A 57,671-nucleotide genomic window follows, 5' to 3' on the forward strand; every position below is an offset into this window, starting at 1 on the left:
TCCCATTGCTGAGCACCGCGATGCGATCGGAGAGCGCCATGACTTCTTCCAGATCAGAGGTTGAAAAAAGAATGGAGAGACCTTCGGCAGCAAGCCTGCGCATGGTGCGAAAGACATCGGCCTTTGCTCCCACGTCAATGCCGCGCGATGGCTCGTCCATCAGAAGAACTTTCGGATTGGTCATCAGCGCCTTGCCGATGACAACCTTCTGCTGATTACCGCCAGACATCGAGGTGACTTCGAATTCGGGGTTCGGTGCCTTGATCGAAAGGTCTTTGATTGCCTGTTGAATGGCCTGCTTTTCACGCTTTGGCGTGATGTGGAAGAAGCGAGCCAGCCGGTCGAGACTTGCCAGTGTCAGATTGCTGGCAATCGACAAAATCTGTACCAGTCCTTCGCGCTGGCGATCTTCCGGTATGAGGGCAAGACCACGCCGGATGCGCCGGGTCGTATCGCGCTCTTTCACTTCCTCGCCATCGATATAGATATGGCCGGTGGAATGCCCATGCTGGCCCATCACACATTCGAAAAACTCGGAACGTCCGGCGCCCATAAGGCCGTAAATGCCCAGAACTTCGCCTGCACGCACAGTCAGGGAGACGTCATCAACTGCAAGCCCGCCGGTTGCACGCGGCAGGGTGATGTTTTCAGCGCGAAACCGCTCTGCACCGATCTTGTGGGTCACAGGCTTGGCAAAATCCTTGGCATCGGAGCCAATCATCGAACGCACGATCCATTGCGTATCGATATTCTTGATCTCTTCCTGGCCGGTGATTTTTCCGTCGCGCAGAACCGTGATGTAATCGCCAATCCGCATCAGTTCTTCGAGACGATGCGAAATATAGACGATTGCCACGCCCTTCTTTTTCAGCTCGGCAATTACCTTGAACAGAATGTCGACTTCGGCTGCAGAAAGAGCCGATGTCGGTTCATCCATGATGACAATGCGTGCATCGAGCGAAATAGCCTTGGCGATTTCGACAAGTTGCTGCTGACCGATCGGCAGATCGGCGACGAGCGTACTTGCACTGATACCTGCATCAAGGCGGTCGAGATATTCATTGGCCTTGACGACCTGCGCCTTATGATCAATCCCGCGCAAACCGCGTGTAATTTCGCGCGTGGCAAAGATATTCTCTGCCACCGTCATGTTTGAAAACAGGTTGAGTTCCTGAAAGATCATCGCAATGCCGCGCTTCTGTGCGTCGGCGGGGCTGTCGAATGACACTTCCTCGCCATCGAGAATGATCTTCCCCATGGTCGGACGCTCAACGCCCGCGATGATTTTCATCAGCGTTGACTTGCCAGCACCGTTTTCGCCGACAAGCACATTGACCGAACCACGGCGCAATTCGAGATTGGCGCGCTTGACCGCGACAATGCCCGAATAGACCTTGGAAACATCCTCAAGCTTGAGGACGATATCGTTTTTCTCGTTCAATTCCGTTTCCATCGCTTATTTCTCCAAAGAGATGGAAACAGGCGTGACGAGCGGAAGCTGGCCCTTCGATGGCAACGGGAAAGCACCTTCGGCTTTCACCTTCATGCCAACCAAATCTTCGCGCGGGAGCTTTGACAGAACATCGTCATTGACGCGGGTGTTGAACGCCTTGCCAAATTGAGCCCAGTCGATCTGATTGCGAAACTCGTTGAAGTTCACAAAGGAGAGGCTGTCGCGGATTGCGCTGCCACGAACGGTCGGCCCGATCTGTACGCGTGCATCGGCCTTGCCATCGCCATTGCTGTCGACATCAACATAGGCTGCGCGCGATTTCGTTTCGGCGGCGACCACAGTGCCTTCGAGCTTGGCTGCAAAGGTCCAGGGGGCATTGCCCTGCTTTTCGCGATGACCGTATTTTGCTCCAGCGGCATCCGCATCTGCGTTTGCTGCCTGCATCACTTCATCGAGCGTTGCCGTTTTTTCGGCAAAAAACGGCTTAACTTTTGAATCCCAGATGTCGGCAACCGAACGATCGGGATTGAAATTATCGCCGCGTGCTTCTGCGGCTTCTTCTGCTGTCGGAGTCTTGATGATTTTGCAGCCCGAAAGCGCGACACCGCAGGCCAGCAGGATAATGGAAGCTGACTTCAGCACTGACATGATTTTATCCTCGGTATTAGGAACATATCGGGAGCGCTAACATTTGTTGGCGCTCCCGAAGTCGCAAGCCTTGGGAGTTAGTCCTTCAAAGCGAAGGTTTCGAGCTTGTCTGCATTGTCAGGATTGATGAGGACGCAGTCCATCAGCTGCTTTTCTTCAGCAGGTCCCTTACCGGTCTTGATGTATTCGTCAGCCTGGACGACAGCCATCTGTGCCTGAGCATAAGCTGGCTGAAGAACAGTTGCCTTGATACCGCCAGCCTTGATCGAGTCACGAACATCATTGGAGCCGTCAAAGCCGACAACGATAACGTCCTTGCGACCCGCAGCTTCAAGGGCTGCCCATGCGCCCATGGCCATGGTGTCGTTGCCGGAAATCACGCCCTTGATGTCAGGGTTTGCCTGCAAAATGCTCTGCATTTTCGTGAAGGCTTCAGTTTGGCTCCAGTTGGCAGACTGCTGCGCAACCATCTTCATGTCTGGATATTCGTCGATAACGTCGTGATAGCCCTTGGAGCGGGTGCCAGCATTGAGATCGGATTCACGGCCGAGCAGCTCGACATAATTGCCGGCTTCGCCCATCAGCTTGACGAATTCTTCAGCACCGAGCTGAGCACCCTGATAGTTGTTGGACACGATCTGCGAAACAGCAACACCCGAAGCGTTGATTTCACGGTCGATCAGGAATGAAGGAATCTTCGCGTCTTTTGCCTTCTGAACGGCAGCAATCGATGCTTCCGAGCCGGCATTGTCGAGGATGATAGCCTTTGCGCCACGGCCGATGGCTGTATCGACGAGCTGCGACTGCTTGGTCGCGTCGTCGTCATGCTGAAGGATCAGCGTATCGTAGCCAAGTTCCTTGGCTTTGGCTTCAGCGCCGACGGCTTCAGCCTTGTAGAATGGATTGTCGTGTGATGGCGTGATGATCGCGATCAGATCAGCAGCCCATGCTGGCATGACTACGCTGCCTGCCAATGTTGCCGAGACGGCTGCAATCGCAAAACCGCGCGCAATTTTCCTGCGGGTAAACTTCATGTAGACCTCCCAATAAGCCCCGTTTCCCAAAAGGGCGGTAAAAAAGGAGGGCGGATTACGCCCTCCCAACTGACGTCACGTAATGCGACGGATGCTTTCTGCGATTTCTTCCGGTTCGAAAACGTTCTTCCAATCGTCGCGCATCAGCGCAGGAATACCGAATTCGATTGCCTTGTTGCAGGCATCGGAGAATACGCCCTGGACTTCACCAAAGATGACGGCGCCGAGAACATTCATGTGGCCGAGCAGGAAGTCGCGTGCTGCTTCTTCAGGAACACCGCGACGGACGCATTCGTCCATGGCCTGCTTCATGACAACCAGAAGCGACGCGCAAACGGTTTCCGAAAGACCTGGCTCAAGGATTGCGAGCTGTTCAACGGTTACGCGGTGCGAACGCATGACTGGCGCCCAGATGACCTTGGCGATTTCTTCACCAAGTGCATAAGATTCTTCCGGACCCTGCATCAGAGCCGAAACGATGTGCTGCTTTGCAAACAGACCGCCGAAGTGGTCCTTCTTTGCCTGCATGTCCGTTTCGTCGTTGAAGATCGGCGGATGGCACGGATGGGTTACGAAATAGGTGAGGTCTGCGCGTTCTGGCAGATGGCCAGCAAATGGTGCAGCTGCGTCGAGCGCAATAACCATCGTGCCTGGCTTCAGCTTGTCAACGATGCCAGCAGCAACTTTACCGATGATGGTGTCCGGCACAGCCAGAATGACGACTTCAGCGCCCTCGAGACCTGCATCTGCATCGATGGTGTCGATGTCGAGTTCGTTCTTCAGGCGTGCCTTGCCTGCGTCGCTGACTTCGATGTGGCGTACGTCAAAGCGCGAACCTTTGAGGTTCTTGGCCAGACGGTAACCCATCTTGCCGCCTGCGCCGAACAGAGCAATAGCTGTCATGATTGTATTTCCTTCCCGTAGTTTTGGTAGCTTAACTGGTATAACCAGTCAATGAGTATTCCAGATTCAAGAGGTCAGGCCATCACGAATCTGGCTGAAGTACCCGTCAGAACCGACCTGACCGCCTTTGAGAGCAACCTGGAGGCCGTTGGTGGCGGCATGCGCGCCGTGAGCCGTACAAAGCGGCGACCCCGGTGTTTGTGGAAGCGGCAAAAGCGTGGTGAGTGCATCGACATGCAATTCACGCAATGCGTGGCTGGAAGTGTCACCGCCTGCAATCACTGCGCGGGTAAGCTGTTCGCGCTCGACAAGGCTGCGGAGGATAAAACCGAGGCTGCGGGCCAGCTTGTGGCGGCTGCCTGCGATCTTATCGATTTCAGTGCCTCGATCAGCCGACGGGCCAAGGGCGGTGTTGAGGATCACGCTGTTGCCCTGCTGGAGCGCCTTCTGGCCGTCAGCAATGGCAGCTTCGATTGCCTGATTGCCGTTTTCGCCGAGAAGATCGAGCGGATTAAGATCAATGCCGGTAAAGCCCGATGCGGTCGCGTGGCGGATCTGGCGTTCCGTGGTTGGCGACACGCTACCCGAAACGACCGCGATGCGGTCAGCCTTGCCTGGAAGCGGAAACTCTTTTTTCGCACCGATCAGTCCGACCTTGGCCCAGGCGGCCAGAAGCGCATATTCAACGCCGGACGAGCCAGCAACGAACCAGCCCATATCAGGGCGCAGACGCCAGAGCTGTTCACCTGACTGCAGCTGGCTTTCGTGGCTGTCGACGTCAAGCAACAACATGCCGTCAGCATCTTTGACAATCGCGTTTACACGTTCATCGGCGTCGGCGGCTGAAAGCGCTACGAGATCAGCAAGCACGGTTTTCAGTGCTGTCTGCTTAGCCAGATGCTCGCGCAGGTCCGCTTCATGCATTGGCGTGACGGGATGGCGGCTCATGACCGGATGGCGGTCAATACGATAGATTTCGCCCTGATAGGCGGCAAAGAGATTGCCGAAAGCGGTATAACGTTTGAGCTGCGGTGCGCCGACAATCAACGGTACATAGGCTTGATTGAAGATCGCTTTGCCAATTTCTACCGCCTTGCCGATATTGCCGACATGAGGCGCAGAATCGAATGTCGAGCAGACCTTATAATGGGCAATCGCAGCATTTAGGCTTTTGAGCCAATTGAATGCAGGCGTGAGATTTTCCTGCATCCATTCCGGCGTTTCGCTGCGGCTGGTGCCTGCAAGGCCGATAGCCTTACAGTGTGAAAAGCGCGAAAGAAGCTCTTCGTCTGGCACATTCATGAACAGCACGGTGTCGACGCCGTTGGAAGCCATGGCTTCCATAACATCGGTCGAGCCGGTGAGGTCGTCACCGTAGTAAGACAGCAGCAATTCGTTGGAAGCCTTGGTCATTATTCGCCTCCTCCATTTGAATTAACGGAGCCGAATTTTGCGAGCGAAGCTGCAAGCTCAGGATGCTCAACAGCATAGGTTTCAAGTGGGATGCCAGCGACTGCTGCTTCCCATGCCTGCTGTACGGCGCGAACACCAGCTGCCGGGCCGCCCGGGTGGCTGACAATGCCGCCGCCGCATAGATAAAGCAGATCCGTCGTGCGACCTGTGCGCTCATAGGTTTCAGGTGCCTGTCCGCCCCACTGGCCGGAACCAGCAACAGGAAGCGGGCAATCTGATGGGTCGAACAGCGGCGTGCTGACAGCCTTGAACGAACTGACGAAGCTTTCATCCGGCTCCCAATATTTCACGCGGATGCCGTTGATCTGGAACTGATCGACGCCGAGAAGGCGCCAGAACTGCTGATAAACACGGAAATCCATGCCTGCGCCCGGATTGCGGGTCAGAATATCCCAGCCATTGCGATGCGCGTGCAGAACAAGGCCAGAGCGCTTGCGCAGGAAGCTCATGCCGCCAAAGCCGACCGAATTGATGTTGACCACGGCGCAATTGCCGCCCGCCTCCAGCACCATGTCATGGTTGCGCATCATCTCGTCAGGATCGGCGTGCGAAATGCCGAAGGCGTACATAACCTTCTTGCCGGTCTTCTGCTCGTGATTGAGAATAAGCGGCATGATAGCGGCGATGCGCTCTTTGAGCGGCGAATAGGCCGGGCTCATCAGCTTTTCATCATCCTTGATGAAATCGACGCCGGATTCGATCAATTCGCCAACGAGTTCTGCTGTTTCATGCGGACGTAGGCCGAGCGCGGGCTTAACGATGGTGCCGATGATCGGACGCTTTTCAACGCCCGTCAGACGACGGCTGCCAGCAATGCCGAACTGCGGGCCGGGATGCGCGCTTTTGAAGGCTTCCGGCAGCTTCATATCGACCACACGGATGCCGGTCATACCCTTGATCGAGTAAACGCCGCCAACGGCAATCGTCATCAGTGCTGCAAGATCAGTACCGATTGCGTCGAGCGGAAAGGCGATGTCGACATCGGCGCGCTTGATTGGGCCGTGACCTTGTTCAAGTTCTGGCCAGGCTGGGACAGCTGCATCTTCAAGCGGACGGATTTCCAAAACGCGTGCTGCAACGCGGGCCTTGAGCTCTTCTGTTTCACCGGGGAGGGCGACAAAAGTGCCGGTCGACTGATCGCTGGCGATCTTGGCGGCCATCTTTTCGATGCTGCCGGTTGTCTCAATGCGATAGGTCAGACAGATATTCATCGGATTGTTTGTCGCTCGCTGCTCGTGTTCCACCCATGCCAGAGAGTCTCTGACAGTTTATTCTGCGCATTTGCCTGAAAGTATCTCCTCACTTTCCGGGATGCGATTGAAGCGCTTGGCTCTGAGTGCGAACTGGTATAATGAGTATTCCAATATCTGCAAGCGGAAAATTGTTAGCCCATTCACGAGAGCGTGGGTAACGGCTTTCATCTGATCGCTTGAAGATGCATAAGGGGGAGAAAGCTCATGAACAGTGAGATGCAATGAACAAGCCCATGGAACCTATCGTTCGCCGTAAGCTATCCGACGAAGTTTTCGACCGGCTCGAAAACATGATTACGTCTGGCGAATTGACGCCCGGCGATGAAATGCCGTCTGAGCGCGTGTTGATGGAGCGTTTCGGTGTTGGTCGCCCGGCGATCCGCGAGGCGATGCAGTCGCTTGCCAAAATGGGGCTCGTCAGCATTTCACATGGTGAACGTGCTAAAGTTCTCAAACTGACTGCGCGTTCAATTTTGCAGCAGGTCGATCCAACAGCCAAAATCATGCTGGCGCAATCGATGGATACGCTAGAGCATCTTAAAAGCGCACGTATCTTTTTTGAACGCGGCATCGCACGCGAAGCGGCACTCAAGGCAAGTGACAAGGATGTTGCGGAGCTTCGCGCCATCGTCGAACGCCAGCGGGATTCGCTGGGTGATGCCGATGCATTCATTTCAGCCGATATGGAGTTTCACATCCGTATCGCGAAGATTTCAGGCAATCCGATCTTTGTCGCGGTGAGCGAATCCATGCTTGCCTGGCTGCGTGAATATCACACGCATATGCTGATCTGGACGGGTAAAGAAAAATACACGCTAGTCGAGCATGAAGAGATTGTAGACAAGCTGGCCGTCAAAGATGCGGATGGTGCAGAAGCGGCAATGCTCAATCACCTGGAGCGTTCGCGCGCGCTTTATACAAAATAGCCTTTTTCGAGAGGCGCTCTGTTTGTATTTACGCGCATCCCGAAAACCGGTTTCCACTTTTCGGGATGCGCTTTAATTTTCAGGAATGTTCTCTCTGAAAATCACCTGAACGCGAGGTGGCTGCTGGTCGAATGGCTCGCCCTTGATGCTGCTCATCAAGGTGGCCAGTGCTTCGCGTGCTTCAACGCGCGGATTCTGGTCAATGACGGCATCCATCGTGCCATTCAACAGAAGTCGCTTGGTGCTTTCGGTCAGTTCATGGCCGATGAAAATAACGGAATCCGATTTTCCCGAATCCATCAGCGCCTGTCCGATGCCCTGATTGCCAGCTCCGAGATTATAGATGCCTGCAAGGTCGGGGTGGCGTTTAAGCAAAGCTATGGTTTCTGAGTAGGCTTTTTCGCGGCTGTCTTCGATCTCGTTGAGTTCGACGATATTTAAGTGCGAAAACTCTTCCGCAATGACACGTCGAAAGCCCATCTCGCGCTCTTCGTGGCCGCGATAGGAAAGGGATCCGGCAAAAAGCGCGATTTTGTTTTTGGGCTGTTGGCCCAGAAAGCGACCGAGAATATAGCCGCCGAGGCGACCAGCTGCACGGTTATCGATGCCGATGTAGCCGACGCGCGGCACATGCAGAATGTCGGACGCGATGGTGACGATATGGGTGCCGGATTCGGCGAGGGCGCGCATGGCTTCACGCACGGTTGGGTGATCCAGTGCAATCACGCCAACGCCCTGTGCCTGCCCCTTGAGGTCTTCAAGGGCGCGCGCAAGCGTGTCAGGGTTGAAGCCTTCGACACTATGGATTGTAAGCTCGATTTCGGGCCTCAAGGCTGCTTGCCTCGCGATCTGGTCGCGCAGATTTGCAATGAAGGTGTTGGTGCCCGCTGGCAGAACGAAAGCCAGTTTGATGCGGTCGGTGGTATTTGCATTGAGCTGCGCGCTGCCGGGGAGATAGCCAAGATTGCGCGCGGCTTCGAGGACGATTTCACGCGTGCGCTCTTTCACACCTTCGCGGTTGTTCAATACGCGATCGACCGTGGCGCTGGAAACGCCCGCTGTTCTGGCAATGTCACTCACCGTGGAACGCAAATCACACTCCTCATCAAAATGATGGAAAATGATGTATTTCGATTTGTGTAAGATGCAAGGCTTCTTGTGTCTCAGTCATCCGTTTTCCTCATGAAATCGGCTTTGATGTTGTATAAATCCATCAAAAAGCATCATTAATTTATATATGAACGTTGAAATTCAAAAGAATGTTCCGAAAATTGATCAAATACGATGTTAAATGATGTAAAATGATTTTATATGATGTTGACACTGCTGCATTGAATCTTCATTAATCCTCAAAATGCTAATGGAGGTTGGTATTTTCCTCGAATGAGGACGGGCCTACTCGTCGATCATTCGATGATATGTGGGCTTGGAAATATAATGGGAGGATGCAATGAGCGAAGCGCGGGGCTTTGTTCCTGATCCGCAGGTGCGGGCTCGGGATTTCAAAATCGGCTGCATCGGCGCAGGAATGATTATGGCCGAGTGCCATCTTGCGGCCTATAAGGACGCGGGCTTTACGGTCGCGGCAATCGCCTCACGTACCAAGGCAAAGGCCGAAGAGGTCGCCGCGCGCTGGGGTATCGCGACCGTGCATGACACGCCAGAAGCGCTGATTGGCGACGAAGCTATTGAAATCATCGATATTGCTTATCCGCCGGATCAGCAGCCTGCACTCATCCGCAAAGCGCTCGCACAACCACATATCAAGGGCATTCTCGCCCAAAAGCCGTTGGCTCTGACGCTTGAAGAGGCCATTGCGCTTCGCGATGAGGCGGCAAAAGCTGGCAAAATCCTCTCGGTCAATCAGAACATGCGCTACGACCAGTCGATGCGCGTGTTAAAGCAAATTCTCGATAAGGATGAGCTGGGCGCGCCCGTCATGGCGACAATCGAGATGCGTGCCATCCCGCATTGGCAGGTGTTTCTGGAAGATTATGACCGCCTGACACTGTCTAACATGAGCGTGCATCATCTCGATGTGCTGCGCTTTCTGTTTGGTGAGCCTGACACCATCACTACGCTGACACGCACTGACCCACGCACCCAGTTTGAACACAAGGACGGTATCACCGTATCCACGCTGATGTTTCCGAGCGGTGTGATGGCTGTTTCGATGGAAGATGTCTGGTCCGGGCCGCGCGAGGAGGGCTTTGACAGCGATATTTACATCAAATGGCGGGTCGAAGGTACGGATGGTGTGGCACAGGGCACGATTGGTTGGCCGGATGGTTCGCCGTCAACGCTGACTTATGCCTCCAAAAAGACGACAGACGGCAAATGGGTAAGCCCAAAATGGGAAACCATGTGGTTCCCGCACGCCTTTATCGGTGTGATGGAGCAGCTGCAATACGCCATTCAGTCTGGCGAGCCGCCAGCGCTTTCAGTGGCGGACAATGTGAAGACGGTCGCACTCGTTGAGGCTGGCTACAAGTCGATCGATGAAGGCCGCACTGTCAAATTGTCCGAGATATCAATCAATTAAACGAGCACATCCCGAAAAGTACGAAGCGGTTTTCGGAAAAGATGTGCATTAACAAAGAATCTTAACGGGAGGGTTTCGATCATGATGCAGGTGGGTATTTTCAGCGGCTATTTCCCTTATTCGCTTGAGGAAACAGCTAAAAAAATCCGTGCACTCGACTTCAATACGGTCCAGCTGGATATGCATTTCAAGGATATCGATCTGAGTGCGGGACAGATCACCAAGGACAAATGCGTCAAAATTCGCGAGACATTCCGCGATCATAATCTGCCGATTTCATGCATTTCCGGCTATACGAACATCATTCATCCGGACAAGGCAGAGCGCGAGCGCCGCGTGGGTTATCTCAAAGAGATTATCCGCCATGCGCAATATCTCGGTACGCCTTATGTGATTTCGGAAACCGGTACTTACAACACTGAATCCGACTGGGTTCATCACCCGAAGAACAAGACCGAAGAAGGTTTTGAAGAATGCCGCAAGGTCATCGCTGATCTGTCGCAATTTGCTTATGACCACGGTGCGATTTTCCTGCTCGAAACCTATGTGAACAACGTCGTCGGTTCGGTCGAGGAAACGGTGAAAATGTTTGCGCAGGTCGATCATCCGGGCCTTGGCCTGCTGATGGACCCGACCAATTATTTTGAGACGCACAACATCGACCGGATGGATGAAATTCTCAACCAGGTGTTCGATACGTTGAGCGACAAGATCAAGATCGGTCATGCCAAGGACGTCAAGCGCTCAGGCGACGACAAGACGGAAAAGCATGCTGATATCGGTGATGCCGATGCCCTTGAAAGCCATACTTTCCGCGGCGTTGGTGAGATCGAACTGCCGGCTCCGGGTCTCGGTTCGCTGAACTATGACCTCTATCTCAAGCGCCTTGCACAAAAGCATCCGAATATTCCGATGATTATCGAACATCTCGATGAGGCCGATGTGCCACGTGCGAAGAAATTCCTCGATGGAAAGCTACGCGCGCAGGGACTTTAGTACCACCTTGGGCGGGGTGGGGCGGCCGGTGCTATAAACAAGCGTTTGAACACCGGCCGCCTTTGACTGAAATGGCTGTACGCCGCAGCATTTAAGGTACCAGAATGGTGAAGCTTTATGGAGAGGTAAGGTCGCGTCGCGACATCGCCGCGAGCAGCGGCTCTTTTGCGCAATTTGCAGGCGTTCGCCTGATGGTGCTTGAAGACGGATTGGAACGCGGCATTAGAATGCTGGAGTTTCGTTCAGGCACCGGTTTGCGCTTTACCGTTCTGGTTGATCGCGCGCTCGATATTGCCGATTGCGACTATCGTGGCATGGCTATCGGCTGGCATTCCCCGTCCGGTTTCCGCCATCCAGGACTGCATGAATATGAGGGCGAGGGCGGTCTTGGCTGGATGCGTTCTTTCTCCGGCCTGATGGTGACATGCGGTCTGGACCATATCCTCTTCATGTATGACGAGGCGGCGGACCATTATAATTACAAGCCGCGTCAGACGATCAAGCACTCCATTCATGGCCGTGTTGGTACTATTCCTGCAAAGCTGACCGGCTATGGCGAGCGCTGGGAAGGCGACGAATGCACTCTCTGGTGCGAGGGTGTCGTCACACAGGGAACCGTGTTCGGTGAGCATCTTGAACTGACACGCCGCATCGAAATCAAAGCCGGTACAAACGATATTAAGCTGACGGATCGCGTGACCAATCGCGGTTTTTATCGCACGCCGCATATGTATTGTTATCACATTAATGTCGGGCACCCCGTTTTGGCCGAAGGCTCACGTTATCTGGCGCCTGTCAGGGATGTGGTCTGGGCGGCTCATGCCGGAGAAGACTACAAAAAGCAGAGCGTCGGCTATCGTACGCTGCCTGCACCGCAGATGCAGTTTCATGAGCAGGTCTGGCAGCATGAAATGGGCGCTGATGCCAATGGCGAAGTGTCGGTTGCGCTGGTCAATGACAAGCTGGGCATCGGTTTTGAAGTCGTTACCCGCAAGGATCAGTTCCCCTGCATGTATGAGTGGCAGAATCTGCAGGCCGGGCAATATGCGCTCGGCATCGAACCTGCCACCAATCACGTTCTGGGACATGGTGCTGCCCGTGACCGCGGCGAGCTGATCTGGCTCGAGCATGGCGAAGAGCGCCGTTATGATAGCACGTTCCGTATTCTTGGTGATGCGGCGAGCATCGCGGAAACAGAAACACGCATTGCCGCAATCGCGAAGCAGCCAATTGAGGAATATCCGGTGCCATCAGGCAATCACATTGCAATTGGAGGCCGCTCATGACCGCACCATCGCCGTTTTCCGTTGCGGGCAAAACCATTCTCTACACGGGGGCTGCCGGTGGCCTCGGTCTTGAAACCACGCTCAATTTTCTACGTGCTGGCGCACGGGTTGTGGCTATCGATCATGATCCGAAAAAGATCGAAGAGTTGAAAGGCAAGGCAGAGGCCGAGGGGCTTGCCGGGCTTTCGATCCACGCGCTCGATCTGTCGGATTTGCAGGCACTCCGCCCCGCATTGGAAGCGATTAGTCGTGAGGCCGGTGGCTTTGATGTCGTGATCAACAATGCTGCGATTTATCCGTCCAAGCCATTTGAAGACTATACGCTTGAGGAAATGCAAAAAGTGCAGCACATCAATGTCGATGCAGGCATTGTCTGTGTCCAGGTGGCGCTGCCGCATATGCGTGAAAAGGGGTGGGGTCGTATTATCAATATCGCTAGCGTGACTGCCTATGGCGGCTGGGCGCAATTGTCGCCTTATGTGCAATCAAAGGGGGCGCTCATCGGGCTTGCGCGTGCCTGGGCACGCGAGTTCGGTACCTATGGCATTACCGTCAATGCAATTTCGCCGGGTGCTTTTCCAACAGATGCCGAGAAAATCCACCCCGACCCGGAAGGCTATACGAAATTCGTTCTTGAGCATCAGGCTGTTAAGCGTCGTGGATCGTCGCGGGATATTGCCTCGGCTTTGATGTTCCTTGCCTCTGATGAAGCAGGATTTATCACCGGGCAGACCTTGAATGTCGATGGCGGATGGGTGATGCATTAAGGAAAGAGTTTGCATTGGAGGAATGCGTGAGGAAGCTTTATCTGGCGGTTGGGTCGCTTAATCGCGAAGCCCCTTATTTTCAGGGTGCGCGTGGCAAGGGTCTTTCCATCTACGCATTCGATACGACGACAGGAGATGCGTCGCATATATGCGCGACATCTTCCGTCGATAATCCAACATTCCTGAGTGTCGCGCCGGATACAGGCGTGATCTATGCAAATTCCGAAGTGTTCAGCTGGCACGAGGGAACGGTCAGTGCCTATCGTTTTGATGCTGAAAAGGGTGAACTTGTTTATCTCAACAAGCAAAGTGCCCAGGGCAGCATAACTGCGCATAATACCGTGACGGTGGACGGAAAGTTTGTGCTTGTCGCTAATTATGCGATGGGATCGGGCGGGCCTGATCATTCGCTTGTTGCGTTGCCAGTGTTGCCTGACGGCAGCCTCGGGCCGGTTGCACATAGCGTTCGTCACGAGGGTAAGCTTGGGCCTATTGTCGACCGGCAGGAACGCAGCCACCCGCATTGCGTGGTTGAGACACCGGAAGGCGGCATGTTTCTGTCTGCCGACCTTGGCCTTGATGAAGTCATTGCCTATCGCCTTGATAATGATGGCAGTTTCAAGCGGGTGAGCAATGTTGCGACGCCACCCGGTACTGGTCCTCGCCATATCGCACAGCATCCTAATAGCCGGTTTGTCTATATCTCCAACGAACTGAATTCCACGGTTTCGCTCATTGAGCGCGACGGCGATGAGATGCGCCTTGTTCAGACCTTGCCGACAGCGCCAGCGAATGTTGAGTCGCATGGCGCTGATATTCACCTCTCGCCCGATGGTCGTTTTCTTTACTGTTCCAATCGCGGTCATGACTCGATCACTACATTTCGTGTGGATCAGGAGAATGGCAGCCTGGTTGAGATCGGTCACAGCTTTACGGGTGGCGCAACACCGCGTAATTTTACGCTGACACCGGATGGCAATTGGCTTCTGGTCGCTAACCAGAATGGAGATTGCATTGCGATCTTCGCAATCGATAAGGAGACGGGAAATTTGACCGATACGGGCAAACGGATCGAAATTGGCACCCCCGTCTGTGTCAGGCCTTTCTATCTGTGAGTGTTGAAGCCTCAACACCGCGAAAGCAGCGCCGCAAAGGTTCTGGTGTGACCATGGCGGATGTGGCTGCGGCTGCAGGGGTTTCCATGCAGACCGTTTCGCGCGCGTTGCGTTTTCCAGATTCTGTGATGCCTGAAAAGCGGAAGCTTATTCAGGATGCAATCGAGAAGACGCATTACGTTCATAATCTCGCGGCAAGCCATCTTGCATCGCATAAAAGCAATACGGTTGCGGCGATTATACCCACGCTGTCCGCATCTGTTTTTGCTGACACGATCCAGCATTTTTCCGATGTACTGCATCAGTCCGGTTATCAGATATTTTTAGGCAATACTGATTACCGAATGGAGCGCGAGGAAGAAATCATTCGCAGCCTCCTCGGGCGGCGTCCGGATGGCGTTTTTCTGATCGGCACACACCATAGCAAGCGCAGTGTTGCATTGCTCAAACGTGCCGAAATTCCAGTCGTTGAGGGCTGGGATTTTACCGATAAACCGATTGACCGGCTGGTTGGATTCTCCAACACGGCGGCGATCACTGAAATGGTCAGTCATTTGATCAATACGGGTCGGCGCTATATTGTATTTGCCGGTGTAGTTCGGAAAGGCGACAGCCGTGCTGCCGAACGCCGTGCCGCATTCAAAGCGGCAATGGAGCAACAATTCCCGGATGAGAAGCCACGCATCACTGTGGCAACAGAAATGCCGATTGCCATGGCTTCGGGTATCGATCTTCTGCGACGGGCGCTGGCTCAATATCCGGAAGCCGATGCTGTCATGTTTTCAAGTGATATTCTAGCTTCCGGCGCCCTTCTGGAGACGCAGCGCATTGGTATCAAAGTGCCACAACGCCTCGCGATTACAGGCTTTGGCGACTTTGAACTTTCGCGTCATCTGCTGCCGCCATTGACGACGGTTGCAGTACCTTCCGCGGAAATTGGACGGCAGGCAGGCGAGCTTTTGCTTGAAGCCATGCGTGGTGAAACATCGACAAACACGATTGTCGATGTCGGTTTCGAACTCAAGATCAGGGCTAGTGGCTAATAACCATCTGATGCTCGAAGTCGGTTAGCACTTCGCAGCCATTTTCTGTCACATGCAGCATGAATTCGAGCCGCACGCCGCCAGTGTCCGGATCGAAGGCGGTGGGTTCCACCATGACAACCATGTCTTTGCGGAAACGCTCTGTTTCATAGCTGACAAGCCGTGGCCATTCATGAACAGATGTACCGATAGAATGTCCGGAATGATGGGCATAGCCATAGCCATGTGCTGCGATATGGGCCTGCAATTTTTGATCCAGTTCACCGATGCCAAGGCCTGGGCGGATGATTTCGATTGCCAGATCAAGCGCCGATTTTACGGCCTTGAACTGTTTCTCAAACCCGTCAGTTGTTTTGCCCAGCATTGCCGATGCGCAGCTGTCGCCCCAATAGCCTTTGACGCGCGGTGCGAGATCGCAGATGAGTGGGTCGCCGGTGGCAACGATGCGGTTTGTTGGCCAGCCCATGAATGCTGATGTGCGGGTTTTGCCGGATATGAAATCGCCGGTAAGTGGCAGGCGTTCAGAGGCTCTGCTTTCCATGGCGAGCCTGATGTAGGCAAATATTTCCAGCTCGCTGCGGCCAGCCTTGCTGTGCTCAATAAACGCGCGTTGCCCGGCGGAAGCGGTAAGCGCTGCCTCACGCAATAGCGCGATCTCAGTTGTTGTTTTCACCATGCGCTGGCGCTTGAAAGCATCGTCAATCGATACGCGACGGCATGTGTCGATAAGTGGGAGCAAGGACAATGGAAAGCTGTTCTGCTCTACGGCAATTGCTCCGCCGACACCAAATTTGGTGAAGAGTTCCTGCGCGGCATTGAGATAGTTCGTAAAAATGTCTGTCGGCTCTTTATATGAAAAACCTTCATATGTGAGAACGATCTGTGCCCAGCTTGGCGTATCTGCTTCGAGATTGGTTACGACAAGTCCACATTCGCCGTTTTTGCCAACCAGTGCGATGGCAGGTCCACCCGCAAAGGGTGATGGCCCCGCTTCAATGGAAACGATATGACCTGAAGCGTAGGCGATGCCATCGGGGCTGGTGAAAATGCCCCAATCGGCACCGGATGCTTTGATGGCGTCAATTGTCCGTGCAAGCCGCTCGTCCAACGGGTTCTCCTTCAGATAAGATTACGGATATGGCGATCACGGCCATAGGCTGCGACAAGGAGCAGGATGAGGACACCGAGTGACGACTGTACCATGGCATCCGAAAACCCCATGCCGATGAGAAACGTGCGAAGTTCCATCAGCATGATCGCGCCAGCCACCGTTCCGACAAATCCGCCGCGCCCGCCGATCAGTGCGGTTCCGCCGATAACGACCGCAGAGACCGTTTGGAAAAGATAGGGCGTGCCTACTGTCGCACTTGATGAGCCGGTGAAGCCGAGCAGAAGAATGCCAGCAAGTGCCGCAAACATGGCACTGAGGCCAAAGGTGATTGCCCAGATTGCAATCGGTCTGATCAGTGCCAGTTCGGCGGCTTTGATATTTGAACCCAGCGCATAAAGCTTGCGGCCATAAATCGTACGGCGCAACACAAAGACGGTGCCGAGGGTCAGCAAAATTGTAAACGGGATCAGCCAAGGGAATGGCAAAGGCCCGATGCTGCCACCCAGTGACACGAAATCATTGATGAAAGCGGGCGCTGAACCTGTCGGCAAGCCGCGTGTCCAGATTTGTACGCCCGCTTGAACCATCGTTCCGACACCAAGCGTGACGATGAGTGGGTGAATGGAAAGCGCTGCCGATAATGCGCCGGAAAACGCACCGATCAGCCCCGCCGATGCCAGCACGATAATACCGGCTAAAAGCGGTGACATTCCATCGCCATAGAGGCTGGCGAAGACAACATTGGCAAAGCCGATCACAAACGGAATGGAAAGGTCGATGCCACCAAGGATCATCACCAGCGTCTGACCGAGTGCTGCAATAGCAAGCAGTGCAGCCAGAACCAGCATGGCGCGAATGGAGAAAAGGCTGGCAAAGCCCGGAATAAGGGCTGCTCCCAAGAGGAACACCAACAGGACCCCGATGAAGGCGACCAGCGCGCGATTTGTAGCCAGTGCCTTAATCATGACTGTGCCACCTTGCGTCGGAAATAGAGTTTTAGTTTTTCGGAGTTGAGACAAACGGCCAGAACAAGGACTGCGCCATAGACTGCCTGAAGCACGAAGGTTGAGACGTTGAAGGCCGTCAACATGCTTTGCAGGAGGAAAATACATGCTGCACCCAGAAATGCTGCTGTTAATCCGCCAACGCCGCCGGCGAGGCTGACGCCGCCAAGGGCGACTGCAGCAATAGCAATCAGCGTATAGCCGGGACCGATGATCGGATCACCTGAGCCAATGAGAGCTGTGAGCGACAATGCTGCGAGTCCTGCGAATAATCCGGCCAGCACATAAGCGATGAAGCGCACGAGCGGAACATTGACACCAGCGGTGTAGGCGGCTCGATCCTCGCTGCCGACGGCCATAAGCGTCTCATAGAAAGGCAGGCGTTTGATACCGATCCATATCAGAACCGCAGCGCCTACCGGCAGAATGGACCATGGACCCGCCAAAGATGACAGCCATGCAGGTACCGAACCTGATGGGGACGGCAGGATGGTTAGCGCCAGCCCGCCAAATATCAAGTAGGTGCCAAGCGTTGCAACAATTGGCTGAATACGGATGATCGCCGCCAGAAGGCCATTTAATGCGCCAGCTAGAATACCGAGTGCAATTGCTGCGGGGACGATGATGTAGGGCGAGGATATGCCGCCTTTTGTGATCAGTATCTGAACGAGAATGACATTGATCAAACCCACGAGCGGACCAACGGAAATGTCAATCGAGCCGCGCCCGGCAAGAAACGGTATGGTAATTGCGAGCGAAGTCAGCAGCAGCGGCGCTGCAAGCCCCAACACCGAGCCCCAGTTTGACGGTGCAAAGCGTACCGGGTTAAGCACAATATTGATGACAAGCAGAATGATGAACAGGATTGCGGCGAGCCGTGTTTCCTGACTGCCGCAGAAGATGCGCCGCAAGCCGCTTTTGTTGTCGGTTAAGATCATAGCTCCACCTCATCCTGCCCGAACATGGCTGCAAGGACGCCCGACATCGACATTTCGGATTTGCTGATGGTTTTTGAGTATTCAAAATCGCGGAACACTGAAACGCTGTCGCAGATTTGCAGGATTTCTTCGATTTCGCTCGACAGGATGACGAGCGCGATACCTTCTTCACGGGCGAGTTTACGGAAGGCTTCATAGAATTTCATGCGGGTGTTGAGATCAACGCCGCGTGTCGGATCGTTGAGCAGCATCACACGCGGTTTGAGCGCCAGAAGCCGCGCGAGCAGCACTTTTTGCTGATTGCCGCCGCTGAGTGCCGTGATCGGCGCGTCCATTGCCGGATAGCGGATTGACAGAAATTCGGTATAGCGCTGCAGCTCTTCCTTCTGTTTGCGGCGGTTGAGAATGCCACCCCATGAAAAGCGTGGCATGGAAGGCATACCAAAATTATCGAGTACGGAAAGCACCGGGAAAATACCGGTCGCGCGTCGGTCACGCGGCAAGTAAACCACGCCGCATCTGGCTGCATTGTGATGATTGCTATAGGCACTTTGTTCACCGGACCGGGTGACGATTTCGACCTTTGAATGGCGAGGCTGATTGAAGCCTGCAAGCGCCAGCAGAAACTGCTCCTGGCCATGACCTTCAAGACCTGCAAGTCCGGTGATCTCACCGGCGCGGATTGTGCCGGACAGCGCTTTGCGCCCCGGCGCAAGCACGAGATTTTCATAGGTAAGAATGATCTGATCACTCGTCATGGAGATGAGCCTCCGGCGCCATGAGTTCCAGAAGGATCTGACTATTGATCTGCTGCCTGTCGAGCGTATCGACAACATGGCCGCTGCGCAGCACCGTGACCTCATCGGAAAGGCGTTTCACCTCTTCCAGCCGGTGCGAAATGAAGATCACAATATTCCCGGATGCAGCATAATCTTCGATTGTTTCAAAGACGAGATCACGATCTGCATAGTCGAGCGCTGCTGTTGCTTCATCGAGAAGCAGGATCGAAGGACGGCTGATGAAGGCGCGCGCAATTACAACGAGCTGCTGTGCTGCTAGTGACAGGCTGCCAGCCGCTGCGTACAAGTCGATCGGAAAGCGTGCAATTTTTGACAGAACTGCGTGGGCTGCCTTTTCGCGTACTGATTTGCTGACTTTACGGGTAATGAGCCCGTCAAATCCGAGAAAGATATTCTCGACTACCGAACGATGCGGAGCGATCAAAACTTCCTGAAAAACCGTTGCAAGGCCCAGTGTCTTCATATCTGCAGGCGATCTGGCCGAGATGGTTTTGTCGTTGAGAACGACACGCCCATGCGTGGGTGCGACCACGCCAGACAATATTTTCAGCATCGTGCTCTTGCCCGATCCGTTCTCCCCCAGGATCGTATGAACGCCATGGCTGAAAGTCACATTGGCATTTGTGAGCGCAATTGTTTCGCCATAACGTTTTTCAAGGTTTTCGACCTGTAGTGACATGACTGGAGCGTGCGTGATGTTGGGCAGCCCCGCTTCGGCAAGCAGCCTGTGTATGCTGGATGTGCCCAGCGGGGGATGCTCAGAGTCTGGCATAATGAAATGACTTTCTGCATGCGATAAGCGAAAGTCATTGCCAATGGTTTGGGCCAATTGATCTGGACCAATTGACCTTGGCAATGACGTTATTCAGCGCGTCGTCCTGCAAGCGCTTACTTGGAGCAGGAAGCTGGAACTTTCGCGAAATCATAAAGTGCGGTGGCGCTTCCGTTCGAGAAGTAGCCATTAAGCAGTTCTTCCGGGAATGGATCCTGCGGTGGTATCGGGAAGATGGCCGCGGAATCCGGCTTCATGCAGTCCTTGTACCAATTTGGAAGGTCGGCCTGCGTCACAAGCGGCATCGGAGCGATGATCGTATTGACGAGCGGCTTCTGGCCTTCAAGAACCCGTAATGCGACCCGGAAAGCGTTCTGGGCTGCAACATGCGGTGATACTTCACCGCCATAGAACTTGAACGTGTCCTGATTGGCATTCCAGTAGCCAAGTGCATCGCCTGAAATGGAAGCCGCAATCAGGGGAAGCGGGCGGCCTGCTTGCTGGAAGGCTTCCGCAATAAAGCGTGCTTCGCTGCCCGTCGACCAGACTGCATCAATCTGCTGCGGTGTGGTGGCAAGTGCCTGAAGCACTGCGGATTTCGTTGTCGTGCCGGTCCATTCGCCGCTCACTTTACGGGCAATCTTGAGATTGCCGGACTCTTCAACGGCTTTTTCAAGTCCGGCATTTTCCTGCTGGACAAGCGGATGACCGGAGATGCCCTCAACCTGAAGAACGGTGCCGCCATCTTTGAGAACTTCCGCAATGCCTTTGCCCATCTGGTAGCCCCAGAGGTTCTGGTTGTGCATGACATTGATCGCATTCGGGGTCGTTACGGAACCAGCGGACGTTATAACCGGAATGCCAGCCTTGAAGGCATCGTCAATCACGGCATTGAGTGCGGTGGAAGAACCGGCAATCGTCGTGATGACATTACAGCCCTGCTCGATGAAGGCGCGAATTTGCGAAATCTGCTGTGTGGCATCACCATTGGAGTCTGAAACAACATATTCAGACACATCACCTGCGGCGATAGCACCATCCACAAGGCGCTTGAGTTCGTCATTGAAGGTTACACGCCAAGGATTGCCCATATAGGATTCCGAATGGCACCAGCGCCATGGCTTGGCTGGCGCTTTGAAATCACCATAAGCCGAAGGGCCAACTTCAACCACATCGGTATAAAGTGCCTGAATTTCGGTTGGCAGGGTGCCGAGTAGTGCCGTGCGGTCCTGATTTTGCGCACTCGCGCTCAGCGCAGATGCCGACAAAATGGCGAGTGTGAGTGCCTTCAAACCAAGGCCTGAGCGAATTCTGGTCATGTGTTCTCCTCCAGCGTGAACCTCCCGTTCACTTGTAAAAACTTTATTCACATATGCGTCATCGCGTCAATTGAAAAATGTTAGCGCTAAAACATCTTGCGGCACTATCTCATAAATCATGAGGATATGAATATAAAAATGTTAGCGCTCACTCTAGACAAGGCGAAAATATTGGATAGGTTCTGACGCAAATGGATTTGAGCAGGGAGTGGAGCTGCCATGGGTGTTTTATCAGGATATCGTGTGCTGGATTGTTCAATTGCGATGGCGGGGCCATTTGCGGCGCAGCGGCTGGGCGATCTTGGTGCCGATGTGGTGAAGGTTGAGCCGACGACAGGCGAATGGCAGCGCCATGTGGCGGCGGGCGGTGCCGAAGGCAATCGCGTTAATGTCTCTTTCCTGTCGCTCAACCGTAACAAGCGTTCGCTCGCGGTCGATCTCAAATCACCAGATGGAAAACAGGTGCTTCTTGACCTCGTGAAAACCGCCGACGTGTTTTTGCAAAACTATCGTCCGGGCGTCGCAAAGCGTCTTGGCGTCGATTACGAGTCGCTTTCCAAGATCAATCCAAAGCTGATCTATGTTTCGATCTCTGGCTATGGCGAGGACGGTCCTTATGTCCATCGTCCGGGACAGGATCTCGTTTTGCAAGGGATGTCGGGCGCTATGCTTTCGGCAGGCCGTGAGGGCGAGCCGCCAACCGCCGCCGGGCAATATCTGGTGGATGCCATCACCGCATATACTGCTTTTGAAGGCGCGCTTGCAGCACTTCTCCATCGCGAGCGCACGGGTGAGGGGCAGTTGGTGCAGGTCAATATGCTCGATGCGATCACCACCATTCAGATGCAGGAACTTTCGGTTTTCACCGTCGGTGGCAAGCCGCAAACCCGTTCGGCAGAGCCACATGCCCATGTCTATATCCGGGCGCCTTACGGTGCTTTTGCAACCTCTGACGGCTTTATCATCGTCGCTTTTCCGAAGCTGAAAACGCTGGGTGAAGTGATTGGCGAAGACAGTTTCCTCACCATGAATGATGAGGTTGATACCTGGGCGCGCCGCGATGAAATCTTTGCCAAGACACGCGATAAGCTGAAAACGAAAACCTCTGCCGAATGGCTGGAGCTTCTTCGCGCAGCCGATATCTGGTGCGGCCCTGTCTATGGCTATGCCGACCTCGTGGACGACGAGCAGATCAAGCATAACGGCACCTTTGTCGAGTATGAGCATCCGACAGAGGGCAAGGTAAAAACGCCGGGCTTCCCGATCCGCTTTTCCAAGACGCCATCGACCGTCGACCGTGGCGCGCCAGTAACCGGGCAGGATACGCGGGATGTGCTGGCCGAAGCCGGATATGCGGCAGACAAGATCGAAGCACTTGAGAAATCTGGCGCTATCGTGTCGGGGAACATCTGAAATGCAGGTGATTAAAGCTCTCACCTGGGATCATCCGCGCGGCTATAATGCATTGGCGGCGGCATCAAAATTGCCGGATGTTATTGCTGCCGGTCTGGACATCCATTGGGACAAACAGCCGCTAGAAGGTTTTGAATCCCACCCGATTGCTGATCTCTGCGCCCGCTATGATCTCGTGGTTCTCGATCATCCGCATGTGGGTGAGGCCATATCTGGCGATTGTCTGCTTTCACTTGAAGACGTGTTTGGCGCTGAAACGGTTGCTGAGCTCGCCAAGGCCAGTATCGGTCCGTCATTGACGAGCTATCGCTTTGCGGGCAAGCACTGGGCGTTGCCGCTTGATGCTGCAACGCAGGTTATGGCTCTTCGTCCCGATCTCTCAGATGGTGTGCCGGTCACTTGGGATGAGGTACTTCGTCTATCGCAGCACAGCGGCAAGGTCGCGCTTTCGCTTGCCGGTCCACATGCCTGCCTGTCATTTCTGTCTATCGCGGCAGCTTTTGGCGAGCCACCCGCGGAAAAAGATCCGAACATATTGGTTTCTGAATATGTGGGGCAGCAGGTCTATGACCTGATGGCAGAACTTGTGGCGCGCAGCCCAACGTCTGTTCGGCAAAATAATCCCATCGCTATATTGGGCCACATGGCCGAGCATGACGATGTTGCATTGTGCCCGCTGGTCTATGGTTATGTGAATTATGCAGCGCCGCAAAGTGGAAAGCCTGTCGCGTTTCACAATGCGCCACGCGCAGCCAATAGTGGTCGTCCGGGCTCTACATTGGGCGGCACGGGCATTGGTGTTTCGCGCCGCGCTCAAATCACCTCGGCGCTCAAAACCCATCTCTTGTGGCTGATGAGCCGTGAAGCCCAATCCGGGTTCATTCCCGATCATGAAGGCCAGCCATCGCGCCGCGAAGCCTGGCATGATGAGCGGGTGAACCGGCGATGGGGCAATTTCTATCGTAACACGGCCGACACTCTGGAGCAGGCCTATGTGCGCCCGCGCCATGATGGCTACATCGCCTTTCAGGGCAAGGCTTCGGCGCTTTTGGGGGCGGCCTTTGATGAACGCCGCCCGGCATCTGCAGTGTTGAATGAGCTGCAAATTCTCTACGCCGCTTCGCGCGTGCATGGCGGTGAAAGGTAGTTTTCCATGACTGAAGACATCAAATTCGAGATCGACGGCGCGGTTGCCGTCATCACATTAAACCGTCCGCTGAAACTCAATGCCGTGACGCCGGAAATGGCTGATGCCATCGTTGCAGCTGTGACCGAATGCAACGACAGCGACACGATCCGTTGCGTTATTCTAACGGGCGCTGGAGAACGTGCATTCTGTGCGGGCTCGGATATTCGCGAACTCGATACCTATGAGACACCGTGGCAGTTCCGCAATCGGCCGGATTACTGTGATGCATTCCGCGCGCTTCTCAAGCCGTCGATTGCAGCTGTCAATGGCTATGCCTTTGGTGGTGGGCTCGAAACTGCGATGTCCTGCGATATCCGTATTGCTTCTGATAATGCGCAATTTGCGGCACCCGAGATCAAGCTCGGCTGGATCGGTGGTGGCGGGATGGCGGCCCATCTGGCGCATTCCATAGGCGCATCCAACGCAGCACTGATGATTATGACAGGCGACCCGATTTCAGCCGAGAAGGCAGAGCGCTGGGGGCTGGTGAGTGAAGTCGTGCCGCAGGCCGATCTGCTCACGCGGGCGCGCGAAATTGCGAGTGTGATCGCATCGCGCGCACCGATTGCTGCCGAAACCGCGAAGCTCAACCTCAAAGCTTCTGTCTCGATGCCGCTTGAAAAAGCCATCGAATACGAGCGCGACCTGCAAACGATCTGCTTTGCAACTGCTGATGCGCAGGAGGGGCGAGCGGCGTTCAAGGAGAAAAGAGCGCCGGTTTTCAAGCGGCGCTAACAAAGGCCGGGGGGCTTTATATACGTCAAATCGAGGGAGAGGGATTTTGACAACCGAAACTATGAGCAAGCAGAAGGCGCTTGGCAGTACTATTTTTGCCAGCACCATTGGCACCGTCGTTGAATGGTATGACTTCATTCTTTACGCGACGGCTGCAGCGCTGATCTTCAATCATCTGTTCTTTCCGCAATTCGATCCGACTACCGGTATCATTGCGTCTTTTGCGACCTATACGGTCGGTTTCCTGGTGCGTCCGCTGGGCGGCATCGTCTTTGGCTGGATGGGCGACCGCATCGGGCGCAAGCCTGTGCTGATGCTTACCCTTCTTATGATGGGTATCAGCACAACATTGATCGGTTGTCTGCCGACTTATGACTCAATCGGTATCTGGGCACCGATCCTGTTGCTGGCTCTTCGCGTGGTTCAGGGGCTTGGTGCTGGTGCAGAATATGCGGGCGCTGTGGTCATGGCGGGTGAAATCGCAGGCAATCGCCGCGGCTTCTTTGCAAGTCTTCCCGCTGCAGCTGTTGATGTGGCGACAATTCTTGCAGCAGGCGTGTTTGCGCTTTTCACGCTTCTGCCGGAAGAAGCCTTCATGAGCTGGGGCTGGCGCGTACCGTTCCTGTTAAGCGGTCTGGTGCTGTTTCTTGGCATCTATATTCGCCAAAAAGTGCCAGAATCGCCTGAGTTTTTGCAGGTAAAGGAAGAGCGTCGCGACGCCAAACTACCGGTGCTTGAAGTTCTGCGGGACCACCCAAGAACAATGCTGGCGGCAATGGGTGCAAATTTCGCGCCAAACCTGTCCTATGTGTTTCAGACATTCACATTGGCCTATGCGACGTCGAAGCTCGGCTTCCCGCGTGAAATCATCCTTATTGGCGTGATGCTTTCAAGTGCGTTCGGTGCGGTTATGTGCGTGGTATTTGGCGCTCTGTCTGACCGTGTTGGCCGCGTGTCGATCATGGCCATGGGGTCTGCTGCTGCCGCAATCTACTCGCTGGTCTATTTCCAGCTTCTGGGTGCCGGTACGCCTTGGACTGCAGTGGTGCTGATTATCATCGGGCATGCGATTGGTGCGCGTTCTTCGTTCGGCGTTCAGCCATCGTTTTACTGCGATATTTTCCCAACGGAAGTTCGCTACAGTGCGATTGCCTTTGCGCGAGAAGTGACGGGTGCGCTCTTTGTTGGCCCACTGCCGCTGCTCGCAACAGCTTTGGTAAGCTGGTACGAATCCGCCTGGCCAGTTGCTGTGATTACTGCGCTTTATTGCCTGATCACCACAGTATCCGTGCTCTCTGTAGAGAAAGCGCAAAAGCTTGATGCGGAGGCCAGAGAACGACGCGGTCTGGTCGAACAAAAAGCGTAGCCGCGAATTCGCAACTACGCTTACAGCGGTTCCAGTTATAGCATTTCCAGCAAAAGTGCGAAGCGGTTTTGCGTCGGATAATGCGTAAAAACAAACAGTTACAGCGGTTCTAACGATTCATTCTTAACTGGAACCGCTGTAAGACTAAATCGTTGGAACCGCTTCGCACTTTTGCTGAAAACGCTCTGACCGGATTCCGGTCAGAGTTTTCCAGTCATGGCTGCATTCAGCAAATCAAGTGCGCCCTGTTTTGTGAGCTCGATTGGATTGCCGCCAGCCGTTGGATCGACGATGGCCATTTCGGCGATTAGGTCTTTGCGGGCTGTATCGAGTTCAAGGCCTTTTACGAATTCCGGCAATGTATTCGGTACGCCGAGGTCTTTGCGCAGCTTCAAGATAGCATCAACAAAACCATCGAAACCACCTTCAATACCAAGATAATCCGCAAGGCGTTCTATGCGCTTTTCGATAGCTGCGCGGTTGTGTTTGAGCACATAGGGCATGAAAACGGCATTGGTCATGCCATGATGCGTGTCGTAAAGCGCGCCGATTGGGTGGGAGAGGGAATGGATGGCACCAAGCCCTTTCTGAAATGCCGTTGCTCCCATGGAAGCTGCGGCCATCAGATTGGCGCGCGCTTCAATATCTGCGCCATTGGCATAGGCTTTGGGCAGATTTTCAAACACAAGACGGATGCCTTCAACCGCAATGCCGTCAGCCATCGGATGAAAGCCCGGTGCGCAATAGGCTTCCAGACAATGTGCCAATGCATCCATGCCGGTGCCAACTGTGATAAAGGGCGGCATACCGGTTGAAAGCTCTGGATCAGCAATGACCGTTACAGGCAGCATTTTCGGGTGGAAAATGACTTTTTTGGTATGGGTCGATTCATTGGTCAGCACGCCTGCGCGGCCAACTTCCGAGCCGGTGCCAGCGGTTGTCGGTACGGCGATAATCGGTGCAATCGCATTGCTGTCGGCTCGTGTCCACCAGTCGCCAATGTCTTCAAAATCCCAGACATCGCGGGTCTGGCCTGCCTGAAAAGCGATGAGCTTGCCCAGATCAAGCGCCGAGCCTCCACCAAATGCAATCACGCCGTCATGCTTGCCGTCTTTGAAAACCTGCACACCAGCATAAAGATTGCTTTCAACTGGATTGGGCTTCACATCGGAGAAGACTGCATATTTGACGCCAGCTCCATCAAGAATGGCGAGTGTGGAAGCGACGACAGGGAGTTTTGCGAGACCGGGATCGGTAACGAACAATGGGCGTTCGATACCGGCTGCTTTGAGAACTGCAGGCAGTTCCTTGATGCGACCCGGCCCGAAAAGCACGTTTGTCGGGAAATTCCATTTGGAAGTTAGAGTGGTCATGTCATTCTTTCCGAATAATGCGTCAGACAAATTGTTCAGATTTTTTCACGCAGGTGGAAGGATTTTGGTCGCGTGAGATTGCCGTAACCAATGGGCGAAAGGGCCGCCCCCTTGCCGGTATCTTTCACCCCCGTCCAGACCAGTGCCGGGTCGAGATAATCGCAGCGGTTCATGAAGACCGTGCCGGTTTCGATGCGGTCGCCAAGGCTCGCTGCATGGTCCGTGTCGCTTGTCCATAGCGAAGCGGTGAGGCCGTAAATGCTGTCATTCATCAGCGCGAGCGCTTCTTCATCATTGCGCACTTTCATGATGCCAACAATGGGGCCAAAGCTTTCTTCACGCATGACACTCATCTGGTGGTCGACATGGGTGAGCACTTCCGGCGCAATATAAGGCGAGCCGGCGGTGTCGCTCTCAACCTTCATATTGATGTGCGCTTTAGCGCCCTTGCGCAAGGCTTCGGTCTTCTGCTCGCGGATGAGATCGGCAAATCGTGCCTGCGCCATCGGCCCCAGCGTGGTTGCGCTATCGAGCGGATTGCCGACCACATATTGCTTTGTGAGGTCGATGAAGCCATCGACGAAGCGATCATATACTGCCTCATGAACGTAGATACGTTCGATGCCGCAGCAGCATTGACCGGAATTGAAAAAGGCACCATCGACCAGATTGGCGACGGCATGGTCGAGATTGACGTCGGGTAGCACATAGGCCGGGTCTTTTCCGCCAAGCTCAAGCCCCAGAGACATGAAAGTGCCGGAGGCTGCCTTTTCGATCGCCCGGCCTCCGCCGACGGAGCCGGTAAAATTGACATGGTCGATTGAGCCAGACGCCAGCAGCTTTTCCGTAGACGTATGATCAAGAACGATATTCTGGAACACGCCTTTTGGAATACCAGCCCTCTCGAAGGCTTGCGCGAAGCGTTCGCCGGTCAGCAGTGTTTGTGTGGCGTGCTTAAGAAGAACCGTATTGCCCGCCATCAATGCCGGAATGATCGTGTTGACGGCGGTGAGATAGGGATAGTTCCAAGGCGCGATTACCATGACCACGCCGAGCGGAACATGCTTTACGTAACGGCGAAAGCCATCTTTCTGTGCTGGAACATAAGGCTCCAGCGCTTCTTCTGCGATGTCGATCATATATTGGCCGCGTTCCTGAACGCCGCCATTCTCGCCGCCATAGCGCGTTGGCCGCCCCATTTGCCATGCGATTTCAGGGATGATCTCGTCCTGCATTGCAGCAAGCGCATCAAGTGCCAAACGGCAATAGTGCGCGCGTTCTGCGATGCTTGTAGCTGCCCAGCCGGGTTGCGCCTGGCGTGCCGCCGTGACCGCCGCCTGGATCGCGGTGTCACTGGCATAGGCGCGTTCTGCATAAATCGAGCCATCGATAGGGGAGATAATTCTGGCCGTGCCGCTCATTGGGCAATTCCTCTATGCTTTATATAATTCAATAGCGTTCAAAACCGCGATGCAGTTCCCAGTCTGTGACCCGGCGGTCATATTCAATCTGCTCCCAGTGCGCGGTGTGGACATAGTGATTGACCACTTTTTCACCGAGCGCTTCCTTGAGGAATGCCGAGTTTTTGAGGGCTTCTGCCGCTTCGCGTAGCGTGTATGGAATTTCCTTGAGTTTGACCGCGCTATAGGCGTCCCCCACAAATGGATCTTCCAGCTCCAGATTTTCGTCGATACCCCTAAGCCCTGCTGCAATAAGAGCTGCAAAGGCCAGATAAGGGTTGAGATCGGCTCCACCGATGCGGCATTCGATGCGAATGCCTTTTGTGCCTTCGCCGCAGAGCCGGAAACCTGCCGTGCGGTTGTCCTGGCTCCACATGATTTTTGTGGGCGCGAATGTGCCCGCCTGAAAACGCTTGTAGGAGTTGATATAGGGTGCCAGAAAATAGGTATAATCAACCGCATATTTGAGCTGGCCCGCCACCCATGAGCGCATAAGCGGTGTCATCGTATTGGGTGCTTTGGGATCGTAGAACAGCGGTTCTTTGCCGTCGGCACTCCAGATGGAGTTGTGGATATGGCTCGAGCTTCCCGCCCTGCAATAATCATACTTCGCCATGAAGGTAATGCACTTGCCATGAGCCTCGGCAATTTCCTTCATGGCATTTTTCATGATGACATGGCGGTCGGCCATCTCCAGCGCTTCTGCATAGCGAACATTGAGTTCCTGCTGTCCCGGTCCCCATTCGCCTTTTGAGTTTTCAACAGGGATACCTGCTGCGCCCAGATGATTGCGCATGGCGCGCAGAACCTGCTCTTCCTTGGTGGTCAGATGGATGACATAATCCTGCACATAAGGAGAGGCGGTTTCCATCTCCTGCCAACGTTTTGCGCGTGCGGTTTTATATGTCTCGTCAAAGAGATAGAATTCGAGCTCCGACGCGAAATAGGCGCGATAACCGCGCTCATGCAGACGCGCGAGCTGCTTCTTGAGGATAGCGCGCGGTGAATGCGCAAGGTCTTCGTGGTCGTGATGGTCAAGCACATCGCAGAGAACGATGGCTGTCTTTTCCAGCCATGGTGCCAGACGCAGAGTTGAGAGATCTGGCTTGATGACGAAATCGCCGTAGCCCTTGTCCCAGCTTGCGGCCTCATAGCCGGGCACCGGCTCCATATCGATGTCGTCAGCCAGAAGATAGTTGCACCCATGCGTTTCATCATGGGCGGATTCCACAAAGAATGGTCCGTAGAAGCGTTTGCCAATCAGACGCCCCTGCATGTCCACAAAACATGCAAGCACGGTATCAATCTCGTCATTTGCGACGGCTTTTTTCAGTGTGTCGAAAGTCAACTGTTCGGCCATTTAATGCTTCGCTCCTCACGGGATAAAATCATGGGCGCCGCGCATTGTTGCGCGGCGCCCTAAATTGTTAGCTGTAGCGATAAGGCGCGCCCGCATTGCGCATCGTTTCCTGATATTTCTTCAGGATTGCGACCACTTTGGCATTGCGTTCGCTTTGCTTGGCAACATCGTCCCAGAACTCAAGCGCGGCGTCTTCAATCTGCTTCCATTCGGATTCTGGAATGGTGGTGAGTTCGAGTTTGCCGCCGGTGGTACGATAATGCGCTTCACCCCACCAGTACCAATGCTGGCGATGATAGTGCGAGGAATCCATCGCGAGCCTGAAGAGAGTCTTGAGGTGATCTGGCACCGCCTCCCATTTTTCGGTATTCGCGAAATAGGAGCCAGCCCATGCACCATTGATGTTGTTGGTCAGGTAGTATTTGTTGATGTCTGCCCAGCCGACAGTGTAGGCCTCGGTTGCGCCACACCATGCAACGCCGTCGAGTTCGCCGGTCTGGATGGCGACTTCAATGTCTTCCCAAGGTAACGTCACAGGTACGACACCAAACTTGGTGAGGAAGCGTCCGCCGGTCGGGAAGGTGAAAACGCGCAGTCCCTGAAGGTCGGCAACGCTGCGGATCGGTTTGGTGGTCACGAAGTTACACGGATCCCATGAACCTGCGCTCAGCCAGGTTACGCCCGGAATTTCCTTGTAAGCTTCTTCCCAGATTTCGTTGAGGCCGTGCCAGTTAAACAATGCTGGCACATCGAGGCTGTAGCGCGATGCAAACGGGAAATAAGCCCCGAAAACCGCGACATCGACAGGCGATGCCATGGAGTCATCATCGCTCTGTGCTGCATCAATTGTACCTGACTGGACAGCACGGAAAAGTTCGCCCTGCGGCACAAGCTGATCAGCGGTATAAAGTTCGATCACCATTTCGCCGTTCGCAGCCTTATTAAAGGCGTCGATCGACGGCTTGATAACGTGTTCTGCGAGTGCTGGACCGGCATAGGTCTGCAGTCGCCATTTGATCGGGCTTTGTGCCCGCACATAAGGTGTAGCCAGTGTGGTGGCGCCTAACGCGCCCACGGTTGTCAGCCCCGCTTTTTTGAGAAAGTCACGTTTATTAAGCTTGTTATTCTCGCTCATGCCCATTCTCCCAATTGTTGTTTGATGTTCCCTTTATTGCTGCTGGTCTGGCCGCTTTCCGGCTCTTTTGACCATTCTTATGCGTGTTCCTCCGTAATTTTTTCATCGGCCCATGTACCAGTTCGGCAGCCACATCGCGATCTCAGGAAAGATCATCAGGATGATGATCGTCAGCACCATGAGAAAGAAGAATGGCACGATGGATCGATAGATATCCATTAGCGTGACCTCTTTGGGCGCTAACGCTCGCATCATGAAGAGATTATACCCGAATGGCGGCGTGATATACGCAATCTGGCAGGTGATGGTGTAGAGAATGCCAAACCATATAGGGTTGAAACCGAGGCTCTTCACCAGTGGGATATAGAGAGGTGCCACGATCACCAGCATAGCGGTGTCATCGAGGAACATTCCCAATATGATGAAGGAAAAAAGCATCAGAATTAGAATTGTCCAAGGCGACAAATCAAAAGTTCCAAGCAAAAGCCGCTCGATTGCCTTCACTGCACCAAGGCCATCATAGACTGATGAGAAGCAAAGTGCTGCCAGGATGATCCATAGGAACATACAGGTAATGGTTAGCGTGTTACGGGTTGTGGTTTCCCATACTGCTTTTGTCAGGCGCTTGGTGAACAATGCTGCCAGAGTTGCCAGAAGAGCGCCGACTGCAGAGCTTTCAACGAGGCTCGTAACACCTGTCAAAAACAACCCCATCATGGTCCCAAAGATGACAAGTGGAAGCAGGCCCACTTGAAGCGAGGAAATGCGTTCACGCCATGTAATTCGCTCAAGTTCTTCCTTGGGTAGAGTTGGTCCAAGTTCTGGATTCAGGCGGCAACGGATATAAATATAGATGGCGAAAAGTGTAGCCATCAGCAGGCCGGGGCCGATACCTGCAAGCCAGAGCTGGAGCACAGGCTGGCGTGCGATCATCGCATAAAGCACCAAAACCACGCTTGGCGGGATCAGAATGCCAAGCGAACTGCCCGCCTGAATAACGCCCGTGACCATGACCTTGTTATAGCCGCGCTTCAAAAGCTCAGGCAAAGCGACCGTCGCACCAATGGCCATACCCGCCACGCTGAGACCGTTCATGCAGGAAATGATGACCATCAGGCCGACGGTGCCGAGTGCCAGACCGCCGCGAATGCCGCCAAACCACACATGGAACATGCGGTAGAGATTGCTGGCGATGCCGGATTCCGAAAGCATGTAACCCATGAACACGAAGAAAGGCACCGTGATCAGCGGATACCAGTTCAGTACCGCGAAGGTGGCGTTGTAAGGCATCTCGAAAGAGCCTTTGCCCCAGAGCAGAAGGGCCGCAATCGCGCCGACAAAACCAATGACGCCGAAGACACGCTGCCCGGTCATCAGCAGCAGCATCATTGTGGCAAACATGAAAAGGGTGATGAGTTCCGAGCTCATATGTGATGCCCTTCCTCAATCGCCGGTCCTGCAATTGTATTGATTGGCTTTCCGCGTAACGACGCCCAATCCTTGAAGAAATTCGAGATGCATTGCAGCAACAGCAGGAAGATACCTAGCGTCATGATGAGTTTGATAGGCCACAGGACAGGTGCCCAGGCAGTATAATTCTTCTGGCTATAGACGATGGCGTAATTGGTTGATGAAATCCCACCCATAACCATCACTCCGAGATAGAAGATGATGAAGAGAATGGTGATCATGTCGGTGATCGCCTTCTTACGTGGGGTAAGGCGATCAAAGAACAGATCCATCCGCACATGTGCTCCTTGCTGCATGGCGTAAGCACCGCCCAGCAGATAATAGGCTGAAAGCAGAAACTGGGACATTTCGAGTACCCAGTTGACCGGAACGCCCAAAACAACACGCGAGAAGGTCGAATAAAGAAGACATGCGCCGAGCACGAAGAACAGATACATCGCAAAACGCCCGACATAGTAGTTCAGTGCATCAACATATTTGACGAACAGTCTGATTGGCTTGGGCATTTCCCGCTCCTTCAGGCTTTCGATCCGCTGAGTTGTACTTGAGAGGCAAGATCGTTTCCGATTGCCGCGAAAATGGTAGTCAGCCGTTCGGCCCATTGCGCCTGTGTTTCTGCACTCGCAATTTCGTTGTTGCGCAGTTCGATCATCACACAAGGGGTGTTGCGTGGGCGCGCATGGCGTTCCAGCGTGTAATAGACCCGGTCGGCAGGCGAATAAGGCTCGTTAATGCCGACAGTCAGGCTCTTGTCTTGGGCAAGCGCTGCAATCAGCGGCTTTGCAATGCGATCATCTTCATCATGGATGATGCCGATCTGCCATGGTCGGGAAACGTTGCGATATACCGGCGTGAAAGAATGGATGGTAACGATCCAAGACGGCAATCCACGCTTGGCGCGTTTCGCAATAACTTCCTCGACGCAGGTGTGAAATGGCCGGTGCGAAAGGTCGATCCTTGCAGTGCGTTCAATCGCGCTCAGATCATGATTGCCGGGGATGATGGTGGTTTCGCTGATCTCCGGGATGAGGTCAGTCGCATGGAGTGGCCGGTTGCAATCGATCAGCAATCGGGACAGCCCGGACTCTACCAGTGGGGCGTTCAAGCCTGAACTCAGCCGACGAGCAACCTCAACCGCGCCGGGATCCCAGGCTATATGCGCTTTCAGTGCTTCAGCGTCTAAACCAAGACTGTTGAAGCTCTCCGGAATAAAATTTGAAGCATGTTCGCAGACAAACAGCCAAGGGCTGTTGCCGTCCCCATTTACGACAATAACAGGCGCGCACGAAGCCGTGCGATCTTCTCGCTCGTCCGTCATTCTGTTTGTTCCCCGCGCTGTAACTTATGTTACGTTTTTTCAGATTATGCGCTATTGCGGATTATTTGATACGGCCTATGATAATTTGTCAAACACAATTTCGCCCAAATTTGAAAAGGGCAGACTTGAATGGAAACAGCGTGCAGACGAGTGCCACAGTCGCTGAACTGATCAATGAACGGATTGATGCAATGCCCGCGGGCGAGCGAAGCGCTGCGCAGACACTGATCGCGAATTATCCCATGCTGGGTTTGAAAACGGTCGCTGAATTTTCAGCACAGGCCGGGGTCAGTTCGCCGACAATCCTGCGCTTCGTCAATCGCCTTGGTTTTCAGAATTATCCTGATTTTCAGGCTCGTTTGCAGGATGAGCTTGCTGCCCAATTGCAGTCTCCGCATCATCGCAATGAGCGGCCGGACAAAGAGCAGGACAAGGCCTATCCTGCTGTCGAGCATACGCTTGAAAATATCCGCGAAAGCTTCCGACATCTGGGCGAAAAGCAACTTAAACAGGCGGTTGCTGCTCTTTGTAACTCCAAGGGCAATGTTTACCTGATCGGCGGACGTTTCACCGACCCTATCGCGCAATATATGGCAGCGCATATGACCATTATCAGGCCTAACGTTTTTCATCTTGGCGGGCAGGAAAGCGTCTGGCGGGATCGTCTGCTTGATATGGGCAAACGTGATGTGCTGGTGGTGTTTGATATTCGCCGTTATCAGGACAGTCTTCTGAAGCTGGCGGAGAAGGCGCGCGGGCGAGGGGTGGAAGTGATCCTTGTGACGGACCAGTGGCTGTCGCCGATCGCGCGTGTATCGCGTCATGTTCTTGCAGGCCGCATAGCGGTGCCGTCTGCATGGGACTCATCGGCGGCACTTTTCGTGCTGGCTGAAACAATCATTCGTGAAATGACGCGCGTTCTGGAAAAAGACAGTGCAACCCGTATCGCTGAACTAGAAGCATTGCGCTGATTACCAGTTGAGAGCTTAACTCGGGTATCCCTTTGAAAAACAGTCGCTTCGGCGCTGCTGGGAACGTCGTTCCCTCGCAGCCTCGTTGTTTTGCAGCTGTTATAACGCGCTCAAAAGCTTTGTCTCAATAGAAATGAAAGCACAAAAGCTGCTTGACTCAACTTATGACATAAGTCATATGACAGAGGCTGCGTTTACTCGATGAGGATCAGGGTATTCAAAAGACGCCGCGGGAGGAAAAGTCGAAGCGCAACAGGGAACGTGCTTGGACAAAAAAGCTGGAGGAAATCATGTTTACGAAACTGTTCAGGCGGTTTGCGCTTGCGGCATCTTTCGCGTCTGTTGTGTGCTTTGGTGCATCATCGGCGATTGCGCAGTCTCTGTCGGATATCACTGGAAAAGGCACCGTAACGATCGGTGTGCTGACGGGCATTCCGCCCTATGATACGGTTGATGCCAGCGGCAAGACCGATGGGTTTCTCGTGGATGTAGCACGCGATGCGGCTAAGGCGCTTGGCGTCAATCTCGAAGTTGTGCCGGTCAATAACGCTTCTCGTTCGGCGGCACTTGAGTCCGGTCGCGTCGACTTTTTGATCGCGCAGATGACTGCGACGCCAGAACGCGCAAAGACGTTTCTCATGACCAATCCCTATGGCGCTTATGAAATGCGTTTCATTGCCGCCAAGGATATGAAGGTCGAAACTCTGCAGGATCTGGCTGGAAAGCGCATCTCGGTGCCAAAGGGAAGTACGCAGGATGTGGCTGTTAGCGGCTATGGCATCGAAGGCCTGGAGGTTGTCCGTTTTGATGACGATGCGCTTGCAATGCAAGCTCTGATTTCAGGCCAAGTCGATGCGACAGCGGCAGTGGCAACAGTTGCAGAAGACATCATAAAAAAGCGCAACCTCACCAATCTGGAGATCAAGAAAGACGTTCCGATCTTTACGCTCTATTGGTCGATGGCTACCCGTAAAGGCTCCACTGAGCTGCATCAGTGGCTGAACAACTTCATCTATTATCAGGAAGTGACCGGTCGCCTGAATGAACTCCACGAGAAGTGGATCGGCGGACCTATTCCGGGTGGAAAACTCCCGACGTTCTAAGCCTTTTCTGTCTGATCGGCGTCGCATGCCGCAATGTATGCGACTGCCCGTTCCTTCATGCCGTGTTCTTTGTGCAAGGCCCCGCCCGATGAAAGAATATGCATAAAAGTTAAAGTGTTACGGCACCTCGCAATCCCGCTTCTGCGCCGCTGTTAACTCTGAAAGATCAACACAATGGCCTATGAGATGGACTTCGCTCCGGTCCTAGCCCGAGCTCCCGAGCTTGTAACCGGAACAATCAACACGATAATCCTGTCAGCAGAGGCAATTGCCATCGGCCTTACGATCGGTCTTGCTGTGGCTCTGCTGCGCTTCGATGGCCCACGCTGGGGCAGGAAAATCGGCGCGGTCTATGTTGAAGCATTCCGCAATACACCGCTTCTGGTGCAACTCTTTCTGATCTACTTCGGCTTGCCTTACACAGGGATCAAGCTGGACGCCAATCAGGCGGCGATATTCGCTGTATCACTTAATCTTGGAGCCTATTCGGCAGAGATATTTCGTGCAGGTCTGATCGCCATTCCCAAGACCCAGATTCAGGCTGGTTTGGCACTTGGCCTGTCTCAGTTTCAAGTCATGCGCTACGTGGTTTTGGTTCCTGCGCTTCGCATCATCTATCCGGCATTGACCGGCCAGCTGACACTGACCTTGCTTGGCACTTCGATTGTGTCGGCGGTTTCGGCGAAGGAGCTGACCATGGCAGCAGGCACGATCGAGTCACAGACGTTCAGGAGCCTTGAAACCTTCTTGATCGTGGCCGCCATCTATATCTGCATCACGTTTTTCTTCCGCTTCATCTACATGCTGTTTGGTCTCTGGCTGTTCCGCCGCCGTGTGGATGTGGGCAATGAAACTGGGGCGCTGATGCTCGATGTTCAGGAGCAAAAGCCATGATCCAGTCATTCGGATGGACAAGCATTCAGTTTCTGATCCAGGGCCTTTGGTGGACAGTCGGCCTCTCGCTTATCACTTTCGTCTGCGGTGGCATTCTCGGATTGCTGTTTGCACTGGGTCGCTCACTCGGACCAAAGTGGCTGCGCTGGATCATCATGGGCTACATTCAGCTCGTGCAGGCAACACCACTTCTGATCCTGCTGTTCCTATCATTCTACGGTCTTAGCTTCCTTGGCTTCTACTTTCCGCCGCTGGCAGCTGCAGCAATCTCGCTGACGATCTACACGACAGCATTTCTGGCAGATATCTGGCGCGGTTGCATTGAATCGATCCCTCGCGCTCAGTGGGAAGCTTCGGATTCACTTGCGCTTAGCGGTACGCAAACGCTGCGCTACGTGATCCTGCCGCAAGCCTTTCGCATAGCACTCGGTCCAACAGTCGGCTTCATGGTGCAGGTAATCAAGAATACGTCGGTGACGGCTTTGATCGGCTTCGTCGAGCTTACCCGCGCCGGACAGCTTCTCAATAATATGACCTTCCAGCCTTTCCACGTCTTCCTGACGGTCGCGGTGATGTATTTCGCCCTTTGCTACCCGTTGTCGTGGTGGAGCGAGAAATTAAAGGAGCAGAAAAATGCCAGCGCTGCGCATTGATAACCTGCAAAAATCTTTCGGCTCTCTGCCTGTTCTTAAAGGTGTGGACCTCTCGGTTGAACCTGGTGAAACCGTTGCCGTTATCGGGCGGTCCGGTTCTGGCAAAAGCACGATGTTACGCTGCATCAACGGGCTTGAGCCATTCAACTCCGGCTCAATCGAAGTGGTTGGGCATAGGCTTGATGGCACCAACAAGGGTCTACGCGATTTGCGCAAGGAAGTTGGGATGGTGTTTCAGAGCTATAATCTGTTTCCGCATCTCACCGTCGCCGAAAACATCAAGCTGGCCCCGCGTCTTGTGAAGAATGTGTCCAAGGCAGAGCAGGAAAAGCTGGTCGATGAAGTGCTGTCGAAAGTCGGCTTGCTGGAAAAGAAGAATGCCTATCCAGACTCTATGTCCGGTGGCCAGCAGCAGCGTGCGGCGATTGCCAGATCATTGGCAATGAAGCCTAAGGTCATGCTGTTTGACGAGGTGACTTCCGCACTTGATCCAGAACTGACTGGAGAAGTTCTGAAGACCATCGCTGAACTCGCCAAGACCGGCATGACCATGCTTTTGGTAACGCACGAGATGGGTTTTGCCCGTCGTGTCGCGACCCACACCGTCTTCATGCATCAGGGAAAAGTCTGGGAGGCCGGGCTTTCTGAAGAAATCTTCGCAAATCCGAAAACGCCGGAATTGCAGGCGTTTATTTCCTCGGATGTGAAGTGAACCAGCAATCATCAATTCCCCACATAACTACTGACTCAAGGAGAGAGCAGTGCCTGTAGTTGAAAATCTGAAACTGGCTGAAAAGCTGCGCAATGGCGAAGCGACGTTCGGCACAACATTCTACACCGGTTCGACGACAGCAATCGAGGTTGCTGGTAATTGGGGCTTGGATTTTGCCTTCATCGACGCCGAGCATACGCCCGTCAACGTCGATACCCATATGGAAAAGCTGGTGATGGCAGCGCTCCTTTCGGGCATCGCACCGCTGGTTCGTGTTCGCGGCACGAATGAATGGGATATCCGCAAGTCGCTGGAAATCGGCGCAACCGGCATTATCGTACCGCAGGTCAATACCGCAGAGCAGGCTCGTGCAATCGTCCGGGCGGCAAAGTTTCCGCCTTACGGCCGACGTGGTGGTGACGCTTCATGTCGTGCCGCGGGTTTTGCCGGGCCGGGCTTTCAGTGGTCATCCTACATGGAACGCGAGAATGCCAACAAGCTCGTGATCCCGATGGCTGAGAGCTTCGAGTTCTTCGATAACATCGATGAAATTCTCGATGTCGAAGGCATTGATGTCATCAACTTCGGCCCAGCCGACTACTCGATCTCGCGCCGCATTTCGATCGACTATTCCATGTCGCATCCGGAAGTCGATGAGAAGCTGAGCGAGCTTATCGAAAAGTGTCATGCGCGAGACATCAAGGTCATGGCGCCATGCATTCCACCGGTCGCCGAGAGCGTAACCGCGCTCAAAAAGAAGGGCGTGGACATGATTATTATGGGCAATGACGTGATGTTCCTCAACGAAGGAAATCGTCGCGCGCGCGAAGCAATCGACGCCTCAGCCAAAGCGTAAAATCTGCGAGGAGAACCTACAATGACTGATATTTTTAGTGTCAAAGACCGCGTTGCGGTTGTGACAGGCGGACTTGGGCAGCTCGGAACGCAGTTTTCCAAGTCTTTGGCCGAAGCAGGTGCGAAGGTGGCAATCTTCAGCCGTCGCCCATTCACGAAGCAGCAGATTGCTGAAAAGTTTCCCGGACTTGAAGATCGTATCCGCGTTTATGAGGCGAGTGTCACAGACAAGGCTGCCCTTGAAGCTGCAACCAAACAGCTGATCGCTGATTGGGGCGTGCCGCATGTACTCGTCAACAATGCGGGTATCGATTCAAAGCCAGACGGTTCGGCGGAGCAGAATGCGCCGTTTGAAGTCTATCCGCAGAAATTCTGGGATGAGATTATCGATACCAATCTGACCGGCGTTATGCTGACCAGTCAGGTTATCGGTAGCCACATGGCATCCGAAGGTCGCGGTTCAATCATCAATGTCGGTTCGATCTACGGTCTCGTTTCGCCAAACCAGGCGCTCTATTCCTATCGTGAAAAACGCGATGGCAAGCCGTTCATCAAAGCAATTTCCTATGCCGCTTCCAAGTCGGGACTTATCAATCTTACGCGCTATCTCGGTACCTATTGGGGTGAGAAGAACGTTCGTGTGAACCTGATTTCATTCGGTGGTGTGAAGACTGCGAGCTTCGATAAAGAATTTATCGATGCGTTCCTTGATCGCGTACCAATGCGCCGGCAGGCTGAGATCAATGAATATAACGGTATCATCCGCTTCCTCGCATCCGACGCTTCGTCTTACATGACGGGTTCGAATGTCGTTGTGGATGGCGGCTTTACTGCTTGGTAAAGCTCGATAATACCGAGTAGGAGGAGGCTGAAACCAGAACCTGATTATGTCAAAACCTTGACATGAAATGCGAATTTACATATGACATATGTCATAACTCTAATGTAAATAAAACGCGATAATCGCGGCTTCGGAGCGGTAAAATGGTGATTGGTTCAGTTTCCCCTCATGTCGATCGCGGCAAGTTGCATATGCATATTGTTGCCGCGATAGAGGCGCGCATTCTGTCTGGTGAGCTTCAGGTGGGAGAACGTCTGCCTTCTGAGGCCGAGATTGGCAGGACATTCGGTGTCAGCACGCGATCTGTGCGCGAAGCCATGCAGGTTCTTGAAACCAAAGGGCTGGTGCGGCGTCGCCACGGTGAAAGAGCTGAAGTTGTCCGGGATGATGTCAGCGAGTTCATGGACTCACTAGTATCGTCAGTTGGATCGCTTTTTGCGCGTGACTCGTCCTATCTCGTTCAGGCCATGGATGTGCGTCGCCTGATCGAAGTGGATGTTACGGGGCGCCTCGCTTCTGGCGAGGGAGAACTGCGTGATGGAGTGACCGCAGCACTCGATGTCATGCGGAAATCTGCCGATGACAATGACTTCTCCCGTTTCGCCGAAGGCGACGCGGCTTTCCATCGGGCTTTGGTGCAATCTTTGGGCAATGAGATTTTAACGTCACTGCACGGCAATCTTCATTCGCTCATCTCAGAGGTCATCAAAGTATCGAGCCGGGTTCCGAGCAAAAAACTGAGCGCGGGGCTGGCCGAGCATGAGAATATTTATGGGCTGATTGCAGCAGGTAAGGCCAGTGATGCGCGCGAAGCCATGCGCGAACACATCACCAACAGTACGGCTTATCTCGAACAGGCGATCAGACAATCCAGAAACAGGCCTGAAACGGGCTAAAACGGAAGAGCAAAACAATGAGCAGCTATGATTATTCGCGCGTCAACTGGGATGCGATCAAACGCCTGTCGCGCTGGTATTCGGGCGATATTCAAGATGTCATGGACAAGCATGGCTTTTATGGCTTTTTGCAGGGACTGAGCCTGCAAAGCGAACTGAAGCCGGGGCAGGTGATCTGCGGTCCAGTCCATACTGTTCTCTATGAAAAAAGCACACGAACCGGCCAGCCTCAAGATGTCTATCACGGCACAATCGACAATGTCGTCGAGGGCGGCATTCTGCTGGTGGACGCATCCTGTGCTGAAGGTTCTGGCACTGGCGAGTTGATGTCGACTGGTGCGAAAACTGCCGGTGCTGCTGCAACAATCGTGAATGGTACGGTGCGCGATATTGCCGAAGTGAAAAAGCTCGAATACCCGCTTTTTGCGCGTGGCGTTAGCCCGGTCGGGGTTTCTGGACGTATGGAGCCGACCAAGTCGCAGGTCGAGTTGAACATCAATGGTGTTCGTGTGCGTCCTGGCGATGTGATTTTCGCTGATATTTCGGGTGTAGTGGTCATTCCTGAAGAACTGGTTGCCGTTATCGCCGACGATGCAGATGCCAATGGTGATGGTGAAATCCAATGCCGCGAACGTATCTTGTCTGGTGAGAAGTTGCAGAGTGTCTGGCCTTTGGGGTCAACCGGGCCTGTCTGACGAGCAGTTGAACTGCTTGTAGAGGACAAGCATCGGTTCTGGAGGAGACGATCACATGCAGGATATCATTCTCGTCGCCAATGGCGACTTGCGTGAAAGCGCGAATATTCAATGCTGGCCTGAACAGGCCAATATGGAAAGCCGTCTCGTTGCGGCAATCGAGAAATTTGGCAGGAAAGCGGTACGCGGACACGGTATCGATCCAAAAACCGGCCACGGTTTCATTGCAACGCAAAAGCAGGGCATTGAGGTTTTCTCGAAGATCAATCGAGATGCACCTCTGATTGTTGCGGAAGCGGTCTGGCAATATTCCCAGAATATTCTTGCAGGCCTCATCGCTCATCGTGGCCCGATCCTGACAGTCGCCAACTGGTCGGGAACCTATCCCGGCCTGGTTGGCCTGCTCAATCTTAACGGCTCGCTGACAAAGGCAGGTGTTGAATATGCGTCGCTTTGGAGTGAAGATTTCACCGATCAGTGGTTTCTGAACAAGCTCGATGAGTGGCTGAAAACAGGTAGGGTTACTTCACATGATACATCTCATGTGAAGTCGTTTAACCATGCGACTGTGCCGGTGCATCTTGTTGAGCAAGCTTCGCACATTGCAAAAGACCTTGTCGAGAACAGATCCATCATGGGCATTTTCGATGAGGGGTGTATGGGAATGTATAATGCGATCATTCCCGATGAACTATTGTTTCCGATAGGTGTTTTCAAAGAACGCCTCTCGCAGTCGGCGCTCTATCATGCTGCGATCAAAGTTTCTCAGGAGGATGCTCGGCAAGCCTATCAATGGTTGCTCGATGCTGGAATGACGTTTCATCTTGGCAAAGATGAAGCGCAGGAATTGACGGAAGCACAGGTGCTTGGTCAGTGCCAGACCTATATCGCTGCTGTACGTATGGCAGAGCAGTTTGGATGCGAGACGATTGGTATCCAGTATCAGCAAGGCTTGAAAGATCTGCTTCCAGCATCCGACCTCGTTGAAGGACTTCTTAATAACGAGGATCGTCCGCCTGTGCGCAACGCAGAAGGAGAGATCATCCGTGAAGGTAAGGCCGTAGTTCATTTCAATGAAGTGGATGAATGTGCGGGCCTTGATGCTTTGATGATCAATCGACTGCATCGTGCGCTTGGTGAGCCGGTCGAGACCACACTTCATGATCTGCGTTGGGGTGATGTGGATCGAGGCGGGACGACGGATGAATATGTCTGGGTGTTTGAGATTTCAGGTGCAGCACCGCCTGCTCATCATGAGGGTGGCTATCGAGGATCGGATTCTGTGCGGCAGCCTCCGATGTTTTTTGGTAAAGGTGGTGGCACCCTTCGTGGTATAGCCAAGCCCGGTGAGCTGGTCTGGTCGCGCATCTATGTGGAAGATGGGCGGCTTAAAATGGACATCGGTCGCGGAAAGGCGGTGGCGCTTTCTCCTCAGGAAACTGAGAGACGCTGGAATCTCACCAATCGAGAATGGCCGATGATGCACGGTGTGCTCTATGGCGTCACCCGTGATCAGATGATGGCACGTCATAAGGCCAACCATATACAGGTTGTCTATTCGCATGATGTTTCTGCGGCAGACGATGCAATGCTGGCCAAGGCAAGTCTCGCACACCAGCTGGGCATCGAAGTTCATCTTTGCGGGACGCGCGCCAATGGTGCGCCATTGCAATAGAGCAGAAAAAACCGGTTCCGATTTTCTAACCGATGTTGTAGCCAAGACGCTGCAAGAAGCGCCGATTTGGCGCAACTTGCCTGCATGGGAGGCATAAGGTGGACGTATTTCTGGGTGTTGATGTCGGTACGGGCAGCGCGCGGGCAGGGCTGTTTACACGCGATGGAGAGTTGCTGGCGAGTGCCAAGCAAAATATCCGCATGTGGAAGCAGGGTTCGGATATTGTCGAGCAATCCTCGGAAGACATCTGGCAGGCCGTTTGCAGCTCAGTGGCAGCAGCATTAGAGCTGGCGAATGTCGCCCCGGAATCCGTCAAAGGCATCGGCTTTGATGCGACCTGTTCGCTGGTCATTCTCGACAAAAACGGCAATCCATTGCCTGCGAGCCCTGCCGGTGACGCGGAGCGAAACATCATCGTGTGGATGGATCATCGCGCCCGCGAACAAGCCGAACGTATCAATGCGACGGCCCATCCCGTTTTGCGATATGTCGGGGGGCGCATTTCCCCAGAAATGGAAACACCTAAACTGCTTTGGTTGAAGGAAAACAACCCTGATACGTTCAACGCCGCCGGTCTCTTCTTCGACTTGCCTGATTATCTGACCTATCGTGCAACCGGTAGCCACTCGCGCTCGCTCTGCACGGTGGTTTGCAAATGGACGTATCTTGGCCACGAAAAGCGATGGGATGAGGATTACTTCCGCACCATTGGCCTCGGTGTGCTGGCTGATGAAGGTTTTGCCCGTATTGGAACCGACATTGTCGATATCGCCACCCCGTTGGGTCAGGGGTTAACTGAGCAGGCCGCAAAAGAGCTGGGTCTTGTACCCGGTACGGCGGTCGGCGCATCGCTCATCGATGCACATGCCGGTGGCGTCGGCACAATCGCGGGAAGTGCGGATGAGAATGATGCCGTCGATATGCGGTCAAGGCTGGCACTAATTATCGGCACTTCTGCCTGCACGATGAGTGTTACCGAGAAACCTGCATTTGTGGATGGTGTCTGGGGGCCTTACTGGGGCGCCATGATGCCCGGCCTTTGGCTTAATGAAGGTGGGCAGTCGGCATTTGGTGCCGCGACTGATTATCTGGTCGGTATGCATCCCTATAAGGCTGAGGCTGAGAAGGAAGCAGCAGCCAAAGGCCTGTCACTTCTCGACTACCTTGAACAGCTGGCTATTGATGCGACAGGTGAGCTTTCAAAGACAGCGCTGCTGGCAAAGGGACTTCATGTTGTCCCGGAGTTTCTTGGCAATCGCGCGCCAGACGCTGATCCTGATGCGACCGGCACCATAACGGGCATCAAGCTTGATGCATCGCGGGAAAATCTGGTTCGTCTGTTCGTTGCGGGTCTTTGTGGTCTGGCCTATGGCACGGCGGATATTCTTGATGCACTGACTGCCAAAGATATTCCAATCCGTACAATAATCGTGAGTGGCGGTGCTGCGCGCAGCCCGCTCATGCGTCGGATATTGGCTGATGCGACAGGGCTGGAAGTATCCCTGCCGTCTTCTGCCGAGCCGGTTCTGCTTGGCTCAGGCATCGCGGGCGCAAGCGCCTTTGAGAAAACGGATCTCGCTCAGATTGCTGCCAGCATGAGCGCAATCGCTGAAACGATTGCGCCGCAGGAAGGTTTGGTCAGCGAGTTCCATGCTGCGAAGCGCGATATCTACAAAAATCTGAAGCGCAGCGAGCTTGCCGCGCGTCGGCTGATGCAGAGGTTTTAAAGCATTTCCAGCAAAAGTGGGAAACGGCTTTGCGTCGGATATAGTGGTTCCAATCACCCGGTCTCAACTAGAGATGCAGTAAGCGGGCTTACTTACCCGCTTTGGGTGCCTTGAAAACGGGAAGCGGGTAAGTTTTGCCAAGAACAATGCCCGCTTTCTGCAATACGTCTTCCGGTGCAGCATAGGGTTTATGGATCCAACGATCCGGTAATGCGGCGATTTCCGGCACCCATTCGCGCACATATCCGCCGCCGGTATCGAACTTATCGCCTTGCAATACAGGATTGAACACGCGGAAATAGGGTGCCGCGTCCATGCCGCAACCGGCAACCCATTGCCAGCTCCCCGGATTGCTTGCGATATCTGCATCCACCAGCGTATCCCAGAACCATTTTTCGCCGTCGCGCCAATCGACCTGCATGTTTTTGCTTAGGACTGACGCTACCAGCATCCGCACGCGGTTATGCATCCAGCCAGTAGCCCAAAGCTGGCGCATCCCGGCATCAATCATCGGAACGCCGGTATTACCCTTTTTCCAGGCTTCGAACGCTTGTGGATTGCTTTGCCACTGAACGTCAGCCAGCGTATCGCGCATATCATTTTCAGCGATGTCCGGACGATAATAGAGCTGGTGATAGTGAAAATCGCGCCAGATCAGTTCGGAGAGAAATTTTTCACCGCCGGTCTGTGTGTCCGGATGCTCATCCATCAGCGAAAGCGTAGCATACCATGCCTGTCTTGGGCTGATTTCACCAAAGCGCAGATGCGGCGAAAGTTTCGATGTGCCTTCGACATTCGGACGATCACGGTCGCCGGCATAATTGCGGATGGTCTCATCGAAGAAATGATATAACTGATCGATGGCAGCCGCTTCGCCTATCTCCCACAGGCCATTCATCTTTTTTGACCAGAAAGGCTGTTTGTAAGCTTCCCTTGCAGGCTTGTGCTTGAGGCTCGATGGTTTTGCCTTCCAGTCAGAGGAGGAGAGCGGTCGGTTTATACCCTGCTGACGCAGCGTTTTGGCATAGGGTGTAAAGACCTGATAAGGGCCGCCGCTGCCGGTTTTGATCTCCCAGGGTTCAGCCAGAAGATTGCCTGCAAAGGACTCCACATTCAGCCCCTTGTCTTTCAATGTGGATTTGACGACTGCATCGACATCACGCTCCTGCGGCGCATAACGCCGATTCCAAAACACTGTATCGAAGCCGTTTTCTTCAATCAGGCTCTCGATGATATCGAGTGCATCGCCGCGTGCCACCAGCAGCTCGACATTACGGTCGTTGAGGCTTTTTTCGAGTGAATTGAGGCTCTGTTCCAGCCACCAGAGCACGGCACCTCCGGGTACGCGCAATTGCGGATTGGTTTCATGCACATAAAGCGCTGTGATCTTGCCACCCAGCTTAACGGCGGCTTGAAGGGCAGGATTGTCGGCAAGACGCAGATCGTTACGCAACCAGACAAGCGCATTCGCAGTCATTGAATGATCCTTATTTGACGGGCTTTAGGAGGTAGTGTCCGACGCCCCAGACATCACCATTTTCGTGGCCGAACAGTCCGGCAGTCGCCAGAAAGAACAGCCGCCAGCGGCGTTCCCAAAGAATGGCATCCTGCCCATAGACCTGTTGCAGAATTGGCCTGATCTGATCAATCGAATTGTCGAAATTGTTCAGCCAATCCAAAGCTGTTTGCTGATAATGGCGTCCAGACCAGCGCCAATCCTGCTCGACGGTGAAAATATCGTTGAAGCGATGCGGCAGGTCGAAGGCAGGCATGATGCCGCCAGTGAAGAAATGATGTGCGATCCAGTCGGCGGGATTTTCATGGTTGAAGCGATAGGAACGATCGCGATGCGTGAAGACATGAATGAACAATCGTCCATCTGCATGAAGCCATCCGCGTACGCGTTCAAACAGGGATTGCTAGTTCGACATATGTTCAAACATTTCCACCGAAACCACACGATCAAAGCGCTGGTCGATGGAAAAATCGTTCATGTCGGCGGTAATAACGGTGAGGTTCTTAAGACTGCGCGTTGCTGCCTGTGCTTCGATATAGGCGCGTTGTGAGGAAGAGTTTGAAACGGAGACGATCCGCGCGTTGGGAAATTTTTCAGCGAGATAAAGCGACAATGAACCCCAGCCACAACCAAGCTCCAGAATGTCCATTCCATCGCTGATATCGGCATGGCGCACAGTTTCGCTGAGCGCATAGGTTTCCGCCTCCTCGAGCGTTGTGTTCTGATCCGGATAAAAACAGCAGGAATATTTGCGTTGCGGACCCAGTGCCAACTCAAAAAACTGTGGCGGCAGTTCGTAGTGCTGGCGATTGGCATCATCCGTATGGGTGGCGACAGGGAAATCCTTCATGGTTTTCAGGAAATCCAACTCGGTCTGTTCAGATGTTCCGGCCAGTCGACGCTTGGTTCGGGCGCATAGATAATCGATACCCGCAAGCGTGATGGTATCGCTCAGAGGAACGCGCTCTGCAGCATTGATTGCATATGCCAGCATATTCATGTTGAGGCTCCTGATCTTGCGGGGCTTTTTCGAGGTCCGGGGAAAAACGCATTGACCCGGCTTTGCAGGGCACGGAATTTTTCACCGCGTGATTTCAGCATGTGTTCTTCAAGCGGCGGGATGCCGGAGACATGCACCAGCAGCCAGTACATCTGCATCGGAGCGAGAAGCGACAGCCAACTCCATGGCGATACGGTGATCGCCATCAGCGGCCACGCACACCAGAACAGCCATTCAAAGAAATAGTTCGGATGTCGGGAATAGGCCCAAAGGCCGGTTTCGCAAATTTCAGTTTTGGCTTCTGGCGTTTTGCGAAACTGCGCGAGCTGCGCGTCAGACAGGGCTTCACCAATCAGTGCAATGGCGATGATTATTACCGCGACTATATCCCAGAAAGATGGAAAAGCGTGGCGGCTAACAGCGGCGAGATAGACCGCCTGAACCAAAACAAAGGCTGCGAGAGCCTGTATCTGCAAAAACCAGAAAAGACGAGAAGAAGCATTTTCTCCCCATTCTTTTATCAGCTTCGCATAACGTGGGTCTTCACCATGGCCCATGCTTCGCTGCGCTATGTGTAAGCCAAGGCGAAGCGACCACGCCAGAATGAGGATCAGTATCGCTGAGCGCCGTTGCCATGTCGCATCCGCAAGCACCACAGCTATGACTGAAACTAAACCTACAGAGAATGACCAGATTGCATCGATCCAGCCGCTTTTGCCGCTCTTTCTTTCAAGCGCCCACGCGAGAGCCATGATGGCAGACAGGCTGATGGCAACAATTAAAAGCAGACCGGGTTGCATGGTGGACCTTTAGCCGAGAGTTCGCTTTTTCTTCTTCCAATACGTTCGGTCCGGCCGTTTGGTTTCGTAAGCAGCTCAAAAAAATGAAAAAAGTTTGATAGCCGATTGAACCAAACCCCTTCTCAAAACGTAAGACGATGAAAATGCAGCAAACACGCGGCCCAAGCATGCGGTGAAGAGAGGGACTATGGATATCACGAACCACTCGGGCAGCTCTAAACGTCTCAGGGTCGCGATTATCGGCAGCGGGATTTCCGGATTGTCGGCTGCATGGCTGCTTTCGCAACGCCATGATGTGACTGTGTTTGAAGCATCGGATCGCATCGGCGGCCACAGCAATACCGTCGAGTTTGAAAGCAGCTTCGGTCCGGTCGCGGTCGATACCGGGTTCATCGTCTATAATGAAGTGACCTATCCAAATCTGACTGCATTGTTTCGCACACTTGAAGTTCCAACCGCGGCATCGAACATGTCATTTGCCGTTTCAGTCGCAAATGGCGCTTATGAATATTCGGGCGGCACGGGCCTTGGACTCTTTGCCCAGCGCTCCAATCTGGTTAGCCCGCGCTTCTGGTCTATGATCCGCGATCTCTTACGATTTTATCGCAATGCACCAAAAGACCTCGCCATTATGGGCGGAATTTCTCTGGATGATTATTTAGCACGTAATGGTTATGGCCGGGCTTTCCGTGAAGATCATCTCTATCCGATGGCGGCGGCGATCTGGTCCACTCCTGCGATGGAAGTGGGGCGATATCCGGCAGCAAGCTTCGTTCGCTTTTGCTGCAATCATGGTCTTCTGGCTCTTCGTGACAGGCCTATCTGGCGTACGGTATCCGGCGGCAGTCGGGAATATGTAAAGCGTATCACCAAGCCCTATGCAGACGCGATCAGGCTTTCTACACCGATTAAATCCGTTCGACGCTCCGAAAACTCTGTCGAGTTAATTGACGGAAGCGGCATTTCCCATGTTTTCGACGATATAGTGATCGCCAATCATGCCGATCAGGCTTTGCGAATGCTGGCCGATCCGAGCGCGGATGAAAGCCGCATTCTCGGCGCGTTTCAATATTCACGTAATGAAGCAGTGCTCCATAGCGATGCATCTTTAATGCCGAAACGCAGGGCGGCGTGGTCGAGCTGGAATTACCTTACCAACGCAGCCAATGGCCCGGCGCAGCCATCCATCACTTACTGGATGAACCGCCTGCAACCGCTGGGCCAAGCGCCCGAGACTTTTGTGACGCTCAATCCATGTCGTGCGCCGCGTGAGGAACTGGTGATCTGTCGCGAGATCTATGAGCATCCGATTTTCGACTTGGCAACGGATCGTGCGCAGAAGGAAATCTGGTCATTGCAGGGACAGCGCCGGACATGGTTTTGCGGTGCGCATTTCGGCTCGGGCTTTCATGAGGACGGGCTTCAGGCAGGTCTTGCCGTGGCAGAAGATTTGGGCGGCCTGCGCCGCCCATGGCAGGTCGAGCAGGAAAGTGCGCGCATCGTTCGCCATCCTTTGCCAATCAGGGAAAGGGTGCTGGCATGACCGAACGTTTCCAGTCGGCACTCTTTCCCGGCCATGTGACCCATGCGCGTTTGCGGCCTAAAGTTCACAAGCTGGCCTATAAAATCTACTCGCTCCTGCTTGATCTCGACGAGTTGGAAACGCTTGACGGTAAGTTGAAGCTTTTCTCGCTCGACCGTTTCAATCTGTTTTCTTTCTACAGAAAAGACAGGGGCGATGGATCGACTGTGCCACTGCGCGAACAGGTCGAACGTGCCATGGATGCAGCCGGAGTAACGCCTGATGGCGGTGCGATCCGCCTGCTTACCATGCCGCGCATTGCAGGCTGGGCTTTCAATCCGCTGAGTGTTTTCTTCAGCTATAATCGTGGCGGCGAACTCGTGGCGATCCTTTGGGAAGTTGATAATACATTCCGCCAGCGCCACGGTTACATGATCCCCGTCGAAAACGCATCAAGCGGACGCATCGTGCAAAGCTGTGACAAGGCTTTTTACGTTTCGCCCTTCATGGATATGAAGCTGCGATATGAGTTTGAAGTCACACCACCGACAGACAGGCTCTCCATCCGCATCAACAGTTTTGACGATGAAGGCCTGCTTTTGACGGCTCGTCATCTAGCGCGCCGGGTTGAACTCAGCGACGCCGCCCTGTTGCGTGCCTTCTTCGCAATTCCATTTCTCACCCTGAAAGTGGTGGGCGGTATTCACTGGGAAGCGCTGAAAATCTGGTTGAAGGGCATCGGTTTACGCAAACGACCCGCAGCGCCTGACACTCCCATCACATCTGTTCGTAACGAGACCGTCCAGCAGAGGAACAAGGCCGCATGAGCCAGCTCGACGAATATCATCCACTATCCGCATCAAGCCGGATCGAACGACCTGCTTTCAGCCCTTCAGCTATTGTGTTGAAACGGCTGTTGAAACAGGTCCAGCATGGGCGTTTGGTTCTTTCGCTGCCTGGCGGTGAGGTCATTGCGGCCAATGGCTCATCACCCGACCCGGAAGCCAAGATCGCAATTGTTAAATGGAACAGCCTGCGTCGATTGCTGACGGGTGGGGATATTGGCTTTGCCCAAGCCTATATCGAAGGCGAATGGACATCGCCTGATCTAACCTCGGTCATCCGCTTTGCAGCGCGCAATCGCGATACGCTGCTCTCCACATTGCGTGGGTCGGGTTGGATGCGGGCGCTGAACCGTATCGGCCATCTGCTCAACGCCAATACGCGTCGCGGCAGCCGTCGCAACATCGAAGCGCATTACGATCTCGGCAATGATTTCTATGCCCGGTGGCTCGATCCTTCGATGCTTTATTCATCTGCGATCTGGAATGAGACAACGCATAGCCTTGAGAATGCGCAGGAGCAGAAGTTGCAGTGCATTGCTGAAAAACTGGCGCTTGAGGGCGGCGAAAAAATTCTTGAAATCGGCTGCGGCTGGGGCGCCTTGGCGGGCTATCTCGCAGAATATGGCGACGCGCATGTGACGGGAATAACCCTGTCTCCATCGCAGCTCGCCTGGGCGCAAACTGCGGTTAAAGAGGTTGGGAAAAGCGAGGCCGTTGATCTTCGCCTGCAGGATTACCGTGATGTGCAAGGTCAGTTTGACCGCATCGTATCGATCGAAATGTTTGAGGCCGTTGGCGAAGCCTATTGGCCGGAATATTTCGCAACCCTGAAGCGATGTCTCAAGCCCGGCGGTCGAGCAGTATTGCAGGTCATTTCGATAGAAGAAACGCGTTACGAAAACTATCGCCGCAAAGCCGATTTCATCCAGAAGTTCATCTTTCCGGGCGGCTTTCTTCCGTCAGACAAAGTGCTTGAGCGCGATCTTGTTAAGGCCGGTCTGGTGTTAACGGATACCGAGCATTTCGGTCATTCTTATGCGCTGACACTTGCCGAATGGCGTCAGCGCTTCATCGCCAATTGGCCGGAAATCGAAAAGCTTGGCTTTGATGATAAATTCCGGAGGCTTTGGGAATACTACCTTTGCTATTGCGAAGGTGGGTTTGAGGAAGGTGCGATTAATGTCGGCCTTTATACGATTGAACATGCTTAGGCTCCATACCCACTGACGGAGGAGGCGTCGATGAAATGGATACTGACGATCGGCATGATGACGGTGTTGTTTCCCTTCTCGGCGCATGCGGCTGAGATCAACGGCAACTGGGCGCGCGGAGATGGCAACGCGCGGGTAAAAATTGCCGGATGCGGCAATGATATCTGCGCCACAAACACATGGATCAAGCCTGGAACACCCAAAGAGAAAACTGGCGACCGGCTGGTGATGAGTATCAACGAGACTGCAGACGGGCGATATTCAGGCACTGCTTTCGACCCGCAACGCAACCTGACCTACAAGATCAGCGTGAAAGTCGACGGCGATAATATGACGACCAATGGCTGCGTTTTGGCTGGCCTCCTGTGTCGCAATGTGGGCTGGACCCGCATCAAATAAGAGAGTGAGCGATCGATGAAAGATTATCTCATCGCCTATATGGTGACGGCGGTTGCATTCTTGGCAATCGACTCCGTGTGGTTATCCAACATGGCGAATGTGTTTTACCGCCCTGTCATGGGCGACATGCTTGCGCCGAGTTTTCGTCTTGCACCGGCTATCGTTTTCTATGTGATCTTCGTGTTCGGACTGATTTTCTTCGCGGTGAGGCCCGGGCTTGTTGCTGGCAGTGGCACAGTCACGCTCGTTCATGGGGCACTTCTGGGGTTTGTCGCCTATGCGACTTATGATCTGACCAATCAGGCCACCTTGAAAAACTGGTCGTGGACCCTGACGATTGCAGACCTGATCTGGGGCACTGTTCTGTCTGCAGTGTCAGCCTATATTGGCTATTGGGTTACGTCGCGGATCAGCGGATAGACTGGAGTAATCATATGCAAAAATTGGGGCTTCTGGCCGTCTTCGCCTTCGTCATTATTGTTGTCGGAATGGCAATCGGCATCGGTTTCCCGCCGGGCGAATGGTATGCATCGCTTCAAAAGCCGTGGTTTACCCCGCCTAACGCCGCCTTTGGCCCCATTTGGACGATACTTTATATCTTCATTGCCATTGCAGGCTGGCGTACATGGATAAGTGACAGTGGGTGGCAGCGGCGCGGACCATGGTTTGGTCAGATGATTTTAAACTTCATCTGGACGCCTATTTTCTTTGGCGCTCATATGACAGTGCTGGGACTTGTCGTAATCATCGGGGTCTGGCTTTGCGTGCTTCTGTTTATTCTTCGCGCATGGCGACCAGATCGTATCTCGGCGCTACTATTCGTGCCTTATCTCATATGGCTATCGCTGGCGACCGCACTGAACGCGGCAATTGTCGTTTTGAACTAACAAAAAAGGCGGCATATTTGCCGCCTTTTCTTTAGATGCCAATCAAGGGCTGAACCAGCCGCATAAGCCAGCTCTGGAATTTGAGCGGAGCGTCAGTCACCGCCAGACAGATGCAATCCCCATCGGGTGAGGCAATCGGCTGATGCACAAGATCACCATCCGCTTCCTCAATGTCGCCACGAGCGAAAAGCCCGGTTTCGTCATGGAAACTACCGCTTAGCACCAATGTCAGTTCGCGACCGCCGTGCCCATGCTCGGGCACTGGCTTCCCCGCTGGAATTTTCAACAAGCGAACCTGTGTTTCGCTATCGCGCGTTTCGATGGGCACCTGATAAGCGCCTCGACCGAGCGATTTCCATTTCAAATCCGGTAAGTCGCCACCGACATAAGATCTCAGCGGTTCCGGTATCACGGCAGGCATTTTTATCTCGGCGCGTGGTGCCGAATGCACTGTTGACTGCGGTGCCTTCTGGAGCCTGTCTTTAAAACTATCCCATGTGGAAGCTTCAAGTTTCGTTGGCTCAACCGTTTCAAGAAGTTGACCACCTATGCACTCGAAATGATTCAAGCGAGAGCGACACTGAGGGCAGAGTGCAAGATGAGTGGCGACGGCGATGCTCCAGCCTTCTGCCAGTGTGCCAGCGGCATAGCTTGAAAGGAGTTCATCGCTCAGATGATGCTTGATATCCATCAGTGCGCTCCCGAATTATCGAGCGCTGCCCGCAATTTGCTGAATGCAAGTCGAAGCCGGGATTTGACGGTGCCGAGCGGGAGGTTAAGCTTCTTTGCGATGGCGCTATGCGTGCTTTCCTCGAAATAAGCGAGTTCAAGCAGGGTGCATTGTTCCTTCGGTAAGTCAGCCATTGCGGCGCGTAACTGGCTGGCAGATTGCTGCTCGGCAATCCTCAAGTCGGCTGGCTGCTCCTCATCGGGTACGAAGGCCGGATCGGTTGGGTCAAATTCCGGGCGGCGGGCGCGTCGCACTGCATCAATGCGCTGGTTGCGTGCGATGGTGAAAATCCAGGTCGACAAGGCTCCTTTGGAAAAATCAAACTGATCCGCCTTGTTCCAGACCGTAATCATGGTCTCTTGCATTAATTCTTCCGCTGTTTGCGTATCGGCAGACAGTTTGGCCATATAGGCCTTCACCCGGGGTGCGAAATGCTTAAAAATCGCCTCGAATGCGTCCACGTCGCGTCGGGAACTGACCGCCAGCATCAATTCCTCCAATGAGGGCTGATTTTCAGAAGCAGTCCGTTCATTCATCCGTATTGAATCCCGTACGCTCAGATGTGGCGAAGCCAGAAGCAGCAAATTGCGCTCTACTTTCTTGTGCCATGTCTGTGAGCCAAAGGAAACGTTTGTATTCATGAAGCCTCATACGAAGGCTAGATGAAACTGGATCACAGGCCGGGGTAAAAGGCTTCAGTTTTTTGCTTTCAACGATTTCGCTTTGACCGTCGGTGCCTGATCTGCGTATTGACCGAGATCCCGCAATAAGACAGTTGCCTTTTCGTAATTGACGGCCTTGGAGAAGGCATAGCCTTGGCCGAGCTGGCATCCCATCTGCTGCAGCGTTTCAGCAAGGGCCATAGTCTCGACCCCCTCGGCAACGAGTTTGATTTTCAGGTCTCCGGCAATTTGTACGATACCTTTGACGATTGCGACACTTGGGTCGCCCGGTGCCAACCTGCATACGAACGACTTGTCGATTTTGATAATATCGACGGGGACCGTGAGGAGATGCGCAAGGGCGGCGAACCCCGTTCCAAAGTCATCAAGAGCAATGCGGACGCCGAGCATTCGGAGGTTTCGAATGCCAGATGCCACCACGTCATCGCGTTGACCGATATACGCGTTTTCCGTCACTTCGATAATGAGATGTCGGAGTGGTACGTCATATTTGGCGAAAGTTTTAGACACAAAAGCCGCAAGATCGCCGACATAAAAGTCGGCAGCCGTCACGTTCACGCCAATATGCTGCACAGGCAGGCCGAGATCGAGCCAGCGTCTAATGTCCTGAGCAACGATGGTGAGCATGTACTGCGTGATTTCGGATGCGATATGCACATCCGAAAAGGATTCCTGAAATACCGACGCTGGTAGAATATCGCCCGACGTTGTGGTCATGCGGCTTAGAGCTTCAAAACCGATGACTTCCCTGGTATCGAGACGCATTACGGGCTGATAATGCGCAGTAATACGCTTTTGATCGAGTGCTTCGCGCACTTCTCGGATCGAATTGCGTCGATGGACAATGCGCGTATCAACGTTCGGTTGATAGCGTACAAAGCTGCCGCGCGCATTTTCCTTGGCGTGGTAAAGCGCAAAGTCTGCGTTGCGGCGCACAATCTGCGGCTGTGTATCTTGCGCGGCCAGAACAGCACCGCCAATAGTCACGCGTGGCAGGATTGTCTGACCGTCAAATTCGACATGCGAGGAAAGTGATTTAAAGATCAACTCCGCCGTGTGGTCGAGATCGTAAAGTGCGCTGTGGCTTTGGATGATGACGGTAAATTCATCGCCGCCCGTCCGGAAAGTTATGTCCGGTGCCATTGTTGCCGAAATGCTGGTTGCGATAGTGTGGATCAGAAAATCTCCGACCTCATGGCCGAATGTATCGTTGGTAACTTTGAGATTGTCGATATCGATGACGAACAAGGCCCAGCTGCCAGCCAGTTCGCAGCGCAATTGTGAAAGAGCGTCATCAAATGCGGCACGATTGGGAAGTCCTGTTTGTTCGTCAACTGTGGCTCTGCGCTCATAGTTGAGAATGCGCATTTCACGCGCCATCGCAAGATTGCAGAGCGTTGCACCCGTATTGATCACTTGCTGCTCTTGTGCCGACGGGGTGTGCTTTTTGCTGAAATAGACAGCCAACGCGCCGACGACCTCACCAGTCTCGTTCCGTATAGGTACAGAACTACAGGCCAGCAAACCAAAGGGCAGCACGCATTTCTTGTAGGTTGCCCACTTCGGATCATTTTCTATATCGGCAACGCTTACAGCGGCGTTGTGATAGATCGCGCTTCCGCAGGAGCCGACTTCCGGGCCGACCACTGTTCCGTCCAGTATTTTGCCATAGCTTTCAGGGATGCCCGGTGCTGCAAGCAGGTGCATCATGCCTGCACTATCGACAGAGCAGACCATCACGCTTGCGTCAGCGATCAGCTCCTCCATCTCAAGACAGAGTTGCACAAGTGTCTGCTCCAGAGGCTTGCCTCTTGCAATCAGCTCAAGAACAATGTTCTGGAATTTAAGCACGGGTTCCCCATAGTTTTTTTGCGTGCAATCTTTTAGTGCAAACGCATACAGCCTTTTTTACAGGTCTGTCTTTAGAGAACGTCTATTATAGTTACTTGTATGTATTATAGAAGTGCGCAGAATTTATCGAAATCTTGGTTGCTTTTTTATGTACGCTGATTTCATCAGCTCGGAAACTGTCGATAGCATTCTTCAGCTATCTGCCGTAGCTGGTCTCGGGATATCTCGCCACTTACCGCGTAGCCAAGCTCACCATCGATCCAGTAGAAGGTTTCAACACCGTCATTTGAGGCGAAGCGGAAGCTTGTGTCCCGGTTTTCAGGGTTCCGACCGACTATGACTGAAAGGCGCTTTCCAGCTGCATCTTCATACATGAAAAAGGCGCCGGGTTTGCTGTCCACTGGCAACAAACGACCACCAACCAGCTGAAAGCCAAATGTGCTTAGGTCGGGGATTTTAAGGTCAGGTATATTAAGCCGCTTTCCAAGCCATGTTGCCAGATGAGCTTCTTCTTCCGAGAAGACTTCAACCGGGTGGCGCACTTCGCTTGCATAGACCAGATAGGCCGCCTGTGCCTGCTGAGGTAATGCTTCGATGCTGGCTATCTGCTGGGGCTGGTCATAAATGCGGGAACCGGCAAAGCCGCCGAGGCCGCCAATCACCAGTGCGGCGAGAATGGACGCCGCAACAGCCCAGCGATAGCGCCGTTCATGTTGTCTGGTTCTCGCACGGATCAGGTTCGCATCGCTATTCTTCTCAAGCGCATAGCCGGAGAAGAGCTGTCTGATGCCTTCATTCTGCTTGCGCCATTCGTCGACGATTGCTGCCTGTTCGGGGTCGTTTTCGAGGATCGCTGCGATACGCGCGCTTTCTTCACTGGAAAGGTGTCCGTCCACAAAGCCATGCAGTTCCGCTTCTGTAATCGGAGAATTGCGTTTTGTCATGGGTTTCTCCGAAGCATTACGACATTTGAGCCGTTCATGTGGTCTGCGAGCCGTTGACG

The 57,671-nt window shown here is 53.7% G+C and carries 55 protein-coding genes and 1 pseudogene (1 of these 56 running past the window's edge); 28 read left to right on the forward strand and 28 right to left on the reverse strand.

All coding sequences use genetic code 11. The features are described 5' to 3' along the window. The 6 genes from RT142_RS04670 to oiaX form a co-directional block, all read right to left on the reverse strand. Window positions 1-1,453: sugar ABC transporter ATP-binding protein (locus RT142_RS04670; RefSeq protein ID WP_313027687.1), on the reverse strand; the 1,453-nt coding region annotated here is incomplete at its 3' end. A 3-nt stretch (window positions 1,454-1,456) separates the two neighbouring features. Then, window positions 1,457-2,101 carry a DUF2291 family protein gene (locus RT142_RS04675; protein WP_007878321.1) on the reverse strand — a complete coding sequence of 215 codons (645 nt, stop codon included), beginning with the start codon at window positions 2,099-2,101 and terminating at the stop codon, window positions 1,457-1,459. A 77-nt stretch (window positions 2,102-2,178) separates the two neighbouring features. Beyond that, the gene (locus RT142_RS04680; protein ID WP_007878322.1) at window positions 2,179-3,135 is read right to left on the reverse strand and encodes a D-ribose ABC transporter substrate-binding protein; all 957 of its coding nucleotides are present in this window, start codon (window positions 3,133-3,135) and stop codon (window positions 2,179-2,181) included. 75 nt (window positions 3,136-3,210) lie between these two features. Continuing rightward, on the reverse strand, window positions 3,211-4,038 hold the full coding sequence (locus RT142_RS04685; RefSeq protein ID WP_064321494.1) for a phosphogluconate dehydrogenase C-terminal domain-containing protein: 828 nt from the start codon (window positions 4,036-4,038) through the stop codon (window positions 3,211-3,213). 66 nt (window positions 4,039-4,104) lie between these two features. Further along, window positions 4,105-5,451 (reverse strand): four-carbon acid sugar kinase family protein, encoded by a 1,347-nt coding sequence (locus tag RT142_RS04690; protein ID WP_313027694.1) that lies wholly within the window; start codon window positions 5,449-5,451, stop codon window positions 4,105-4,107. Further along, entirely contained in the window at window positions 5,451-6,722 is a 1,272-nt protein-coding gene (gene oiaX / locus RT142_RS04695; protein WP_313027696.1) for a 3-oxo-isoapionate-4-phosphate decarboxylase OiaX, read from the reverse strand. Before oiaX ends, RT142_RS04690 begins: the two co-directional genes overlap by 1 nt. Before the next feature lie 263 nt (window positions 6,723-6,985). Between oiaX and RT142_RS04700 the strand changes: the two genes are divergently transcribed. Then, window positions 6,986-7,690: a transcriptional regulator NanR gene (locus RT142_RS04700; protein ID WP_007878330.1), complete on the forward strand. Its 705-nt coding sequence runs from the start codon at window positions 6,986-6,988 to the stop codon at window positions 7,688-7,690. A 72-nt stretch (window positions 7,691-7,762) separates the two neighbouring features. On the opposite strand, the gene RT142_RS04705 is transcribed toward RT142_RS04700, so the two are convergent. Then, window positions 7,763-8,782: a LacI family DNA-binding transcriptional regulator gene (locus RT142_RS04705; protein ID WP_113158432.1), complete on the reverse strand. Its 1,020-nt coding sequence runs from the start codon at window positions 8,780-8,782 to the stop codon at window positions 7,763-7,765. 358 nt (window positions 8,783-9,140) lie between these two features. Here RT142_RS04705 and RT142_RS04710 point away from each other — a divergent pair, with 358 nt between their 5' ends. From RT142_RS04710 to RT142_RS04735, 6 genes are all read left to right on the forward strand, one after another. Then, window positions 9,141-10,232, forward strand: coding sequence for a Gfo/Idh/MocA family oxidoreductase (locus RT142_RS04710; RefSeq protein ID WP_313027699.1), 1,092 nt, complete (start codon window positions 9,141-9,143; stop codon window positions 10,230-10,232). An 81-nt stretch (window positions 10,233-10,313) separates the two neighbouring features. Beyond that, on the forward strand, window positions 10,314-11,228 hold the full coding sequence (locus RT142_RS04715) for a sugar phosphate isomerase/epimerase family protein (RefSeq protein ID WP_105519378.1): 915 nt from the start codon (window positions 10,314-10,316) through the stop codon (window positions 11,226-11,228). Window positions 11,229-11,332: 104 nt separating this feature from the next. Continuing rightward, complete coding sequence (locus tag RT142_RS04720; RefSeq protein WP_313027703.1) at window positions 11,333-12,514, forward strand: aldose 1-epimerase family protein; 1,182 nt, start codon at window positions 11,333-11,335, stop codon at window positions 12,512-12,514. Beyond that, window positions 12,511-13,281 (forward strand): SDR family NAD(P)-dependent oxidoreductase, encoded by a 771-nt coding sequence (locus tag RT142_RS04725; RefSeq protein ID WP_064321502.1) that lies wholly within the window; start codon window positions 12,511-12,513, stop codon window positions 13,279-13,281. The genes RT142_RS04720 and RT142_RS04725 overlap by 4 nt, the downstream gene beginning before the upstream one ends. Before the next feature lie 26 nt (window positions 13,282-13,307). Further along, window positions 13,308-14,396, forward strand: coding sequence for a lactonase family protein (locus RT142_RS04730; RefSeq protein ID WP_313027707.1), 1,089 nt, complete (start codon window positions 13,308-13,310; stop codon window positions 14,394-14,396). After that, window positions 14,393-15,439, forward strand: coding sequence for a LacI family DNA-binding transcriptional regulator (locus tag RT142_RS04735; protein WP_007878345.1), 1,047 nt, complete (start codon window positions 14,393-14,395; stop codon window positions 15,437-15,439). The genes RT142_RS04730 and RT142_RS04735 overlap by 4 nt, the downstream gene beginning before the upstream one ends. Here RT142_RS04735 and RT142_RS04740 read toward each other — a convergent pair. The 6 genes from RT142_RS04740 to RT142_RS04765 form a co-directional block, all read right to left on the reverse strand. Further along, window positions 15,429-16,547 carry a Xaa-Pro peptidase family protein gene (locus RT142_RS04740; RefSeq protein ID WP_313027709.1) on the reverse strand — a complete coding sequence of 373 codons (1,119 nt, stop codon included), beginning with the start codon at window positions 16,545-16,547 and terminating at the stop codon, window positions 15,429-15,431. The genes RT142_RS04735 and RT142_RS04740 overlap by 11 nt on opposite strands. 11 nt (window positions 16,548-16,558) lie before the next feature. Further along, entirely contained in the window at window positions 16,559-17,515 is a 957-nt protein-coding gene (locus RT142_RS04745) for an ABC transporter permease (RefSeq protein WP_313027712.1), read from the reverse strand. Then, on the reverse strand, window positions 17,512-18,492 hold the full coding sequence (locus tag RT142_RS04750; protein WP_113158425.1) for an ABC transporter permease: 981 nt from the start codon (window positions 18,490-18,492) through the stop codon (window positions 17,512-17,514). Before RT142_RS04750 ends, RT142_RS04745 begins: the two co-directional genes overlap by 4 nt. Beyond that, window positions 18,489-19,250, reverse strand: coding sequence for an ATP-binding cassette domain-containing protein (locus RT142_RS04755; RefSeq protein WP_313027715.1), 762 nt, complete (start codon window positions 19,248-19,250; stop codon window positions 18,489-18,491). The genes RT142_RS04750 and RT142_RS04755 overlap by 4 nt, the downstream gene beginning before the upstream one ends. Beyond that, window positions 19,240-20,064, reverse strand: coding sequence for an ATP-binding cassette domain-containing protein (locus RT142_RS04760; protein WP_313027718.1), 825 nt, complete (start codon window positions 20,062-20,064; stop codon window positions 19,240-19,242). The genes RT142_RS04755 and RT142_RS04760 overlap by 11 nt, the downstream gene beginning before the upstream one ends. 116 nt (window positions 20,065-20,180) lie before the next feature. Continuing rightward, window positions 20,181-21,383, reverse strand: coding sequence for a substrate-binding domain-containing protein (locus RT142_RS04765; RefSeq protein ID WP_313027721.1), 1,203 nt, complete (start codon window positions 21,381-21,383; stop codon window positions 20,181-20,183). Window positions 21,384-21,602: 219 nt separating this feature from the next. On the opposite strand from RT142_RS04765, the gene RT142_RS04770 reads away from it, so the two are divergent. From RT142_RS04770 to RT142_RS04785, 4 genes are read left to right on the forward strand one after another with little or no spacing between them, the layout of a single operon-like run. Further along, on the forward strand, window positions 21,603-22,796 hold the full coding sequence (locus RT142_RS04770; RefSeq protein WP_064321508.1) for a CaiB/BaiF CoA transferase family protein: 1,194 nt from the start codon (window positions 21,603-21,605) through the stop codon (window positions 22,794-22,796). Between the two features lies 1 nt (window position 22,797). Beyond that, a complete protein-coding gene (locus RT142_RS04775) occupies window positions 22,798-23,943 on the forward strand; it encodes a carbohydrate ABC transporter substrate-binding protein (protein WP_313027724.1) in 1,146 nt (381 codons plus the stop codon). A 6-nt stretch (window positions 23,944-23,949) separates the two neighbouring features. After that, window positions 23,950-24,720 (forward strand): enoyl-CoA hydratase/isomerase family protein, encoded by a 771-nt coding sequence (locus RT142_RS04780; RefSeq protein WP_112812956.1) that lies wholly within the window; start codon window positions 23,950-23,952, stop codon window positions 24,718-24,720. Window positions 24,721-24,766: 46 nt separating this feature from the next. Then, window positions 24,767-26,086, forward strand: coding sequence for an MFS transporter (locus RT142_RS04785; protein ID WP_162699545.1), 1,320 nt, complete (start codon window positions 24,767-24,769; stop codon window positions 26,084-26,086). Window positions 26,087-26,286: 200 nt separating this feature from the next. On the opposite strand, the gene RT142_RS04790 is transcribed toward RT142_RS04785, so the two are convergent. The 7 genes from RT142_RS04790 to RT142_RS04820 form a co-directional block, all read right to left on the reverse strand. Further along, window positions 26,287-27,459, reverse strand: a complete 1,173-nt coding sequence (locus RT142_RS04790) for an iron-containing alcohol dehydrogenase (protein ID WP_313027730.1) — start codon at window positions 27,457-27,459, stop codon at window positions 26,287-26,289. Between the two features lie 35 nt (window positions 27,460-27,494). Continuing rightward, window positions 27,495-28,880, reverse strand: a complete 1,386-nt coding sequence (locus RT142_RS04795) for an aldehyde dehydrogenase family protein (RefSeq protein ID WP_112812953.1) — start codon at window positions 28,878-28,880, stop codon at window positions 27,495-27,497. A gap of 28 nt (window positions 28,881-28,908) precedes the next feature. After that, complete coding sequence (locus RT142_RS04800; RefSeq protein ID WP_112812952.1) at window positions 28,909-30,279, reverse strand: glutamine synthetase family protein; 1,371 nt, start codon at window positions 30,277-30,279, stop codon at window positions 28,909-28,911. Window positions 30,280-30,346: 67 nt separating this feature from the next. Beyond that, the gene (locus RT142_RS04805) at window positions 30,347-31,414 is read right to left on the reverse strand and encodes a TRAP transporter substrate-binding protein (protein ID WP_007878379.1); all 1,068 of its coding nucleotides are present in this window, start codon (window positions 31,412-31,414) and stop codon (window positions 30,347-30,349) included. Between the two features lie 102 nt (window positions 31,415-31,516). Continuing rightward, window positions 31,517-32,842 (reverse strand): TRAP transporter large permease subunit, encoded by a 1,326-nt coding sequence (locus RT142_RS04810; protein WP_007878380.1) that lies wholly within the window; start codon window positions 32,840-32,842, stop codon window positions 31,517-31,519. Beyond that, entirely contained in the window at window positions 32,839-33,390 is a 552-nt protein-coding gene (locus RT142_RS04815; protein WP_007878382.1) for a TRAP transporter small permease subunit, read from the reverse strand. The genes RT142_RS04810 and RT142_RS04815 overlap by 4 nt, the downstream gene beginning before the upstream one ends. A gap of 11 nt (window positions 33,391-33,401) precedes the next feature. Continuing rightward, window positions 33,402-34,202: an N-formylglutamate amidohydrolase gene (locus tag RT142_RS04820; protein ID WP_112806129.1), complete on the reverse strand. Its 801-nt coding sequence runs from the start codon at window positions 34,200-34,202 to the stop codon at window positions 33,402-33,404. Between the two features lie 26 nt (window positions 34,203-34,228). On the opposite strand from RT142_RS04820, the gene RT142_RS04825 reads away from it, so the two are divergent. The 11 genes from RT142_RS04825 (at window position 34,229) to RT142_RS04875 (ending at window position 45,224) form a co-directional block, all read left to right on the forward strand. Then, entirely contained in the window at window positions 34,229-35,173 is a 945-nt protein-coding gene (locus tag RT142_RS04825) for a MurR/RpiR family transcriptional regulator (RefSeq protein ID WP_409558564.1), read from the forward strand. A 290-nt stretch (window positions 35,174-35,463) separates the two neighbouring features. Next, the gene (locus RT142_RS04830; protein ID WP_064321519.1) at window positions 35,464-36,276 is read left to right on the forward strand and encodes a transporter substrate-binding domain-containing protein; all 813 of its coding nucleotides are present in this window, start codon (window positions 35,464-35,466) and stop codon (window positions 36,274-36,276) included. Between the two features lie 174 nt (window positions 36,277-36,450). Then, complete coding sequence (locus RT142_RS04835; RefSeq protein WP_007878388.1) at window positions 36,451-37,170, forward strand: amino acid ABC transporter permease; 720 nt, start codon at window positions 36,451-36,453, stop codon at window positions 37,168-37,170. Beyond that, entirely contained in the window at window positions 37,167-37,823 is a 657-nt protein-coding gene (locus RT142_RS04840) for an amino acid ABC transporter permease (protein ID WP_112806127.1), read from the forward strand. Before RT142_RS04835 ends, RT142_RS04840 begins: the two co-directional genes overlap by 4 nt. After that, window positions 37,804-38,535: an amino acid ABC transporter ATP-binding protein gene (locus RT142_RS04845; protein ID WP_112806125.1), complete on the forward strand. Its 732-nt coding sequence runs from the start codon at window positions 37,804-37,806 to the stop codon at window positions 38,533-38,535. The genes RT142_RS04840 and RT142_RS04845 overlap by 20 nt, the downstream gene beginning before the upstream one ends. Window positions 38,536-38,584: 49 nt before the next feature. Then, the gene (locus RT142_RS04850) at window positions 38,585-39,391 is read left to right on the forward strand and encodes an HpcH/HpaI aldolase family protein (RefSeq protein WP_007878391.1); all 807 of its coding nucleotides are present in this window, start codon (window positions 38,585-38,587) and stop codon (window positions 39,389-39,391) included. A 21-nt stretch (window positions 39,392-39,412) separates the two neighbouring features. Then, the gene (locus tag RT142_RS04855; RefSeq protein WP_112806123.1) at window positions 39,413-40,231 is read left to right on the forward strand and encodes an SDR family oxidoreductase; all 819 of its coding nucleotides are present in this window, start codon (window positions 39,413-39,415) and stop codon (window positions 40,229-40,231) included. Between the two features lie 143 nt (window positions 40,232-40,374). Then, on the forward strand, window positions 40,375-41,127 hold the full coding sequence (locus RT142_RS04860; protein ID WP_112806121.1) for a FadR/GntR family transcriptional regulator: 753 nt from the start codon (window positions 40,375-40,377) through the stop codon (window positions 41,125-41,127). 17 nt (window positions 41,128-41,144) lie between these two features. Further along, entirely contained in the window at window positions 41,145-41,822 is a 678-nt protein-coding gene (locus tag RT142_RS04865; protein WP_112806119.1) for an RraA family protein, read from the forward strand. Window positions 41,823-41,877: 55 nt separating this feature from the next. Further along, complete coding sequence (locus RT142_RS04870; protein WP_112806117.1) at window positions 41,878-43,497, forward strand: fucose isomerase; 1,620 nt, start codon at window positions 41,878-41,880, stop codon at window positions 43,495-43,497. 98 nt (window positions 43,498-43,595) lie between these two features. Continuing rightward, window positions 43,596-45,224 carry an FGGY-family carbohydrate kinase gene (locus tag RT142_RS04875; protein WP_112806115.1) on the forward strand — a complete coding sequence of 543 codons (1,629 nt, stop codon included), beginning with the start codon at window positions 43,596-43,598 and terminating at the stop codon, window positions 45,222-45,224. Window positions 45,225-45,312: 88 nt separating this feature from the next. On the opposite strand, the gene RT142_RS04880 is transcribed toward RT142_RS04875, so the two are convergent. From RT142_RS04880 to RT142_RS04890, 3 genes and pseudogenes are all read right to left on the reverse strand, one after another. Continuing rightward, window positions 45,313-46,701, reverse strand: a complete 1,389-nt coding sequence (locus RT142_RS04880) for a cryptochrome/photolyase family protein (protein ID WP_112806113.1) — start codon at window positions 46,699-46,701, stop codon at window positions 45,313-45,315. Window positions 46,702-46,711: 10 nt separating this feature from the next. Continuing rightward, window positions 46,712-47,740: pseudogene (locus RT142_RS04885) on the reverse strand (SAM-dependent methyltransferase). Continuing rightward, a complete protein-coding gene (locus RT142_RS04890) occupies window positions 47,737-48,540 on the reverse strand; it encodes a DUF1295 domain-containing protein (RefSeq protein WP_105519403.1) in 804 nt (267 codons plus the stop codon). The pseudogene RT142_RS04885 and the gene RT142_RS04890 overlap by 4 nt, the downstream one beginning before the upstream one ends. 187 nt (window positions 48,541-48,727) lie before the next feature. On the opposite strand from RT142_RS04890, the gene RT142_RS04895 reads away from it, so the two are divergent. The 6 genes from RT142_RS04895 to RT142_RS04920 are packed head-to-tail and all read left to right on the forward strand — an operon-like array spanning window position 48,728 to window position 53,404. Continuing rightward, window positions 48,728-50,083, forward strand: coding sequence for an NAD(P)/FAD-dependent oxidoreductase (locus tag RT142_RS04895; protein ID WP_313027750.1), 1,356 nt, complete (start codon window positions 48,728-48,730; stop codon window positions 50,081-50,083). Then, the gene (locus RT142_RS04900; RefSeq protein WP_105519405.1) at window positions 50,080-50,889 is read left to right on the forward strand and encodes a DUF1365 domain-containing protein; all 810 of its coding nucleotides are present in this window, start codon (window positions 50,080-50,082) and stop codon (window positions 50,887-50,889) included. Before RT142_RS04895 ends, RT142_RS04900 begins: the two co-directional genes overlap by 4 nt. After that, the gene (locus RT142_RS04905; RefSeq protein ID WP_313027754.1) at window positions 50,886-52,118 is read left to right on the forward strand and encodes a cyclopropane-fatty-acyl-phospholipid synthase family protein; all 1,233 of its coding nucleotides are present in this window, start codon (window positions 50,886-50,888) and stop codon (window positions 52,116-52,118) included. The genes RT142_RS04900 and RT142_RS04905 overlap by 4 nt, the downstream gene beginning before the upstream one ends. 30 nt (window positions 52,119-52,148) lie before the next feature. Next, window positions 52,149-52,517: a DUF2147 domain-containing protein gene (locus RT142_RS04910; protein WP_105519407.1), complete on the forward strand. Its 369-nt coding sequence runs from the start codon at window positions 52,149-52,151 to the stop codon at window positions 52,515-52,517. A gap of 15 nt (window positions 52,518-52,532) precedes the next feature. Further along, window positions 52,533-52,937 (forward strand): DUF2177 family protein, encoded by a 405-nt coding sequence (locus RT142_RS04915; RefSeq protein ID WP_007878409.1) that lies wholly within the window; start codon window positions 52,533-52,535, stop codon window positions 52,935-52,937. Between the two features lie 14 nt (window positions 52,938-52,951). After that, window positions 52,952-53,404, forward strand: a complete 453-nt coding sequence (locus RT142_RS04920; protein WP_064321535.1) for a TspO/MBR family protein — start codon at window positions 52,952-52,954, stop codon at window positions 53,402-53,404. 31 nt (window positions 53,405-53,435) lie between these two features. Here the strand turns inward: RT142_RS04920 and RT142_RS04925 are convergent, their stop codons facing one another. The 5 genes from RT142_RS04925 to RT142_RS04945 all read right to left on the reverse strand — a co-directional run. Beyond that, complete coding sequence (locus tag RT142_RS04925) at window positions 53,436-54,095, reverse strand: ChrR family anti-sigma-E factor (RefSeq protein ID WP_007878412.1); 660 nt, start codon at window positions 54,093-54,095, stop codon at window positions 53,436-53,438. Then, window positions 54,095-54,670: a sigma-70 family RNA polymerase sigma factor gene (locus tag RT142_RS04930; protein ID WP_207441765.1), complete on the reverse strand. Its 576-nt coding sequence runs from the start codon at window positions 54,668-54,670 to the stop codon at window positions 54,095-54,097. The genes RT142_RS04925 and RT142_RS04930 overlap by 1 nt, the downstream gene beginning before the upstream one ends. Window positions 54,671-54,829: 159 nt before the next feature. After that, the gene (locus tag RT142_RS04935; protein ID WP_112806103.1) at window positions 54,830-56,668 is read right to left on the reverse strand and encodes a GGDEF domain-containing protein; all 1,839 of its coding nucleotides are present in this window, start codon (window positions 56,666-56,668) and stop codon (window positions 54,830-54,832) included. Between the two features lie 164 nt (window positions 56,669-56,832). Next, window positions 56,833-57,612: an anti-sigma factor family protein gene (locus tag RT142_RS04940; protein WP_112806101.1), complete on the reverse strand. Its 780-nt coding sequence runs from the start codon at window positions 57,610-57,612 to the stop codon at window positions 56,833-56,835. Further along, window positions 57,609-57,671 carry the end of an RNA polymerase sigma factor gene (locus RT142_RS04945; protein WP_064321539.1) on the reverse strand. Its footprint extends 489 nt past the window's final position, so 63 of the gene's 552 nt are visible here — the last part of the coding sequence; the start codon falls outside the window, past its right edge; its stop codon occupies window positions 57,609-57,611. Before RT142_RS04945 ends, RT142_RS04940 begins: the two co-directional genes overlap by 4 nt.

It is taken from the genome of Brucella sp. (assembly GCF_032066345.1).
Classification (GTDB): Bacteria; Pseudomonadota; Alphaproteobacteria; order Rhizobiales; family Rhizobiaceae; genus Brucella; species Brucella pseudogrignonensis.

Coding starts and splice junctions, on each gene's coding strand:
- RT142_RS04675 (WP_007878321.1), bottom strand. CDS start 2,101: ATGTCAGTGCTGAAGTCAGCTTCCATTATCCTGCTGGCCTGCGGTGTC.
- RT142_RS04680 (WP_007878322.1), bottom strand. CDS start 3,135: ATGAAGTTTACCCGCAGGAAAATTGCGCGCGGTTTTGCGATTGCAGCC.
- RT142_RS04685 (WP_064321494.1), bottom strand. CDS start 4,038: ATGACAGCTATTGCTCTGTTCGGCGCAGGCGGCAAGATGGGTTACCGT.
- RT142_RS04690 (WP_313027694.1), bottom strand. CDS start 5,451: ATGACCAAGGCTTCCAACGAATTGCTGCTGTCTTACTACGGTGACGAC.
- oiaX (WP_313027696.1), bottom strand. CDS start 6,722: ATGAATATCTGTCTGACCTATCGCATTGAGACAACCGGCAGCATCGAA.
- RT142_RS04700 (WP_007878330.1), top strand. CDS start 6,986: ATGAACAAGCCCATGGAACCTATCGTTCGCCGTAAGCTATCCGACGAA.
- RT142_RS04710 (WP_313027699.1), top strand. CDS start 9,141: ATGAGCGAAGCGCGGGGCTTTGTTCCTGATCCGCAGGTGCGGGCTCGG.
- RT142_RS04715 (WP_105519378.1), top strand. CDS start 10,314: ATGATGCAGGTGGGTATTTTCAGCGGCTATTTCCCTTATTCGCTTGAG.
- RT142_RS04720 (WP_313027703.1), top strand. CDS start 11,333: ATGGTGAAGCTTTATGGAGAGGTAAGGTCGCGTCGCGACATCGCCGCG.
- RT142_RS04725 (WP_064321502.1), top strand. CDS start 12,511: ATGACCGCACCATCGCCGTTTTCCGTTGCGGGCAAAACCATTCTCTAC.
- RT142_RS04745 (WP_313027712.1), bottom strand. CDS start 17,515: ATGATTAAGGCACTGGCTACAAATCGCGCGCTGGTCGCCTTCATCGGG.
- RT142_RS04750 (WP_113158425.1), bottom strand. CDS start 18,492: ATGATCTTAACCGACAACAAAAGCGGCTTGCGGCGCATCTTCTGCGGC.
- RT142_RS04755 (WP_313027715.1), bottom strand. CDS start 19,250: ATGACGAGTGATCAGATCATTCTTACCTATGAAAATCTCGTGCTTGCG.
- RT142_RS04760 (WP_313027718.1), bottom strand. CDS start 20,064: ATGCCAGACTCTGAGCATCCCCCGCTGGGCACATCCAGCATACACAGG.
- RT142_RS04765 (WP_313027721.1), bottom strand. CDS start 21,383: ATGACCAGAATTCGCTCAGGCCTTGGTTTGAAGGCACTCACACTCGCC.
- RT142_RS04770 (WP_064321508.1), top strand. CDS start 21,603: ATGGGTGTTTTATCAGGATATCGTGTGCTGGATTGTTCAATTGCGATG.
- RT142_RS04775 (WP_313027724.1), top strand. CDS start 22,798: ATGCAGGTGATTAAAGCTCTCACCTGGGATCATCCGCGCGGCTATAAT.
- RT142_RS04780 (WP_112812956.1), top strand. CDS start 23,950: ATGACTGAAGACATCAAATTCGAGATCGACGGCGCGGTTGCCGTCATC.
- RT142_RS04790 (WP_313027730.1), bottom strand. CDS start 27,459: ATGACCACTCTAACTTCCAAATGGAATTTCCCGACAAACGTGCTTTTC.
- RT142_RS04795 (WP_112812953.1), bottom strand. CDS start 28,880: ATGAGCGGCACGGCCAGAATTATCTCCCCTATCGATGGCTCGATTTAT.
- RT142_RS04800 (WP_112812952.1), bottom strand. CDS start 30,279: ATGGCCGAACAGTTGACTTTCGACACACTGAAAAAAGCCGTCGCAAAT.
- RT142_RS04805 (WP_007878379.1), bottom strand. CDS start 31,414: ATGAGCGAGAATAACAAGCTTAATAAACGTGACTTTCTCAAAAAAGCG.
- RT142_RS04810 (WP_007878380.1), bottom strand. CDS start 32,842: ATGAGCTCGGAACTCATCACCCTTTTCATGTTTGCCACAATGATGCTG.
- RT142_RS04815 (WP_007878382.1), bottom strand. CDS start 33,390: ATGCCCAAGCCAATCAGACTGTTCGTCAAATATGTTGATGCACTGAAC.
- RT142_RS04820 (WP_112806129.1), bottom strand. CDS start 34,202: ATGACGGACGAGCGAGAAGATCGCACGGCTTCGTGCGCGCCTGTTATT.
- RT142_RS04825 (WP_409558564.1), top strand. CDS start 34,229: ATGTTACGTTTTTTCAGATTATGCGCTATTGCGGATTATTTGATACGG.
- RT142_RS04830 (WP_064321519.1), top strand. CDS start 35,464: ATGTTTACGAAACTGTTCAGGCGGTTTGCGCTTGCGGCATCTTTCGCG.
- RT142_RS04835 (WP_007878388.1), top strand. CDS start 36,451: ATGGCCTATGAGATGGACTTCGCTCCGGTCCTAGCCCGAGCTCCCGAG.
- RT142_RS04840 (WP_112806127.1), top strand. CDS start 37,167: ATGATCCAGTCATTCGGATGGACAAGCATTCAGTTTCTGATCCAGGGC.
- RT142_RS04845 (WP_112806125.1), top strand. CDS start 37,804: ATGCCAGCGCTGCGCATTGATAACCTGCAAAAATCTTTCGGCTCTCTG.
- RT142_RS04855 (WP_112806123.1), top strand. CDS start 39,413: ATGACTGATATTTTTAGTGTCAAAGACCGCGTTGCGGTTGTGACAGGC.
- RT142_RS04860 (WP_112806121.1), top strand. CDS start 40,375: ATGGTGATTGGTTCAGTTTCCCCTCATGTCGATCGCGGCAAGTTGCAT.
- RT142_RS04865 (WP_112806119.1), top strand. CDS start 41,145: ATGAGCAGCTATGATTATTCGCGCGTCAACTGGGATGCGATCAAACGC.
- RT142_RS04870 (WP_112806117.1), top strand. CDS start 41,878: ATGCAGGATATCATTCTCGTCGCCAATGGCGACTTGCGTGAAAGCGCG.
- RT142_RS04880 (WP_112806113.1), bottom strand. CDS start 46,701: ATGACTGCGAATGCGCTTGTCTGGTTGCGTAACGATCTGCGTCTTGCC.
- RT142_RS04890 (WP_105519403.1), bottom strand. CDS start 48,540: ATGCAACCCGGTCTGCTTTTAATTGTTGCCATCAGCCTGTCTGCCATC.
- RT142_RS04895 (WP_313027750.1), top strand. CDS start 48,728: ATGGATATCACGAACCACTCGGGCAGCTCTAAACGTCTCAGGGTCGCG.
- RT142_RS04900 (WP_105519405.1), top strand. CDS start 50,080: ATGACCGAACGTTTCCAGTCGGCACTCTTTCCCGGCCATGTGACCCAT.
- RT142_RS04905 (WP_313027754.1), top strand. CDS start 50,886: ATGAGCCAGCTCGACGAATATCATCCACTATCCGCATCAAGCCGGATC.
- RT142_RS04910 (WP_105519407.1), top strand. CDS start 52,149: ATGAAATGGATACTGACGATCGGCATGATGACGGTGTTGTTTCCCTTC.
- RT142_RS04915 (WP_007878409.1), top strand. CDS start 52,533: ATGAAAGATTATCTCATCGCCTATATGGTGACGGCGGTTGCATTCTTG.
- RT142_RS04920 (WP_064321535.1), top strand. CDS start 52,952: ATGCAAAAATTGGGGCTTCTGGCCGTCTTCGCCTTCGTCATTATTGTT.
- RT142_RS04925 (WP_007878412.1), bottom strand. CDS start 54,095: ATGGATATCAAGCATCATCTGAGCGATGAACTCCTTTCAAGCTATGCC.
- RT142_RS04930 (WP_207441765.1), bottom strand. CDS start 54,670: ATGAATGAACGGACTGCTTCTGAAAATCAGCCCTCATTGGAGGAATTG.
- RT142_RS04940 (WP_112806101.1), bottom strand. CDS start 57,612: ATGACAAAACGCAATTCTCCGATTACAGAAGCGGAACTGCATGGCTTT.